Source organism: Streptomyces netropsis (assembly GCF_014203545.1).
In the GTDB taxonomy this organism is placed as follows: Bacteria; Actinomycetota; Actinomycetes; order Streptomycetales; family Streptomycetaceae; genus Streptomyces; species Streptomyces netropsis.
On record NZ_JACHJG010000007.1, the window covers coordinates 164,036 to 220,675 of the forward strand.

Here is a 56,640-nt window from a genome sequence, read left to right on the forward strand (position 1 = left end):
TCGTAGTCGTGGAGGGAGAGGTACGCGATGGCGGCGTCCCCGCTGTAGACCGTGTCGACGGCGAACCCGGCTCTCCGGAGCCCGGTCGCCACCAGCTCGGCCAGCGTCTCTTCGTCCTCGGCCACCAGCACCCGCATGACGTTTTCCCTCCTTGTCGGTATTCGCCCCCTTCCAGAGTGCGGGTATATCGCGGGGAATGTTTCGCGGATGTCTCCATGCGGGGCGGGTGACGGGCGGTCACCCGTGGACCACGCTCCGTACCCCCTTCGTCACTGATCAGGCCACGGCTCAGTGGGCATCTATAAGGGCGTGAGCAATGAGAACCCCCCGCCCGTCACCGCTCCCACTCCCGTCACCTACGTCGTGGACACCCGTACCGACCGTCTCGGCCAAGTCATGGACCGGCACGCCGGCCACTTACAGCTACGACCTCCCCAAGGCGGGCTCGAGTGGGACTGCCCGCCCGGATGCACTCGGCCCGCCTCCGAGGCGGAGGTGCGGCGGGCCCGGGCCTCCGCACGGGCGACGGAACACAAGACGGAAAGCAGGTGGGGGCTTTGAGCACGCGCAGCGTCTTCACGTTCGGGGACTGGACCCTGCAACCGGACATGGAGCCGGACGCGGAGCCCGTCACGTACGCCATGCAGTGCGCGGTGTGCGAGGAGAGCTCGGAGCCCGGGGAGGACGTCGGCGAGGCACAGGGGTGGACGTTCCGGCACGCGGGGCGGAACCCGTCGCACCACACGTACCGGGAGACGATCGTCAGGCCCTGGCGGGCCTGGATGGCCCGGCCCTCCGGGGCCTGAGCACCCGGCGTACACAGGAAGAACTCCCGACACAGAGCCGACATAAATGCCGCGCGGCTGCCCCCTGGCACTCGGATACGCTAAAGGTGCCCGTAAAAACAGCATCAGCCGCATCGACCAGGGAGCAGCCGGCAATGGCTCGACACCTCATCACCAGCGCCCTTCCGTACATCAACGGGATCAAGCACCTGGGCAACATGGTGGGGTCCATGCTCCCGGCCGACGTGTACGCCAGGTACCTCCGCCAGACGGGCCGCGAGACCCTCTACATCTGCGCCACCGACGAGCACGGCACCCCCGCCGAGCTGGCCGCGAAGGAGGCCGGGCTGCCGGTCGCCGACTTCTGCGCCGCGCAGCACGACGCGCAGAAGGCGATCTACGACGGCTTCGGCCTCGACTTCGACTACTTCGGCCGTAGCTCCTCGCCGGAGAACATCGAGATCACGCAGCACTTCGCGCGCCGTCTCCAGGCGAACGGGTTCATCGAGGAGCGGGCGATCCGCCAGGTGTTCTCGATCGCCGACGACCGCTTCCTGCCGGACCGCTACATCGTGGGTACGTGCCCGCACTGCGGTTACGACAAGGCGCGCGGCGACCAGTGCGAGAACTGCACCCGGGTGCTGGACCCGACCGACCTGATCGACGCGCGGTCGGCGATCAGCGGCAGCAGCGAGTTGGAGGTGCGGGAGACCAAGCACCTCTTCCTGCTGCAGTCGAAGCTGGCCGGAGAGGTCGAGGCGTGGATCGACGAGCAGGGCAAGGACTGGCCGGTGCTGGCCTCCTCCATCGCCCGCAAGTGGCTGACCGAGGGCCTGAACGACCGGGCGATCACGCGTGACCTGGACTGGGGCGTGCCGGTCCCGGCCGACACGTGGCCGGAGCTGGCGGCCGAGGGCAAGGTCTTCTACGTCTGGTTCGACGCACCCGTCGAGTACATCGGCGCGACGAAGGAGTGGGGCGACCAGGACCCGGAGAACCGCGACTGGAAGTCGTGGTGGTACGAGGCCGACGACGTCGTCTACACGGAGTTCATGGCCAAGGACAACGTCCCGTTCCACACGGTGATGTTCCCGGCCACCCAGCTCGGCACCCGCGAGCCGTGGAAGAAGGTCGACTACGTCAAGGCCTTCAACTGGCTGAACTACTACGGCGGCAAGTTCTCCACCTCGCAGAAGCGCGGCATCTTCACCGACGCGGCGCTGGAGATCCTGCCCGCCGACTACTGGCGCTACTTCCTCATGGCGAACGCCCCCGAGTCGGACGACACGTCCTTCACCTGGGAGCTGTTCTCCGCGTCGGTGAACAAGGACCTCGCCGACACCCTCGGCAACTTCGTCAACCGCGTCCTGTCCTTCTCCCGCAAGCGCTTCGGCGACGACGTCCCCGCGGGCAACGAGGCGGGTGCGGCCGAGGCCGAGCTGGGCGAGCAGATCGCCGGGCTGCTGGCGGAGTACGAGGCGCAGATGGAGGCCCTGCAGTTCCGCAAGGCCGCGCAGGCGCTGCGTGCCCTGTGGAGCGCGGGCAACTCCTACCTGGAGACCAAGGCCCCCTGGCTGGAGATCAAGACCGACCCGGAGGCCGCCGCGCTGACGCTGCGCACGGCGATGAACCTGATCCACCTGTACTCGATCGTCTCCGAGCCGTTCATCCCGGCCTCGGCCGCCGCCATGCGGGGCGCGTTCGCGCTGACCGAGGACACGGCGACATGGGTCACGCGCGACGAGGCGGCGTCCCTGTCGTTCGTTCCGGCGGGTACGCCGTTCACCGTGCCGCCGGTGCTGTTCGCGAAGATCACGGAGGAGGACCTGGAGTCCTACCGTGAGCGCTTCGGCGGCGGGGACGACAGCGCCGCCTGAGGCGGTTCGAGGGGCCCGGGACCGTGCTTCCGCACGGTCCCGGGCCCCTCGTATATCCGCGGACGCACCCGCGTTGATCGATCGGCAATCGTTTGTTCAGCGCGCCCCGGGAAGCTGAAGGAGTTGGCTTCGCGGGGGAGACGAGGAAGAACATTGTTGTACGAGAAACGCATCACCGTGAGTGTCCATGCCGGCGACGAGCTGACCCGGGCCCGCATCGCCCGACGGCTCCGGCCGCTGCCCGGGGTCGACGTGGTCCGCGAGGGCGGCGCGGTCGACGTCCTGTTCCTGGGCCGGAACGACGAGAGCGCGGGGGACGAGCTGCGCCGGCTGACCCGGGACGGGCGGACGCCGGTCGTGGTGGTCGCCGAGGAGCTGGGCGAGACCGAGCTGATGGCGATCGCGGAGTACGGGGTGTCGTCCGTGCTGTGGGGCGAGCGGCTGACGACGGGTCGGCTCTCGCGCGCCGTGCACAACGCGGCAGGATGCTGTCCGCGCCTCCCGGTGCTCACGGCTCTTGTGTGAGTCTGGTCGGCATGTCGATCTCCACCAGGACCTTCCCGCCACTGAACGTCGACGAACGCACCACGCTGGAGAGTTGGCTCGACTTCCACCGAGCGACCCTCGCCCACAAGTGCGCCGGGCTGTCCGACGAGCAGGCCCGCGAGGCCTCGGCCCGGCCCTCCGAACTGACCTTGACCGGCCTCGTCCAGCACATGGCCGAGGTGGAGCGGACGTGGTTCCGCCGCATACTCACCGGGGAGCGGGTGGCAGCGGTCCACGGCACCGACGCCACCCCCCTGGGACCCCTGGACCTCGTCGACGGGCGTGACGTCGGCTTCGAGGTCGCCGAGGGCGCCACGCTGGAGGGAGCGCTCGCCGAATGGCAGGCCGAGATCGAGCGGGCCAGGGCCAACTGCGCGCCGCTCTCCCTGGACGCCACGGGCACCTTCCCCTGGTCCTTCGCCCCCGGCGAGCCGGCCGGGGCCCCGGTGTCGCTGCGCTGGATCTTCGTGCACATGATCGAGGAGTACGCGCGCCACAACGGGCACGCCGATCTGTTGCGCGAACGCGTCGACGGCAGCACCGGCTGGTAATTCCCGAGCGCGTCCGGAGGACCGGCCTCCACCCGGCCCTCCGGGCACAGACGAGGGGCCCGGAACCACATCGGCGGTTCCGGGCCCCTCGTGTGTGCCTACCCGGGTGCTACCCGGGCAGGGCGACTACTTCGCGTCCTTCACCTGCGGCTTGCGCAGCGACAGGTGGAGCTCCTTCATACGGGACTCGTCCACCTCGCTCGGGGCGCCCATGAGCAGGTCCTGGGCGTTGCCGTTGAGCGGGAAGGCGATGGTCTCGCGGATGTTCGGCTCGTCGGCCAGCAGCATCACGATGCGGTCGACGCCCGGGGCGATGCCGCCGTGCGGCGGGGCGCCGAACTTGAACGCGCGCAGCATGCCGCCGAACTCGCGCTCGACGTCCTCGCCCGAGTAACCGGCGATCTCGAAGGCCTTGTACATGACCTCGGGCTCGTGGTTGCGGATGGCGCCGGAGGACAGCTCGGTGCCGTTGCAGACGATGTCGTACTGCCAGGCCAGGATGTCCAGCGGGTCCATCGTGTTCAGCGCCTCCAGGCCGCCCTGCGGCATGGAGAACGGGTTGTGCGAGAACTCGATCGCGCCGGTGTCCTCGTTCTTCTCGAACATCGGGAAGTCGACGATCCAGCAGAAGCGGAAGACGTTCTCCTCGAAGTGGCCGGCGCGCTTGGCGGCCTCGACGCGGACCGCGCCCATGATCTTGGAGACCTCGTCGAACTCGCCCGCGCCGAAGAAGACGGCGTGGCCGGGGGCCAGGTCCAGGGCCTCGGTGAGGGCCTTGGTGTCGTCCTCGGTGAGGAACTTGGCGATCGGGCCGGACAGCTCCAGCTTTCCGGCGTCCCCACCGACTCGGACCCAGGCCAGGCCCTTGGCGCCCTGCTCGACGGCGTACTCGCCGAGGCCGTCGAAGAACTTGCGGGACTGGCCCGCGGTGTCCGGCACGGCCAGCGCGCGGACGTGCTTGCCGGCGAAGGCCTTGAAGCCGCTCTCGGCGAAGACGCCGGAGACGTCGACCAGCTCCAGCTTGGCGCGCAGGTCCGGCTTGTCGGAGCCGTACTTCAGCATCGCCTCGCGGAACGGGATCCGCGGGAAGGGGGAGGTGACGTGGCGGCCGTTGCCGAACTCCTCGAAGAGGTCGGTCATGACCTTCTCGATGACCTGGAAGACGTCCTCCTGCTCGACGAAGGACATCTCGACGTCGAGCTGGTAGAACTCGCCCGGCGAGCGGTCCGCGCGGGCGTCCTCGTCGCGGAAGCAGGGCGCGATCTGGAAGTAGCGGTCGAAGCCCGCGATCATCAGCAGCTGCTTGAACTGCTGGGGGGCCTGCGGCAGGGCGTAGAACTTGCCGGCGTGCAGACGGGACGGGACCAGGAAGTCGCGCGCGCCCTCGGGGGAGGTGGCGGACAGGATCGGGGTCGCCATCTCGTTGAAGCCGAGGGCGGTCATCTTCTGGCGCATCGAGGCGATGACGGCGGAGCGCAGCATGATGTTGCGGTGCATGCGCTCGCGGCGGAGGTCCAGGAAGCGGTACTCCAGGCGCCGCTCCTCGTTCACCCCGTCGTCGGTGTTGATCGTGAAGGGCAGCGGCTCGGCGGTGCCCAGCACCTCGACCGCGGCGACCTCGACCTCGATCTCGCCGGTGGGCAGCTCGGGGTTGACGTTGTCCGCGCCACGGCCGACGACCTTGCCGTCGATGCGGACGACGGTCTCCTTGGTGAGGTGGCTCAGGGCCTCGTTCGCCGCGGTGCCCGGGCGAGCGACGAGCTGCACCAGACCGTGGTGGTCGCGCAGATCGATGAAGAGGATGCCGCCCAGGTCGCGCCGATTGTGCAGCCAGCCGCTCAGTCGCACGTCGGTGTCGACGTCAGCCGCACGGAGCTCGCCGCAGGTGTGGGACCGGTACCGATGCATCGTTCATCCAAGTCGTTGGTCGAGGGGGTTGATCGAAGCTGGCGTTGCACTGGGTTAGCGTGCACACAGCACGTGTGCAAGGGTACTGCCCCACCTGCCATCGGTCGTCGCCCATTCTCAGACCTGCATAAAGCCCGCAGGCCCGCTTAAAGTGGGGCAATGCGCACCGAGGACGTACTGGCAGCCGTGGCGACCGGCCTGTGGCACTGGGACAACGCCTCGCGCATCGCCACCTTCGACGCCGAGGCCGCCCGTCTCCTGGGCCTGCCGGCGGAGCGCGTCGAGCTGACCGAGTCGGCCGCCCGCGCCCGGTTCCACGCCGTGGACTGGGTCGAGATCATGGGCATCATCAATCTGGCCGTGGCCGAGGCCACCCTCGCCGAGGCCCGGCTGCGCGTGGTCGACGACGCGGGGCGGGTGCTGCGGACGGTGCGCGCCCGCTCCCGGCCGGTGGCGGGCAAGAAGGACTACATGCTGGTCGGGACCGTTCAGGAGGTCCCCGAGGCGCAGCCGGGCACGTCCGCCGTCCGGGCCCAGGTGACCGGCGACTGGCGGCGCAACCGCGAGGCCTTCCTGCTGGACGCGGGCCGGGCCCTCGCCGAGGCCCGGTCGACGGCCGAGGTGCTGCGGGTGGCGGCGGGCCTGTCGATGCCCGGCTTCGTACCGTCGGGGCTGGCGGTCTTCAGCGCCGAGGGCAACCGGGTGAAGGTCATCGGCCACCAGGGCTACGGGCCGGGCGAGGCCGAGCCCTTCCTGGACCTGCCGATGGACGCGGCCTACCCGGCCGCCGAGGTCATCCGCACCGGCCGCGCGATCTATCTGCCCAACCCCGACGACTACCAGCGCCGCTTCCCCGACGCCTGGAAGCAGGTCGCGCACTTCGCCCGCCAGTCCTGGGCCTTCCTGCCGCTGATCAACGCGGGTCACTCGATCGGCGCCTGGATGGCCGGGTTCTCCATCCCGGTCAGCTTCACCCCCGACGAGCGGTCCGTGCTCACGACCGTCGCCCGGATGCTCGCCCAGGCCCTCGGCCGGGCCAGCCTCCACGAGTCGGAGCGCGAACTGACCGTCGGCCTCCAGCGCTCGATGATGCCGACGGTCCAGCCGGACATCCCCGGCATGAAGGTGGCCGCCCGGTACGTACCGACCGGCGGCGGGCTGGAGGTCGGCGGCGACTGGTACGACATGATCCCGCTGCCCTCGGGGCGGATCGCCCTGGTCATCGGGGACGTCCAGGGGCACGACGTGCGGGCCGCCGGGCTGATGGGGCAGCTGCGGATCGCGCTGCGCGCGTACGCCTCCGAGGGCCACCATCCGGACGCGGTCCTCTCCCGGGCCTCGCGCTTCCTCTCGGGCGTCAACGACACCGAGTCCGAGGACACCGACCCGCGCTTCGCCACCTGCCTCTACATCGAGGTCGACCCCGCCACCGGGCTCCTCGACATCGCCCGCGCCGGGCACCCCGAGCCCGCGATCCGGCTCAGCGACGGCACGGTGCTCGTCCGGCCCACGGGGGGCGGCCTGCCGCTCGGCATCGTCCCCGACACGGACTACCCCACCACCCGGCTCGTCCTCGAACCGGGCGAGACGATGATGGTCTGCACGGACGGGCTCATCGAGACCGGCGGCCACGACCTGGAGACCGGCTGGAGCAGGCTGCGCGAGGTCATCGAGGGCTACCCGCTGGACGGCGAGGACGGCGATCTGGAACAGCTCGCCGACGCCCTCGTCCAGGCCGTCCACGGCCCGCCCTCCCACTACACCACCGGCCCGCTGGTCGACCGGCGCGAGGACGACATCGCCGTGCTCCTGCTGTCCCGGGAAGCCCTCGTCCCCGCCGAGGTCGGCGGCCTCACCACGCTCCCGCACCCGGCCCGCCGCATGGTCCTGACCATCGCCCAGGCCGAACCGGAACGCATCGCGGAGTGCCGGCACCAGCTCGGCGAGCTCATGCACGACTGGCGCGACGGGGACCAGATCGACTCGGCCGTGCTGATGGTCTCCGAGATGGTCACCAACGTCCTCGTCCACACGGACGGGGACGCGCTGCTGGTCGCCGAGATAACGGGCGAGCAGGGCGAGCGCCGCCTGCGCGTCGAGGTCGAGGACGGCAGCGACGAGCTGCCGCACCGCCGCCACCCGGGCGAGATGGCGTCCTCCGGGCGCGGCCTGGTGCTGATGGAACTGCTGGCCAGCGCGTGGGGCGTCGACCCCCGGGGCGAGGGCAAGAACATCTGGTTCGAGCTGGTCGAGGCGTCCGGGGCCTCCGGGACGCACGGGACGCTGCTGACCCCGGAGGGGCTGGCGGAGGTGACGTAGCGCCGGGCGCCGGCCTCGACGTACTGACGGCCTGGCGGCGGTGGCCGGCGTCCGGTCGCGCGCGCTCCTTGCGACCCCGGCGCCTACGCGCCCGTCGTGGACCCGCGCGCGCCGGACGGCGGGACCGCGTAATGCGAGCGCAGCTCCGAGACGACCCCGAAGACCGCCGCTGTCAGCGGCACCGCGAGCAGCATGCCGAGGATCCCCGCGACGCTCGCGCCCGCCGTGATCGTCAGCATGACCATGGCCGGATGCATCTGCACCGTACGGCTCTGGATCATCGGCTGGAGCACGTGCCCCTCCAGCACCTGCACGGCCAGCACCACCCCCAGCACCGACGCGGCCGTGCCCAGTCCCCGGTCGGCCAGCGCCACCAGGACCGCGACCGCGCCGGACAGGAACGCGCCGAGGTAGGGGATGTACGCGGTGACGAAGACCAGCGCGCCGAGGCCCGCCGCGCCCGGCACCCGCAGGATCAGCAGCCCGGCCATGATGCACACCGCGTCGATCAGCGCGATGAACGTGGTGCCCCGCATGAACCCCTCGACCGCCCGGTACCCGCGCCGTCCCATCGCCTCCAGGCGGGGGCCGGAGTTCCCCGGGGCGAGGGAGTGCACCGTGGCCGCGGCCCGGTCGGAGTCGCGCAGGAAGAAGAAGGTCAGGAAGAGGGCCAGCACGGCGAGGGCGATCATCTCCCCGACGACGCTGAGCCCGGACAGCACGCCGGAGGCGGCCGTGCTGCCGAACTTGCCCAGCAGGTCCTTGCCGTTGGACGCCAGGTCGTCGAGCGAGGTCCCGGCGGCGCCGAAGTGGTCCGCGAGCTTCCGGGCGGCTTCCTTGACCGAGGCGATGATCTGGTCCCCGGTGTCGATCAGCGCGCTGGCCACGACGTAGCCGGTGCCGCCGACGACCGCGAGCAACAGCAGGCAGGTCAGCGCCGCCGAGAGCGAACGCTGCACGCCCATCGCGAGCAGCCGCCGGTGCACGGGCCGGAGCAGCGCCGTGCCGAGCAGCGCGAGCAGGACGGGCGTGACCGCCGCCTTCAGCTGTACGCACAGCCACACACCGACGGCGGCGACCCCGGCGACCAGCAGCAGGACCAGGCACCAGGCCGCGATCTTGCGCACGGCCCGGGGCAGCAGCGGCTTCAGCTCCGATTCGGTCGGCACGGGCTCAGCGCATCATGGTGATGCGCTGAGAGCTCGGTGACCGGGTCCGGGTGGGTGAGGGGTGTGCGCACCTCCGCTGCGCGGCGGTGTCCTCAAGCGCCGGACGGGCTGCTGTGCTCTGTCCTCAAGCGCCGGACGGGCTGCTGTGCTGTGTCCTCAAGCGCCGGACGAGCTGATTTCAGCCCGTCCGGCGCTTGAGGACGCGCCCGCAGGGCGCTCGCCGCCGCAGGCGGCAACGACGGCCCACACGAACTACACGGCGTCAGCCGGCACCGTGCCGAGGCGGCCGGCCTGGTAGTCGTCGAAGGCCTGGGCCAGCTCGGCGTGGGTGTTCATGACGAACGGGCCGTAGTGCATCATCGGCTCCCGGATCGGCTGCCCGCCGAGCAGGACGAACTCGAAGTTCGGACCGCGGGTGTCCTGCTTGTCGTCCGCCCGGACCGTGATCGAGTCGCCGTTGCCGAAGACCACGGACTGCCCCATGTGGAACGGCCGTCGCTCGGCGCCCGCCGTACCGCTCCCGGAGAGCGCGTACGCGAGGGCGTTGAAGTCCGGCCGCCAGGGCAGGGTGAGCTCCGCGCCCGGGTTGAGGGAGATGTGCGTCATCGTGATCGGCGTGTGGGTGATGCCCGGGCCCTCGTGGCCGTCGATGGTGCCCGCGATCAGCCGCAGCAGCGCGCCGCCGTCGGCCGAGGTGAGCAGCTTGACCTTGCCGCCGCCGATGTCCTGGTAGCGGGGGGCCATCATCTTGTCGGCCTTCGGCAGGTTCACCCACAGCTGGAGGCCGTGGAAGAGCCCGCCGCTGACGACGAGGGACTCCGGCGGGGCCTCGATGTGCAGCAGGCCGGACCCGGCGGTCATCCACTGGGTGTCACCGTCGTTGATCGTGCCGCCGCCACCGTGCGAGTCCTGGTGCACGAAGGTGCCGTCGATCAGATAGGTGACCGTCTCGAACCCGCGGTGGGGGTGCCAGGGCGTGCCCTTCGGCTCGCCCGGTCCGTAGTCCACCTCACCCATCTGGTCCATCATGATGAACGGGTCGAGGTACTTGTAATGGATCCCCGCGAAGGCCCTGCGGACGGGGAATCCCTCGCCCTCGAAACCGCTCGGCGCGGTCGCGACGTGCAGCACCGGCCGCTGCCGGCCGTCGGCCGGGGCGGCCACGCGGGGCAGGGTCAGCGGGTTCTCAACGGTTACTGCGGGCATGACAGCCTCCTCGGTTGCGACGCCTTCAAGTTAGTTGAAGAGTGAACAACCTGCAAGGGTGCCCCTATTCCCGGGGCACCCGACGGCCGCACTCCGGGCCATGCGCCGGGCGCGCGCCTCCGGCGCGAACATGATTCGAACGTGGACACTGGGTGAATGCGCCTGAAAGCCACCGACCGCGGCTACGCCTCCGGTCCCGCCGGGATAGCCGCCCTGATCGCCGCCGTCCTGGCCCTGACCGTGATCGGCCTGCTGATGGCGAGCCGCGGCCAGGCCTCGGACGCACCCCTGGCCAAGGGCGACGCCGACGGTCACTACGACGAGCCGAAGGCTCTGGGCGACGAGAGCGCCGAGGCGATGCGGTCGGTGGTCCGCACCCCGCGGAAGCCCCCCGCGTCCGCGCCGGCGGCCGTCGGCTCGGGCAGCGACCCGCTGCCCGCCTCGAAGCCGCTGGAGGCCCGCGAGAGCGACCCCTCGCCGGCCGTGGGCCCGCTGTTCTACACGGGCGAGGGCGAACCGGACCACAGCTGCAGCGCCAGCGTCGTCCACAGCCCCAGGGGCGATCTGATCGCCACCGCCGCCCACTGCGTGTACCAGCGCGAGTTCCGCACCGACATCGCCTTCGTCCCCGGCTACCACGACGGACAGGCGCCCTACGGCGTCTGGGTGCCCACGTCCGTCGACATCACCCCCGAGTGGGCGGACAGCGGCGACCAGGACCACGACGTGGCGTTCCTGCGGGTCCGCCGGGTGGGTGACGACACCCCCATCGAGCGGGTCACCGGCGCCGAGCGCATCCGCTTCCGCCCCGAGCCGAACCGCCCGGCCCGGGTGATCGGCTACCCCATCGGCGAGGAGCGCCCCCTCGGCTGCCAGAACATCACCGGCACCCACGGCCCCACCCAGCTGCGCTTCGATTGCCACGGCCTGCCCAACGGCACCAGCGGCGGCCCCATCCTCACCGACGTCGACCCCGCCACGGGCCTCGGCACGGTCAACGGCGTCCTGGGCGGTTTCCAGGGCGGCGGCGACGACGAGACGTCGTACAGCTCGTACTTCGGCGACGCCGTGGAGAAGCTCTACCGCCGGGCGACGGGTTAGCCGCCGTACCGGCTGCTGCCCTGTGGATCGAGGACACCGCCGCGCAGCGGAGGTGCACACGCAACGGCCCGGTGGGTCACCCGTACATCCGGCGCATCGCGAAGTCGACCATCTGCTCGACGGCCTTCGCGTCGAAGACCATCCGGTGGTCACCCTCCATGTCCAGCACGAAGCCGTAGCCGGTGGGCAGCAGATCGATGACCTCGGCGCCTGTGATCACGAAGTACTTGGACTCCTTGCCCGCGTACCGCCGCAGCTCCTTGAGCGAGGTGAACATCGGGATCACCGGCTGCTGGGTGTTGTGCAGGGCGAGGAAGCCCGGCGTGTCACCGCGCGGGCAGTAGACCTTCGAGGTCGAGAAGATGATCTGGAAGTCCTCGGCGGACATCGAGCCCGTGGTGAAGGCCCGCACCGCGTCGGCAAGCGACGGCGGGGACGGCTCGGGGTAGAGCGGCTGCTCGCCGTAGCCGCCGGACTGCTGCGGCGGGGCGTAGCCCTGTGTTCCCACGTTCTGGTCGTAGCCGTACATGGACCGAAGCGTACTCAGTCACAGTTGGGCGATCAGGGGTTGCGTCTTATTACCGACCGGTAGCATCATGGAAATTACTGCCCGGTACGTATTCGAGGATCCACCTCCCAGCCTTACGGAGCCGTTGTCATGGGCCACTACAAGTCGAATCTCCGCGACATCGAGTTCAACCTCTTCGAGGTTCTCGGCCGCGACAAGCTGTACGGCACCGGCCCGTTCGCGGAGATGGACGTCGAGACCGCCAAGAGCGTCCTGTCGGAGATCGCGCGCCTCTCGGAGAACGAGCTGGCCGACTCCTTCGTGGACGCCGACCGCAACCCGCCGGTCTTCGACCCGGAGACCAACACCGCTCCGGTACCGGCCAGTTTCAAGAAGAGCTACCAGGCCTACATGGACGCCGAGTGGTGGCGCCTCGGCATCCCGGAGGGCATCGGCGGCACCACCGCGCCGCGCTCCCTGCTCTGGGGCTTCGCCGAGACCATCCTGGGCGCCAACCCGGCGATCTGGATGTACTCCTCCGGCCCCGCGTTCGCGGGCGTGCTCTACGAGGAGGGCACCGACGAGCAGAAGCGCATCGCCAAGCTCGCGGTGGACAAGGGCTGGGGCTCCACCATGGTGCTGACCGAGCCGGACGCCGGTTCGGACGTCGGCGCCGGCCGCACCAAGGCCGTCAAGCAGGAGGACGGCTCCTGGCACATCGAGGGCGTGAAGCGCTTCATCACCTCCGGTGAGCACGACATGGCGGAGAACATCTTCCACTACGTGCTGGCCCGCCCCGAGGGCCACGGCCCGGGCACCAAGGGCCTGTCGCTCTTCCTCGTGCCGAAGTTCGAGTTCGACTTCGAGACCGGCGAGCTGGGCGCGCGCAACGGCGTCTACGCCACCAACGTCGAGCACAAGATGGGCCTCAAGGCCTCGAACACCTGCGAGATGACCTTCGGCGACAAGCACCCCGCCAAGGGCTGGCTCGTCGGCGAGAAGCACGACGGCATCCGCCAGATGTTCATGATCATCGAGTTCGCCCGGATGATGGTCGGCACGAAGGCCATCGCCACCCTCTCCACCGGCTACCTCAACGCGCTGGAGTACGCCAAGGAGCGCGTGCAGGGTCCGGACCTGGCCAACTTCATGGACAAGTCCGCCCCCAAGGTCACCATCACGCACCACCCCGACGTCCGCCGCTCGCTGATGACGCAGAAGGCGTACGTCGAGGGCATGCGCGCCCTCGTCCTCTACACCGCCGCCGTCCAGGACGAGATCCTCGTCAAGGAGCACGCGGGCGACGAGGCCTCCCTGAAGGAGGCCAAGGCGCTGCACGGTCTCAACGACCTGCTGCTGCCCATCGTCAAGGGCTACGGCTCGGAGAAGTCCTACGAGCAGCTGGCGCAGTCGCTCCAGACGTTCGGCGGCTCCGGGTACCTCCAGGAGTACCCGATCGAGCAGTACATCCGTGACGCCAAGATCGACACGCTGTACGAGGGCACCACGGCCATCCAGGGCCAGGACTTCTTCTTCCGGAAGATCGTCCGCGACCAGGGCCAGGCGCTGACCACCCTCTCCGAGGAGATCAAGAAGTTCCTCGCCGAGGCCGCCGGCGGCGAGGACCTGGCCGTCGCCCGCGACCAGCTCGCCAAGGCCGCGGTCGACCTGGAGGGGATCGTCGGCGCGATGCTGACCGACCTCGCCGCGACCGAGAAGGACGTCAAGTCCATCTACAAGGTCGGCCTCAACTCCACCCGCCTGCTGCTGGCCTCCGGTGACGTCGTCATCGGCTACCTGCTGCTCAAGGGCGCCGCGGTGGCCGCCGAGAAGCTCGGCTCCGCCTCCTCGAAGGACAAGGCCTTCTACGAGGGCAAGGTCGCGGCGGCGAAGTTCTTCGCCCACAACATCCTGCCCGGCGTCTCCGTCGAGCGCTCGCTCGCCGAGTCCGTCGACAACTCCCTGATGGAGCTGGACGAGGCCGCGTTCTAAGGTCCGTCCCGGGGACCTGCCCCACGTGTGCGAGGCCCGCTTCCCCCCTGGGAGGCGGGCCTTTCGCATCCTCGCGCATCAACCGCGCAACACCCCCCGATCACTTGCCCTGATCCTTATCCTGAGGCCATGAGCTCTGCGCACCGCTTCGACCGCGGCCACACCGACGACCTGATGACCTTCCTCGCGGCGAGCCCCTCGCCGTACCACGCGGTGGCCAACACCGCCGAGCGGCTGGAGAAGGCGGGCTTCCGTCAGGTCGCGGAGACCGACGCGTGGGACGCGAGTGGGGGCACCTCCCAGGCCGTCAAGGCCATGGGGGACGGCGGCAAGTACGTGACGCGCGGCGGGGCGATCATCGCCTGGTACGTGCCGGAGGGGGCGACCACGGCCACCCCGTTCCGGATCATCGGCGCGCACACCGACTCGCCGAACCTGCGCGTCAAGCCGCTCCCGGACACCGGCTCGCACGGCTGGCGGCAGATCGCCGTGGAGCTCTACGGCGGAACGCTGCTCAACACCTGGCTCGACCGCGACCTCGGGCTCTCCGGCCGGATCACCCTGCGGGACGGCAGCCATCACCTCGTCAACGTGGACCGGCCGCTGCTGCGCGTGCCGCAACTCGCCGTGCACCTCGACCGGTCGGTGAACTCCGACGGCCTCAAGCTCGACAAGCAGCGCCACATGACGCCGATCTGGGGCCTCGGCGACCCGCACGAGGGCGACCTCATCCGCTTCGTCGCCGAGGAGGCGGGCGTCGCGGCCGAGGACGTCACCGGCTGGGACCTGATGGTCCACAGCGTGGAGGCCCCCGCCTACCTCGGGCGCGACCAGGAGCTGCTCGCCGGTCCCCGCATGGACAATCTGCTGTCCGTGCACGCCGGCATCGCCGCGCTCACCGCGGCGTGCTCCTCCGCGAGCCTGCCCTACATCCCCGTGCTCGCCGCGTTCGACCACGAGGAGAACGGCAGCCAGTCCGACACCGGCGCCGAAGGCCCCCTGCTCGGCAACGTCCTGGAGCGGTCCGTCTTCGCCCGCGGCGGTTCGTTCGAGGACAAGGCGCGCGCCTTCGCCGGCACGGTCTGTCTGTCCTCCGACACCGGCCACGCCGTGCACCCCAACTACTCCGAGCGCCACGACCCGGGCCACCACCCGATGCCCAACGGCGGCCCGATCCTGAAGGTCAACGTCAACCAGCGGTACGCGACCGACGGCAGCGGCCGGGCCGTCTTCGCCGCCGCGGCCGAGCGGGCGGGCGTGCCCTGGCAGCACTTCGTCTCCAACAACGCCATGCCCTGCGGCACCACCATCGGGCCCATCACGGCCGCCCGGCACGGCATCACCACGGTCGACATCGGCGTCGCGATCCTCTCCATGCACTCGGCGCGCGAGCTGTGCGGCGCGGACGACCCGCATCTGCTGGCGAGCGCGCTGACCGCCTTCCTGGAGGGCTGAGGCGGTCTGTGCCGCCTGCGGCGGCGGGCGGGCTTGATGTTGGCTGAGCTCAACCGACATCAAGCCCGTCCGGCGTTTGAGGACACCGCCGCGCAGCGGTGGTTCGCACGCACGGGTGGGAAGATCGGGCCGTACCGGCCCGTCAACCGTCCCATCGGGGGAAAACACCATGTCCGCCAGAGCCACCGCCCGCCGCTCCCGCACGCTCCTCATGGCCGCCGCGCTCAGCGCCACGGCCGCCCTCACCCTCACCGCCTGTGGCGGCGGAGACGACTCCGCGTCGGACAAGGCCGGCTCGTCCGGCCCGGCCGACACGGCGTCGCCCGCCAAGGACGAGGAAGCGGCGGCCGCGGCCAAGGACGGCCGGAGCGGCTCCGCCGCCGGCAGCAGCGACAAGGGCAAGAGCGCCGCGCCCGGCGTCTGCGCCTCCGGCACCGTCAAGGTCGAGGTCAAGGCCGTCAGCAGGCCCGTCAACCACCTCCTGGTGGTGGCCACCAACACCTCGAAGGCGGCCTGCACCGCGCACGGCTACCCGTTCCTGCGCTTCGACCAGGACCAGGCCACGACGCCCGTGATCGACAAGAGCCGCCCCCAGGCGCCCGTCACCCTCGCCCCGGGCAAGTCCGCCTACGCGGGCATCGTCACCTCCGCCGCCGACGGCTCGGGCGGCACCGGCCGCAAGGCCAAGAAGCTCGCCGTCTCCTTCCAGGGCCCCGGCGACGGAAGCACCGTGGGCGACAAGATGGACGCCCCCCTGCCGGGCGGCTCCGTGCACGTCGACGACCAGGCCCAGGGGACGTACTGGCAGAGCAGCCAGGCCGACGCTCTCAAGTGGTAGCGGCCTGACGTCGATTGGCCGGGCCGGTCCGGGGTACCCGCACCCCAGCGAACCGGAACGGCCAATCGACATCGGAGGCGATTGCCATGGGTATGGGCGGCTGCATCGGTCTGATCGCGGTGGGGGCCATCCTCACCTTCGCCGTGGACTGGCACATGGACGGCGTGAACGTCACCCTGCTCGGCCTGATCCTGATGGCCGTCGGCATCCTCGGCGTCTGCGCCTACATCAGCATCTTCCAGCGACGACGGGTGCAGCCGCCGCCCCCGGCCGCGCCCGTCGTCGAGGAGGAGCACCGCTACACGCGCTGACCCCGGCTCTCAAGCCGCTCCCGGGCCGCTCACGCATCCAGGCCCGCCAGCACCAGCGGCAGCCGGTCGGCGCCGCCGGGCACGACGCGCACCGGCACCCCCCAGTCCTGCTGGTGCATGTGGCAGGCGGGGTACTCGTTCTCCGGGTCGTCGTCGCAGGACGCGGCCATCGCGGAGACGTGCAGGACGCCCTCGGTCACCCCGTCCGCCAGCACCAGGTCACGGCCCAGGTCCGTACCGGTGCCCGAGCCCTCCGCCAGGAGCTCCGGCGGGGTCGAGCTGACGAGGAGGCGGGTCGACGGCCCGTAGCGGGTGTCGAGCTTCTGGCCCGTCGGGGCCTGGAAGACGACGTCGAGCCGCAGCCGCCCGGGCGCGACGTCGGTCGCCGCCCGCTGGGTGCGGTGCGCGACGGACTCGACCCGTACGGCCTCCTCCGGCAGCCGCAGCCGCGTCAGCCGGTGCCGGGCGGACTCCACGACCACGATGTCGTCGCCGACGAGGACCGCGTCCGACGGCTCCCGCAGGTCCGTCGCGAGCGTGGTGACCTCGTCGGTCGCCGGGTCGTAGCGGCGCAGGGCGTGGTTGTACGTGTCGGAGACGGCCACCGAGCCGTCGGGCAGGGCGGTCACCCCGAGCGGGTGCTGGAAGAGGGCCTGTCCGGCCTCCCCGTCGCGGTGCCCGAAGTCGAAGAGCCCCGTGCCGACGGCCGTGCGGACCGCGAAGCCCTCGCCGTCCCGCTCGACGTACCGCAGGGCGCTGGTCTCCGAGTCCGCGACCCACAGCCGGTCCTCGGTCGCGGCCAGCCCCGACGGCTGTGCGAACCACGCCTCGGGCGCGGGCCCGTCGACCAGTCCCTCGTTCGTCGTACCGGCGGCGACCTCGACGGTGCCGGTCGCCGGGTCGTACGTCCACAGCTGGTGCACACCCGCCATGGCGATCCACAGCCGGTCGGCGAACCAGGCCACGTCCCAGGGGGAGGACAGGTCCACGTCGAGGGCGGGGCCCGAGGTGGGGCGGCCCTGCATCCACTGGCGACCGGTCCCCGCGAGGGTGGTGACGGCGCCGGTGGCGGGGTCGTACGCGCGCAGGGCGTGGTTGACCGTGTCGGCGACGGCGACCGTGCCGTCGGGGAGCAGCGCCAGGCCCTGCGGCTCGCTGAAGCCGTCGGGGCCGAAGCCTCGCTCGCCGGAGCCGACCCGCCGCACGACGCTCTCGCCGTCCGCGGCCAGCTCGACGAGCTGGTGCCGGGTGGAGTCCGAGACGAGGAAGGTGCCGCCGGGCAGCAGCACCGCCTTGCCGGGGAAACGCAGATCGGTCGCGACCGGCTCGGGGGCGACGTACGGGCCGTCGCCGCGCCGCAGGGTGCCCTTGGCCGCGTGCTCGGCCTCCAGCTCGCCGACGAGCTGCTCCAGGGCGTGGGCGTGGCCCTCGCCCGCGTGCTGGGCCACGACGTAGCCCTCGGGGTCGATGACGACGAGCGTGGGCCAGGCCCGCACGGCGTACTGCTTCCAGGTCGCGAGCTCGGGGTCGTCCAGGACGGGGTGGTGCACCTCGTACCGCTCGACGGCGTCGACGACGGCCTGGTGCTCGGCCTCGTGGACGAACTTCGGCGAGTGCACACCGATGATCACAACGGTGTCGCGGTGCTTCTCCTCCAGCTCCCGCAGCTCGTCGAGGACGTGCAGACAGTTCACACAGCAGAACGTCCAGAAGTCGAGGATGACGATGCGTCCTCGCAGGTCAGCCAGGGTGAGGGCGGTGCCGCCGGTGTTCAGCCAGCCGCCCTTTCCGATGAGTTCGGGGGCGCGGACGCGTGCGTGTGGGGCCATGAACCCATCAAACATCACCGGGGCGCGTGCGCATTCCCCGGACCGCGGGCCGACACACGGCCGCAACAGCCGGACGGCCGGATGGTGAGCCGGGCGGGCTACTTCCGGCCCAGGACCCGGTCCTTCAGGGCCGGGAAGTCCTCGCGGGTCTTCGCGACGCGGGCGAGGTCCAGATCCACGGTGAGGACCTCCTCGCCCGTCCCCGCCTCGGCCAGGACCTCGCCCCAGGGGTCGACCACGATGCTGTGCCCGGCCTGCTCGACGCCCGCGTGGGTGCCCGCGGTGTCGCACGCGAGGACGTACGACTGGTTCTCCACGGCCCGCGCCTTCGCGAACAGCGTCCAGTGCTCGCGGCGCCGCGCCGGCCAGCCCGCGGGGACGACCAGCGTCTGCGCGCCCGCGTCGACGAGCGCGCGGAACAGCTCGGGGAAGCGCAGGTCGTAGCAGGTCGCGAGGCCCAGCGTGGTCTGCGGCAAGGGCACGGTGACGACCTCGGAGCCCGGGGCCATCATGACGGCCTCGCCCTTGTCGAAGCCGAAGCGGTGGATCTTGCGGTACGTGCGGACCAGATCGCCCTTGGGCGAGAAGACGAGGGAGGTGTTGTAGAGCGGACCATCAGGGTCACGCTCCACGATCGAGCCCGCGTGCAGCCAGACGCCGGTGTCCCAGGCGGCGGCCGCCATCGCCTCGGCCGTGGGGCCGTCCAGCGGTTCGGCCTCCTCGGCGAAGGACTCGTACGCGAAGGCGCCCACCGTCCACAGCTCGGGCAGCACCACGAGGTCGCTGCCCCGCTGCTCGCGCACGAGGGAAGCCACCCGCGTCCGGCGCTCGGCGACCGGCTCGTCCGGGTCCACACCGATCTGGATCAAAGAGGCGCGCACAGTACCACCACTCTCAGCATTCGAACCGTCGGCGCGGCACGCGTTCGTCGTCGAAAGCCCTGCCGGGGCGCCCGTGCGCAGCGTAACTTAACTGCATAGAACCCATACAGCACTTAACCGAACTCCAGTAGCAACACCGCAGTAGCAGCGCAGCCCATCCGAGCAGTCAGTCCGCGTACGTACCGCACCGCCCGAGGGGTCCCGTGACCGTCCACCCAAGCCTTCAGCCCGCCATCGACGCCTGGACCCATTCCATCGAGGCCATCAACGAGTTGGTGAGACCACTCGCGGAGAACGAATGGAACCGGGCCACCGAATGCCCGGGGTGGTCCGTGCGCGACGTGGTCTCGCACGTCATCGGCGTCGAGTGCGAAATGCTGGGCGAGCCACGGCCGATGCACACGCTGCCGCGCGATCTCTACCACGTGACCGACGAGTTCTCGCGGTACATCGAGGTGCAGGTCGACGTGCGGCGCTGCCACACGGCCCTGGAGATGACGTCCGAGCTGGAGTACACGATCATCCGGCGCTCGCGGCAGCTGCGCAACGAGACGCGCTCCCCGCAGGCGCCGGTCCGCTGGCCGCTCGGCAGCGGCAACGAGCAGACGCTCGAACGGGCGCTCACAATAAGGGCGTTCGACGTATGGACGCACGAGCAGGACCTGCGCCGCGCCCTGGGCAAGCCCGGCAACCTCGACTCCCCGGGCGCGGCCCTCACCCGTGACTTCCTGCTCCTCGCCCTGCCCAAGGTCGTCGCGAAGGACGCGGGCGCCCCGGCGGGGGCGGCGGTCGTCTTCGACGTGCACGGGCCGCTGGAGTTCCTGCGGACGGTACGGATCGACGGGCAGGGCAGGGGCGCGATCGACAGCAGCGTGTCGCTGGGGCCGACGGCGACGCTCGCCCTGGACTGGGAGACCTACGCCCGCCTCGCGTGCGGACGGGTCCGCCCGGACGCGGTGGCGGACCGGGTGAGGATCGAGGGTGAGACGGGGCTGGCGGCGGCGATCCTCCGCGAGTTCGCCGTCACGCCGTGAACCGTCACGCGGGTGACCGTCACGCCGTGAGCCGTCACGCCGTGACCGTCACGCCCTGATCCCGCCGCCGGTCGGCACCCGTCAGACCGGCACGTGGACCGTCTCCACCCGCGACGCCACCACCCGCTCCCGCTCCCGCCGCTGCGCCCTCGTGCGCAGCCGCAGGATCTGGGACAGCCCGAGCGCCTCCAGCACGAACACCGACGCGAACGCGACGCGGTAGTTGTCGCCGGTGGCGTCCAGCAGCAGGCCCACGGCCAGCAGGGTGGTCATGCAGGCGACGAACCCGCCCATGTTCACGATGCCCGAGGCCGTGCCCTGGCGCTCGGGCGGGTTGGCCGGGCGGGCGAAGTCGAAGCCGATCATCGAGGCCGGCCCGCAGGCGCCGAGGACCACGCACTCCGCGATCAGCAGCCACATCGGGGCGTGCGTGCCGGGCCAGACGACGGTCGAGGCCCACAGCAGCGCGGTCGCGGCGACGGTGCCGAGGGCGAGCGGCAGCCGGGCGGCCCGGTGGCGGCCGATGACCTGGCCGTAGACGAGGCCGATGGCCATGTTCGACAGCACGACGAGGGTCAGCAGGGCGCCCGCGGTCCCGCGGCTCAGGCCCTGCGCCTCGACCAGATAGGGCATCCCCCACAGCAACAGGAACACCATCGCCGGGAAGCCGGTGGTGAAGTGCACCCACATGCCCAGCCGCGTCCCCGGCTCCCGCCAGGCGCGGACGATCTGCTGCCGGACGAAACCGCCGCCCGCGTGGGAGTGGGGCACGGGTGCGTACCCCTCGGGGTGGTCCTTGAGGAAGAGCAGCAGCAGGACGAGCACGACCACACCCGCCGTCGCGCTTCCCGCGAACGTCGTCGTCCAGCCCGCGCTGTGCAGCAGCCGCGCGAGCAGCAGCGTCGAGATCAGGTTGCCCGCCATCCCGAACAGCGCCGCGACCTGCGCGATCATCGGGCCGTGCCGGGCGGGGAGCCACCGCGCGCCGAGCCGCAGCACGCTGATGAACGTCATCGCGTCACCGCACCCGAGCAGCCCGCGGCTGGCCAGGGCCGTGCCGTACGAGTGGGAGAACGCGAAGGCGAACTGCCCGGCGGTGAAGAGCACGACGCCGAGCGCCAGCACCTTCTTCGTCCCGAGCCGGTCGACCATCAGGCCGACGGGTATCTGCATGCCGGCGTAGACCAGCAGTTGGAGTATGGAGAACGTCGACAGGGCGGAGGCGTTGATGTGGAACCGCTCCGCGGCGTCGATGCCGGCCACACCGAGGCTGGTGCGGAAGACGATCGCGACGAAGTACACCCCGACGCCCAGCCCCCAGACGGCCATCGCCCGCCGCCCGCCGGGTGGGTCGCCGGGCAGCCCGGTGGAACCCCCGCTCATCGCCTCTCCCCCTGTCATCGTTCGTGGCCCTGTGCCAGGTTCCGCACCCAGCTGACGTGCTGGTCGACGATGCCGATGGCCGCCTCCGCGTCCCCGGCGCGCAGCGCTTCGAGGATCTCGGTGTGCTCGGCGATGTTCTTCGCGATCCGGTCGGGATGGGCGTGCATGACCGCGACACCCATCCGCAACTGCCGGTCGCGGAGCTGGTCGTACAACCGCGAGAGGATCTGATTGCCCGCGCTGCGCACGATCTCGGCGTGGAAGGCCCGGTCGCTGACCGACACCGCGGCGAGGTCCCCGGCCGCGGCCTGCCGCCGCATGTCCTCGACGAGCTCCTCCAGCCGGGCGAGAAGCGCCGGCGAGGCGGGCACGGCCTTCCCGGCGGCGTGCTTCTCCACCAGCAGCCGGGTCTCCACCACGTCCGCGATCTCCTGCGCGGACACGGCCAGCACCAACGCCCCCTTCTTCGGGTAGAGCTTGAGCAACCCCTCGCCCTCGAGTCTGAGCAACGCCTCCCGCACCGGAGTCCGCGAGACCCCCACCTCACCCGCCAAGTCCCCCTCGGTCAGCAGCGTGCCGCCCTCGTAACGCCGCTGGAGCACGGCGTCCTTCACATGCGCGTACACACGGTCGGCGGCGGGACGTTTGGCGGTGGCGGTGGCTGACATGCGCACAGCATAGATACAACAGGTATGCGTGGGGAGTGGCGTTTCGCGATGCGGACAGCCGCATGGCTACCCGACGCCGCTTACACCCCCGCCCACCCGTCCATGGGGGTGATGAAGACGAAGCGCAGGTCCGGGCGTTGTATGGGGAGCAGGACGTGGGTCGTCACGCGGATCTCCGCGTTGCCGTGGTACGGCAGGCGCAGTCGGAAGACGTGGCCGTCCCGGTGTTCGACGACGTCGGATTCCTCGGACCATATGCGGCGGCAGTCGGCGTCGGCCTCAAGGATGTCGCGGACGAGGGTGCGCAGTTCGGCGTTGGCGGGGTCGCTGTTGGCGGCCACACGGAGCATGGCGAGGTAGATGCGGGCGCAGCTGTCCTCCCAGTCGAGCATCTGCTCGCGGGCCTCGGGGTCCAGCAGGGTCCAGCGCATGAGGTTCGCGCCGGGGCGCAGGACCCAGGGGAACCACTCGCCCATCAGGGGGTTGACGGCGACGACGTTCCAGGCGACGTCCGAGAGGTAGGCGGGGTAGGAGACCTGCTGTTCGAGCAGGGCCTGGACGCCGCGGGGGAGGTCCGTCGGGTCGGGGGCGAGCAGGCCGGGCGGGCGGCGGCCGCAGACGGCGAGGAAGAGGGTCAGGGTCTCGGCCTCGCTGAGGCGCAGCGCTTGCGCGACGCGCAGCAGGAAGCTCTCGGAGAAGTCCTGGCGGCGGCCCGCCTCCAGGGCGCGGTACCAGCCCTCGCTCACCCCGGTCATCCTGGCCACGTGTGCCTGGGAGAGCCGGCGGCCGGGGCGGGGGTAGAGGCCGCGCAGTTCGGGGACGGTCCGGGCGTCGACGCGGGACCGCCAGGCGCGCAGCAGGCGGCTGATGGACTCGCCGTCGACGCGATTCACGCGTCCTCCAAATTCCGACACTGCAAGTGTTGGTCAATCTTAAGTAAATTGCGCAGCACGGGCCATTCCACCCTCTTCCAGGGGTGGTACCCCGAGGCCGCTCCGCATACGGGCAGAGGGCCCGGACGCCGCTCTCTCCTCGCTGGAGGGGGGTGAGGAGGGAGCGTCCGGGCCCTTCGTCCTTTTCGGGCGCGCGCGTTCGTTCAGAGGCACGCGCGCCCGCGCGCGTGGGTCAGCCCCAGGTGATCAGGCGCTTGGGGTGTTCCAGAACGGCGGCCACGTCCGCGAGGACCTTGGAGCCGAGTTCCCCGTCGACCAGGCGGTGGTCGAAGGAGAGCGCCAGGGTGGTGACCTGGCGGGGCTTGACCTTGCCCTTGTGGACCCAGGGCTGGAGCTTGACCGCGCCGAACGCCAGGATCGCGGACTCGCCCGGGTTGAGGATGGGCGTGCCGGTGTCGACGCCGAAGACACCGACGTTGGTGATGGTGACCGTGCCGCCGGACATGTCCGCCGGGCTGGTCCTACCCTCGCGGGCGGTGGAGATCAGCTCGCCGAGGGCCGCGGACAACTGGGGGAGGGTCTTGGCCCCGGCGTCCTTGATGTTCGGGACGATCAGACCGCGCGGCGTGGCCGCGGCGATGCCGAGGTTCACGTAGTCCTTGCGGACGATCTCCTGGTTGGCCTCGTCCCAGGACGCGTTGACGTCCGGGTTGCGCTTGATCGCGACGAGCAGGGCCTTCGCGACGAGCAGCAGCGGGTTGACGCGCAGCCCGGCCATGTCGGGGTCGGTCTTGAGCTGCTGGACGAGCTTCATCGTGCGGGTGACGTCGACGGTGACGAACTCCGTGACGTGCGGCGCGGTGAAGGCGCTCGCGACCATCGCCTGGGCGGTGGCCTTCCGTACGCCCTTGACCGGGATCCGCGTCTCACGGGCGGCGAGATCGGCCGGAGCAGCCGGGACGGCCGCGACGGACGGCGCGGGCGCGGCGGGGGCCGCCGGCTCCTCCGCGACCGGGGCCGGTGCCGTGCGCGCGGCCACGGCCGCGTGGACGTCCTCGCGGGTCACGATGCCGTCCGTGCCGGTCGGGACGACCGTCGCGAGGTCGACGCCGAGGTCCTTGGCGAGCTTGCGGACCGGCGGCTTGGCCAGCGGCCGGCCGACGGGCTCCGCGGGCGAAGCGGGCGCGGCAGGCGCGGCAGGCACCGGAGCCGGGGCGGCCGGAGCCGCGTGGCCGTTCATCTCCGCCTGGATCGCGGCGGCCATGTGCTGCTGCACGGGCGCGCCCGCCGCGGCGGGCTGCGCCTTGCGGGCGCGGCGCTTGGTCGAGGACGGCGCGGCGCCGTAGCCGACCAGCACGGCCTGGCGGCCCTGCGGCTCCGGCTCGGGCTCGGCCGCGGGGGCCGCGACGGGCTCCGCCGGGGCGGCGGCCGCGGCCGGTCCCTCGCCGGGCCGGGTGTCGACGGAAATGATCGCGGTGCCGACGTCCACCGTCACGCCCTCGCCGAAGCGCAGCTCGTGCACCACGCCGTCGAAGGGGATCGGCAGCTCGACGGCGGCCTTGGCGGTCTCGACCTCGCAGACCACCTGCCCGTCGGAGACGGTGTCCCCGACGGCCACGTACCACTTGAGGATCTCGGCCTCGGTGAGCCCCTCGCCCACATCGGGCATCTTGAACTCGCGGAAGCGCTGGTCGTTGGCAGTGCTTGCAGTCATCGTCACGACTCTCCTCGGCCCTCAGTACGCCAACGCGCGGTCTACGGCGTCGAGTACCCGGTCCAGACCCGGAAGGTACTCGTCCTCGAGACGCGACGGAGGATAGGGAGCGTGGTAGCCGCCGACCCGCAGGACGGGGGCCTCCAGGTGGTAGAAGCAGCGCTCGGTGATCCGGGCGGCGATCTCGGAGCCGGTGCCCAGGAAGACCGGGGCCTCGTGCACGATCACCAGCCGGCGGGTCTTCTCCACGGAAGCCTGGATCGCGTCGAAGTCGATGGGCGACATCGAGCGCAGGTCCAGGACCTCCAGGGACTTGCCCTCCTCCTCGGCCGCCGCGGCGGCCTCCAGGCAGGTCTTCACCATCGGCCCGTAGGCGGCGAGGGTGAGGTCCGTGCCCTGGCGGGCGGTGCGGGCGGCGTGCAGCGGGCCGGGGATCGCTTCCGTGTCGACCTCGGAGCGGTCGTGGTAGCGGCGCTTGGGCTCGAAGAAGATGACCGGGTCGTCGCTCTGGATGGCCTGCTGGAGCATCCAGTACGCGTCGGCGGCGTTCGACGGCGAGACGCACTTGAGGCCCGGTACGTGCGCGAAGAGCGCCTCGGGGGACTCGCTGTGGTGCTCGACGGCACCGATCGCGCCGCCGTAGGGGATGCGGATGACGACCGGCAGCTTGATCTTGCCGAGCGCGCGGGCGTGCATCTTGGCGAGCTGGGTGACGATCTGGTCGTACGCGGGGAAGACGAACCCGTCGAACTGGATCTCCACCACGGGGCGGTAGCCGCGCAGCGCCAGGCCGATCGCGGTGCCGACGATGCCGGACTCGGCGAGCGGGGTGTCGATCACCCGGTCCTCGCCGAAGTCCTTCTGCAGGCCGTCGGTGACCCGGAAGACGCCGCCGAGCTTGCCGACGTCCTCACCCATGATCAGGACCTTGGGGTCGGTCTCCAGGGCGGTGCGCAGCGAGGCGTTGATGGCCTTGACGATGGAGAGCTTCTCGGCAGCCATGATCAGTTGCTCTCCTCTGCGAAGGACGCCTGGTATGCGGCGAATTGGGCGCGCTCTTCGTCGACGAGGGCGTGGCCGTCGGCGTAGATGTTCTCGAAGATGGCCATGTTGTCGGGGTCCGGCATGGTCCGGACCGCGTCGCGCACCCGCTTGGCGAGGGCGTCGGCTTCGGTCTCCAGCTCGGCGAAGAACGTCTCGTCGGCGTTGCCCTCGCTCTCGAGGTAGGCGCGCAGCCGCAGGATCGGGTCCTTGGCCTCCCACTGCTCGCGCTCCTCGTCCCGGCGGTACTTCGTCGGGTCGTCGGAGGTGGTGTGGGCGCCCATGCGGTACGTGAACGCCTCGATGAGCATCGGGCCCTGGCCGGTGCGGGCCCGCTCGAGGGCGGCCTTGGTGACGGCGAGGACGGCGAGGACGTCGTTGCCGTCGACGCGGACGCCGGGGAAGCCGTAGCCCTGGGCGCGCTGGTAGAGCGGGACGCGGGTCTGCCGCTCGGTGGGCTCGGAGATGGCCCACTGGTTGTTCTGGCAGAAGAAGACGACCGGGGCGTTGTAGACGGCCGAGAAGGTGAACGCCTCGGCGACGTCGCCCTGGCTGGACGCGCCGTCGCCGAAGTAGGCGATCACGGCGGAGTCGGCGCCGTCCTTGGCCACACCCATGGCGTAACCGGTCGCGTGCAGCGCCTGCGAGCCGATGACGATGGTGTAGAGGTGGAAGTTGTTCTCGTTGGGATCCCAGCCGCCGTGGTTCACCCCGCGGAACATCCCCAGCAGATTGGTCGGGTCGACCCCGCGGCACCAGGCGACGCCGTGCTCGCGGTAGGTGGGGAAGACGTAGTCGTCGGGGCGGGTGGCGCGGCCGGAGCCGATCTGCGCGGCCTCCTGGCCGAGCAGCGAGGCCCACAGGCCCAGCTCGCCCTGCCGCTGCAAGGTGGTGGCCTCGGCGTCGAACCTGCGGGTCAGCACCATGTCCCGGTACAGGCCGCGCAGTTCCTCGGGCGTCAGGTCGATGGAGTAGTCCGGATGCTCGACCCGTACGCCTTCGGGCGTCAGCAGTTGCACGAGCTCGGGCTGCCCCGGCGAGGCGGCCGGCTTTCCGGCGCGCTTGCTGCTGCTGCGTCGCGGCTTGCGCGCGGCAGTGCTGTCCACGGTCACGTGTGCTCCTCCGTCTGTCCGGCCCCCGGGGTCGCCGGCGGCCAGAGGGGGTCCCCCCGCCGTGAGACAGGGGAAGGCTCGCTCGATCCCCGACGGCACACGGGGTGGGTGTGCCGAGGCCGGAACCGGGCGTGACAGGCGCCCCGGCTAAAGGCCTGCAATAAGCACGTTACCCAGAAGGCCGCATTCCTGCGAAACCCCTACTGACCTGCGATTTTGCTTGGATTTCCAAGTAAATACGCAAAGCGGGGTTCCGCTACTGGTCACAGCCCTGTGAGCACAGCCTTGCGAGCTGCCGGAACGACCGCACGTTATCCCGGAGGACAAGAGCAGGGGAAGAGTCGATGTGTGAGACTGATCGTGTGCCCGAACAACGAAAAATCACGGTATTTCTGCTCGACGACCATGAGGTCGTCCGTCGGGGCGTCCACGAGATGCTCTCCGTGGAGGAGGACATCGAGGTCGTGGGCGAGGCCGGGACGGTCGCCGACGCACTCGTGCGCATTCCCGCCACCAGGCCGGATGTGGCCGTTCTGGACGTGCGCCTTCCGGATGGCAGCGGAGTAGAAGTATGCCGCGAGATCCGTTCTCAGGACGAAAACATCAAATGTTTGATGCTCACGTCGTTCGCGGACGACGAAGCACTGTTTGACGCGATCATGGCAGGTGCGTCGGGCTATGTCCTGAAAGCCATCCGGGGCAATGAACTGCTCTCGGCGGTGCGCGACGTGGCCGCCGGCAAATCCCTGCTGGACCCGGTGGCGACCGCCCGGGTGCTGGAGAGGCTGCGCGACGGCAAGGACCCCAAGGGCGACGACCGGCTCGCGAACCTGACCGACCAGGAACGCCGGATCCTGGACCTGATCGGCGAGGGCCTGACCAACCGCGTCATCGGCGAGCGGCTGCACCTCGCCGAGAAGACGATCAAGAACTACGTCTCCAGCCTGCTCTCCAAGCTGGGCATGGAGCGCCGTTCCCAGGCCGCCGCCTACGTCGCCCGCCTCCAGGCGGAGAAGTCCCGCTGACCGCCCGGAGCGGCCGGCCCGCCCGGGGCGGCGACCGGCATGGAGGAAAAGCAGGGAATCGGGACCAACGTCCCGCGGCGAAAGGGGCGGGTGTCCCCTTCCTCCGCACCACCCACACCGGGCACAGTGGTGACCATGCTTTCTGAGCTTCCCGGGCTTGCCCAGCTGCCCGGCTCCCCCCGGCCGACCGGACCGTCCCAGACGGCGGACCGCCCGGACCCGACCGACGAGCGCCGAGCGCTCGACCTGCTCGCCCGCACGCCCTACGGCAGGGCCTCGGTCAGCATGCGCGCCCTCCCCTTCGTCACCGTCGCCCGCCACATCGTGGTCGACACCCCCTCGTCGCCCTCGCCCCGCGTCCTGCTGCGACTGCACGGCGGCTTCGGCTACGCCCAGGCGTGCGACGGCAGCGTCGTCGCGTACAGCGCCGACAACCTCAGCGGCCGCTACGAGGGCGACGAGGACGTGTGGACCGTCCAATTCGTGGGCATGGCCCGGCTCTTCACCCCGAGCGCCGCCGAGATCGAGCTGTTCGGCCGCCCCCCGCGCACCGCGGACGGAGCACCCTTCGATCCCGAATACCTGTGCATCGAACCGCAGTTCATCAGCCTGCATCACCTGGAAGGCGTCCCCGCGCGACAGTTCACGCACTCCCCGTGATCTAACATTTGACGCGTGCCGCGCTCACTTGTCTCCCCTGTTCACGCCGGACCTGTTCACGCCGGACCTCAGGGGCCCGACGGCGGCACCCTGCGCACCCTGCTGGGCCGCTACGGACTCGCCGGTGAGCCCGTCTCCTGCGAACCGCTGACCGAGGGCCTCCTCAACCGCGGTTACCGCCTCTCCACCACCCGCGGCCGCTTCTTCCTCAAGCACCACCTCGACGGCGACCAGGCCGCCATCGCCCGCCAGCACCATGTGACGCTCCGGCTGGGCGCGCTCGGCCTGCCCGTCGCCCCTCCCGTCGCCGACGCCGAGGGCTCCACGGTCACCGTCCTCGGCGGCCGCTGCTACGCCCTGCACCCCTGGGTCGACGGCCGGCACCGCGACGGCGAGGAGCTCACCGCCGCCCAGTCCCGCCGCCTCGGCACCCTGCTGGGGCACGTACACACCTGCCTGGAGCAGGTCATGGAGGGCCCGGAGGGGGCCTGTGAGGGCTCCGGACCCGCGCCGGACGCGGCGGCCGACCCCGAGGACACCTACGCCCTCATCGAGGAGCTCCTGACGCTGGTGCGCCGCAAGGGCGGCCGCCCCCGCGACCCCTTCGACGAACTGGCCGAACACCGCCTCGTCGAGCGGCGCGCCCTGCTGGAGGCACACGCCCACCGCCGGCCGACCCCCTGCGCCACCCCCGCCCGGGGCTGGGTGCACGGCGACTTCCACCCGCTCAACCTGCTCTACCGGGGCGCCGAACCCGCCGCGATCGTCGACTGGGACCGCCTGGGGGTCCAGCCGCGCGCGGAGGAGGCCGTCCGGGCCGCCGTGATCTTCTTCCTGCGCCCCGGCGGCACGCTGGACCTCGCGAAGGTACGCCCGTACGCGCGCGCGTACCGGGGCGCGACCGGCGCGGGCGCGGCCGAACTGGCGGCCGCCGTGCACCGGGTGTGGTGGGAGCGGCTCAACGACTTCTGGATGCTGCGCTGGCGCTATCAGCTCGACGATCACCGCGCCGACCCCGGCTTCCCCGCGTCGGCGGCGCTGTCGGTGTGGTGGACGCGCGAGTACGAGGCCGTACGCGGGGCTTTCACGGACTGAACGGGAGCGGGTGGAGGTTCGGGGCCTCGGGGGCGCCCGAGGCCCTCAGAAACGACTACAGGCCCGTCCCGGGCCCGCTCCTGGTCCGTGATGGACCGGGAGCGGGCCGGGACGGGCCCGGCCGTACTGCTTCCGGACTGCCGTCGCTCAGCCGACGGGGCCCTGGTTGGCGCCGCCCTGCGTGCCACCGGTGACCGGAGGCACGGTCGGCTTGTCGTCGCCCGTCGGCGGCGTCGTCGGGTCCTTCGTGACCGGCGTCGTCGGCTCGTTCGTCGGGCCGGTCGTGGGGCCGGTCGTCGGGCCCGTCGTCGGGTCCTTGGTCGGACGGTTGCCCGTCTCCGGGGTCCAGTCCGGATCCGGCTCCTCGTGGCCCGTGTTGCCCGTGGTGCCGCCGCCGGGCTCGGCGGAGGGCGACGTGTGCTTCTCGGGGCTCTTGGAGCTGCCGGGGCTCGGCGAGCTGGGCGCGGTGGTGGTCTTGTCCGGCTTCTTCTTCTGGTCGTTGCCCGAGGTGTTGTTGCCCTGGTTGACCGCGAAGACCACGCCCACCGCGATCGCTATCACCGCGAGCGCGGCGACCAGCCACATCTTGCCCTTGCCGCCGCCGTTGCGACCGCCGTGACCGCCGCCGTAGCCGTCGAAGCCGCCCTCGTCGCCGCCGCCGTTGCGGGACGGGATGAGCGGCTGCTGCGAGGTGTCACCGTGCGGGGGGTGCGGCAGGGCGGTGGTGTTCGCCATGCCCATGGCCGTGGTGGCGGCACCGGTGTGCGCGACCGGGCCGGTGTTCCAGGCACCCGTGTGACTGCCGGAGTCGTGCAGCATCTGCAACGAGTACTGGACCAGACCGCGCATCTCCTCCGCGCTCTGGAACCGGTCGTCCGGATCCTTCGCGAGGGAGCGCATGACGAGCCCGTCGAGCTCCGGCGGCACCGACTCCAGCACCTGCGACGGCGCCACGGGAGTGTCCTGGACGTGCTGGTAGACCACCGAGAGCGGGGTCTCGCCGGTGAAGGGCGGGCGCAGCGCGAGCAGTTCGTAGAGCAGACAGCCGGTGGCGTAGAGGTCCGAGCGGGCGTCGACGGTCTTGCCGAGGGCCTGTTCGGGGGAGAGGTACTGCGGGGTGCCCATGACCATGCCGGTCTGGGTCATGGTGGAGGCCGCGCCGTGCAGGGCGCGGGCGATGCCGAAGTCCATGACCTTGACGGCGCCGTTGTGCGTGATGATCACGTTGGCGGGCTTGATGTCGCGGTGCACGATGCCGTGCTGGTGGCTGTAGGCCAGCGCCTCGAGCACGCCCGAGACGATGATCAGGGCCTGCTCGACCGGCGGTGCCTCGGCGCCGAGCAACAGGTCGCGGATAGTGCGACCTTCAACCAACTCCATGACGATGTACGGCACGACGTTGCGGCCGACGTGGTCCTCGCCGGAGTCGTAGACGGCGACCACCGCGTGGTGGTTCAGGCCGGCGACGGACTGTGCCTCGCGGGTGAAGCGCGCCTTGGACACCGGGTCCTCGGCGAGGTCCGCGCGCAGCAGCTTGACCGCGACGGTACGGCCGAGGCGCACGTCCTCGGCGGCGAACACCTCGGCCATGCCGCCGCGGCCGAGTCTGTGGGTGAGGCGGTAGCGTCCGTCGCCGACCAGGCCGCCATTGCCCCACATTTCAGGCACATCGGGCATGCCGCCCCCGTTGGCGTCAGGGTCGGACGGACCCTGGGCGCTCTGCGTCTGTGCCATCAGTCCTCGCCGTCGTGTGTGGCCGCTTCGCGTGGGAGGCGAATGCGCGGGGGAAACCAGAGATGAAGCTGTCTTCCGCTAAGGCACGCTACAGGCTTCGTGAGGCGCACCGGTCCGGGATGGACCGGCTATGAAACCTGTACAGGGCGAAGCAAGGCAAATCTCGTGACGGCTTGTCGCGCATCCGGTCACGGAACGGGCACGTGGCTTGACGTGCCCGCGCCCTCGGGCAGACTTGGCCGAGATATGTCGATCAGGTGGACCGGTACACCGGATCAGTACGCCAGTCAGTACGCCAGGCCGTGTGCCGAGGGGGAAGCAACACCATGAGCCAGGACGGCGCACAAGGCCGCTACACAGGACGTTCCGTCGGCGGCGGTCGCTATCAGCTGCGCGATCTGCTCGGCGAAGGCGGCATGGCCTCCGTACACCTGGCCTACGACAGTGTCCTCGACCGCCAGGTCGCTATCAAGACCCTGCACACCGAGCTGGGCCGTGAGGCGTCCTTCCGCGAGCGCTTCCGCCGCGAGGCCCAGTCCGTCGCCAAACTCACACACACGAACATCGTCTCGGTATTCGATACGGGCGAGGACGACCTCGACGGTTCGACCATGCCGTACATCGTCATGGAGTACGTCGAGGGCCAGCCGCTGCGGTCCGTGCTCGACGCGGACGTCCGCCAGTACGGCGCGATGCCGGCCGACAAGGCGCTGAAGATCACCGCCGATGTGCTGGCGGCGCTCGAGGTCAGCCACGAGATGGGCCTCGTCCACCGCGACATCAAGCCCGGCAACGTGATGATGACCAAGCGCAACGTGGTCAAGGTCATGGACTTCGGCATCGCGCGCGCCATGCAGTCCGGCGTCACCTCGATGACCCAGACCGGCATGGTCGTCGGCACCCCGCAGTACCTCTCCCCCGAGCAGGCCCTCGGGCGCGGCGTCGACGCCCGCTCCGACCTGTACTCGACGGGCATCATGCTCTTCGAGCTGCTGACCGGCCGACTGCCCTTCGACGCGGACTCCCCGCTGGCCATCGCCTACGCGCACGTCCAGGAGGAGCCGGTCGCGCCGTCGACGATCAACAGCTCGATCCCGCCGGCCGTCGACGCCCTCGTCGCCCGGGCCCTGAAGAAGAACCCGAACGAGCGCTTCCCCAGCGCCGAGTCCATGCGGGACGAGTGCGCGCGCGTGGCGGGCACGGCGCAGGCCGCACCCTCGCCGATCATCATCTCGGGCGGCCCGCCGGCGCGCAGCGGCGCGGGCGTCGGCTCGGCCGTCTTCCCGCCCATCGACCAGCAGGCCCCGGCGCCCGGTCCGCAGAGCGTGCAGACGCCGTACCAGCCGACCGCCCACAGCCCGTACAACAGCTACGGCCCCGGGGCCCCGGCACCGGCCAACCAGGGCTACCAGACCCCGGCCCAGCCCTACCAGCAGCCCGGCCCGGGCGCGCACACCCCGCCGCCGTACACGATCAACCCGTCCCCGGCCCCGGCCACGCACGGCGGCGGCGCGGGCGGCAGCGGCGGCAAGAGCAACAAGGGCGTGCTGATCGGCTCGGGTGTCGTCGCGGTCCTCGCGGTCATCGGCGTGATCGCCGCCATCTCGCTGAACGGCAAGGACGCGAAGAAGGACGAGGCCGGGGGGACCACGTCCTCGCAGTCGCCCGCGGCGGGCACGACGGGCGGCGGCACCGGTGGCACCGCGCCGCAGAGCAGCCACAAGGACGGCGACAAGTCCAAGACCATCGCCCCGGAGAAGTGCAGCAAGGCCTACGACGTCTACAACGACAAGACGAAGAAGTCCGCGCCCGACTTCAAGTACATCTACATCGACTCGGTGAAGGAGTGCCTCCAGGCCGCCGGCTGGAAGTACCGGGTCGACGTCCAGGCCGAGAACACCTGGGGCAAGGGCACGGTGCTCAACCAGGTGCCGGCCGCGGGTGACCCGTTCGACCCGAAGTCGCCGAGCGCGCAGTTCGTGCTCACCGTCTCCACCGGCGACCCCTCGTAAGGACCCGCACACGCGCGTGCCCGGTGCGTCTCGCGAGACGCACCGGGCACGAACTGCTCCGTACTTCCGGGGTGGTTGCGGGCTCCCGGCCTACAGATACGGACCCGAGCGGGCGCCACCGTGGTGGCCCTCGTCGTCGTCCTCGCCCATCACACCGGGCGGCAGGGCCCTGCGCATCTGCTCCAACTGGGCGCGCGCCGCCATCTGCTGGGCGAACAGCGCGGTCTGGATGCCGTGGAACAGACCCTCCAGCCAGCCGACCAACTGGGCCTGCGCGATCCGCAGTTCGGCCTCGGTCGGAATCGCGTCGTCGGTGAACGGGAGCGACAGGCGCTCCAGCTCCTCCACCAACTCCGGCGCCAGACCGTCCTCCAGCTCCTTGACGGAGCTGTGGTGGATGTCCTTGAGCCGGACCCGGCTCGCCTCGTCCAGGGGAGCCGCCCGGACCTCCTCCAGCAGCTGCTTGATCATGCTGCCGATGCGCATGACCTTCGCCGGCTGTTCGACCATCTCCGTCACCGGGACCTCGCGCGACTCGTCGTCACCCGCCCCGCCGCCGGGGCTGGCGTTGCCGAGAGCCATCCCGTCCGGGCCTACGACCAGGACCTGGGGGCTCTCCTGCGACCGTTCATTCCTCGGCATCTCCATGCCGCCATTCTCTCGCACCCGTGGTTTCCCCCGGTTGATGCCCCCGTACACGCCTGATCCACCTTCCTCGCACGCCCCGGGTCGTACTCCGGCGCGCGAAGGCCTATCCCGCGCGCCGGGGCAGTGTCGTCCGAGACCGCGTGGAGCAGGCCGCGAGCAGCCCGGCGAGCACCGGGACCCCGACCGCGAGCACCGTCAGCGTGGGCCACGGCAGCTCGATCGGGGTATGGGCGGGGACCAGCGGATCGCGGCGCATGGCGGCCAGCGCGTCGCGCCCGTCGACCAGCCGCAGCGCCACGGCGGGCACCACTCCGGCGACCGAGCCCAGCAGCACGCCGAGCCCCGCGACGCCCGCGCACTGGAAGCCGGCGAAGCCGCGCCGTACGCCCGGTGGCGCGCCGACCGCGCTGAGCGTCGTCAGATCGGCCTCCGCGTCCGCCTTGGCCAGCCCGGTCGTGACGACGGCGGCCCCTATGGTCACCACGCCCGCGAAGACGGCGAGGACCATCAGGAAGAAGTCGTCCTCGTCGGTCCCCGGCCCGCGCTCGATGTAGAGGCTGGTCGCCGCGTCCCCCCGGTCGAGGACGGCGTTCGCCCGCTCCTCCTCGGCCTTGTCGGGGGTGTGGCGCACGGCGTAGAAGGACCCCGCCGGGGCGGTGTGCAGGTTCAGCCGCTGCGCGAGGACGGCGGGCAGGATCAGCCGCACGCCGGGCGTGGCGGCGTAGGCCTCAGGGGCGACGTAGGCGTCGAGGAAGACCTTGCGGGACCGGTCGGGGGCAGCGGGTCGGGTGGGGGTCATGGCGCCCCTGTGGCCGGCGTTACGGCTGTAGCCGCTACCCCGGTCGCCCTGCCCGGGCGTGCCGGGCGTGTCGTGCGCTCCGGGGGTGCCGGGAGTGCCGGCCGTCGCGAGCGGCTCACCGGTCGCGGTGATCTTCAGCTGGACGCGGCCGTCCTGCGCGTAGGCGCTGTTGAGCAGCACCGGCTTGCCCTCGGCCAGGGCCCGTTCGGCCGCCGGGTCGCGCAGGCCGACGTAGGTGCGCAGCAGCCGGGCGTCCCCGACCAGGACCTTCTCCCCGGCGTCGCCGATGGAGGAGAAACCGCCGGCGTCCACGCACTCGGGGCCGCGCCGCAGCCGCCGGTGTTCGTCCGCGCTGAGGCGCTCGGCGAGCTCCCGGCCGGTCGGGCCTTCCAGCGGGCAGCGGTGGCTGTCGGGGTGGACGAGCTCGATCTCGCCGCAGTCGTCCCCGGCGGCGCGGGTGTAGCAGTCGGCGCCCGCCCAGACCCGGTCGACGTCGGCGCGCTCGCCGGTGACCGGAAGGGCGTGCTCCATGGCCCGGCGGAGGGCGGGCAGCGCCTTCTCCGGGTGGCCGCCCTCGTTCGCGTACGAGTCGACGAGCAGCGCGACCGTGCCGGGCCGCAGCAGCGGTTCGTACCCGTAGCGGTCCTCGGCGACCAGGCTGACCATGTACGTCGCCACCGCGACCGTGCCGGCCACCGCGGCGGTCACGGCGGCGACGGCGGGGGCGGTGCGGCCGCGGTTGCGGGCCGCGTCGCGCAACGCGAACCGGGCGGCGAGCGGGAGTCGGCCGCCGAACCGGGCGCAGGCGCCGACCAGCACGGGGACACAGGCCAGCAGGCCGAGTTCGGCCACGACCGAGCCGACGGCGACGACCGCCCAGCCGCTGCCCGTCGCCCCGCCGACCAGGGCGAGGCCGCCGCCCAGCAGGATCGCCGCGAGGCCGAGACCCGGCAGCGCCCGGGAGCCGTGGCGCACCCCGCGGCGGCCGGCCAGCGACTGGAGCACCGACTGGCGGCCCGCGACGAGCGCGGGGACGAGGGCGGCCAGCGCGCCCGTGAGCACCCCGAGGCCGACGATGGTCAGCAGGTGCGACGGAATGGCGGTGACGGGACCGAAGCGCTGCCCGGCCCACTCCTCGAACACCGATCGGCACAGCACGCTGAGCCCGAGTCCGAGGAGGACCCCGACGACGGCGCCGGACGTGCCGAGCACCACGCCGCCCGCCAGCACCACTGCCCGTATCTGCCCGCGGTCGGCGCCGCAGATGCCGATCAGGCCGAGCTGGCGGCGGGCGCGGCGGGCCCCGACGGCGAAGGCCGGGCCCGCGAGCAGCACGATCTCCAGGACCGCCATCGCGGCGACGGTCGCCAGCGCCACGGTCGCCCGGCGGGAGCCCATGCCGGTGTCCGTGGCGGAGCCGGGTCCGATGCCGACGCCCGGTGTCCGGGCGGCGGGCACCGCCGCGTCCGGCGGCGGGTCGCGCAGCACGGCGCGGGAGCGGACGAGCACGCCGTGCTCGTTGGCGGCCCGGACGTCCTGCCAGGTCACGCCGCCCTTGGCAGCGACGTAGTACTCCACGGGCATCGGGTGCGGCGGCGCGGCCCGCTTGTCGCGCTCGGCCTGGGCCCGCCACGGCTCGATCACGGTGTGCGGCCGGGCGATGAGGTACTCGCCGCTCAGCTCGCCCGGCAGCTCCACGGCGGCGGTGATCCGGAACTCCCGGGCCAGGCCCTTGATCCGGGTGTGCGAGCCGACGTACAGACCGGAGGACTCCAGGAAGGCGGTGGTGGCCGCCAGTTCGTGGGGCTCGTCGGGCAGGGCGCCACGGCGGACGTCGACCTTGCCGCGCAGCAGGGCGTCGGCGGCGGGCATTTCCCGGACGGTGACGCGCCGCAGCCCGTGGGTCGTGCGGACCAGGCCGTCGACGTCCTGGGAGGTGACGGTGCGGGTGCCCTTGGGCAGGAGGGTGGCGAGGACGGCGGCGACGTCGACGGGCCGGACCGCGGCACCGTCGTTCCCGGTTTCGTCCGCGCTGCCGCGCGGTGTCCCCAGGCGGCTCGCGTCGGGCATCTGCACGATCGGCCCCGGGCCGTACCCGGCGTCGCTGAACTGCGCGTCCGCCGCGCCCAGTTCCCGGGTGATCTCCTGCGCCCGGGTCGGACCGGCGCTGTGGTATGTCACGTCCGCCACCGTCACGGCCAGCACCGGCAGCGCGATCATGACGACGACGAGCGCGCTGCGGGCCTTGGCGCGCAGCGCGTCACGACGGGCGATCCGCAGGGCCGCGCGCCAGGCGGGGACGCCCGTGACGCGCGGCACGCGTATGCCGGACATGCGCTTCACCGGGGTTCCTCGGCCGCGAGCTGCGCCTCGGCGCGGGCGGTCAGTGTCTGGTCGACCATCGTGCCGTCGCGCAGGAAGACCACGCGGTCGGCCCAGGCCGCGTACCGCGGCTCGTGCGTGACCATCACGCCCGCCGCACCCGCGTCGCAGCGTGCCCGCAGCAGCGCGAGGATCGCCTCGCCGGTCCGCGAGTCCAGGGCCCCGGTCGGCTCGTCGGCGAGCACGAGGCGACGGTCGCCCACGAGGGCGCGGGCGATGGCCACGCGCTGCTGCTGGCCGCCGGACATCTCGTCGGGGAAGCGCTTGGCGACGCCGGTCAGGTCGAGCTCGGCCAGCGCGTCCATCGCCTCGGCGCGGGCCTTGCGGGTGGGCACGCCGTCCAGCTCACGCGGCAGGGCGATGTTCTCTGCGGCGGTGAGGGCGGGCACGAGGTTGTAGTCCTGGAACACATAGCCGATCGACCGGCGCCGCATGCCCGCCAGCGCGCGCCGGCTCAGCTTCGCGATGTCCCGGCCCTCCACGATCACCTGCCCGGACGTGGGCACGTCCAGCCCGCCCGCGAGCGTCAGCAGCGTCGACTTCCCGGACCCCGACGGGCCCATGACCGCCACCAGCTCCCCCGGCTGCACGGCCATGTCGATGCCGCACAGGGCGTGCACCTCGGCGGGCCCGGTGCCATGGGTGCGGGTGAGGTTCCTGAGCTCCAGCACGGGCCGCCCGGGCAGGGGCGTCCTGGCCTGCGGCGCTGAACCGGTCATGGTGCGGTGTTCCCCTTGGGTGGGCCGGTCTGCGGGCCGTGGCTGGGCCCACGAGCGCGTACGGGTCGCGGCGGTAATCGCGGCGGTTATGTATACCTCCTGCACCCGTGCGGAGGACAGAACCGATGCAAGGCCCATGCGCAGCCCTCGCGCGTCGGCCGTTCAGCGCGAGGTGGCGATGAAACGCGAGGTGGCGATGAAACGCGAGGCGGGGGTGAACGCGAGGCGGGGGTGAACGCGAGGCGGGGGGTCGGATCAGCCGCGGCGCAACCGCAGGCCGAGGAACCCCAGGCCCAGACCGGTGAGGGTCATGCCGGTGCCGAGCGGCAGGACCCGCATGACCGGGTCGGCCGACTCCTCGGCACTCTCGGAGCCCTTGTCGTCCAAGGGGCGCGCACTCGGCTCGTACGTCCGTGGGGCGGGCCCGGGAACGTACGGCTGCGCGGCTTCGAGGCGGACGCGGGGCGGCGGGGTGTTGAAGGGCGGCTTGGGCGCGGCGGCGGCCTCACGGCCCGGCTCCGGGCTCTCGGCGGGCGGCTCCGAGGCCGCGGGGGAGGCGGAGGGCGCGCCGGACGCGGCGGACGCCGCAGGGCTGTCGGCGGGCGAGGACGTGGCCCGGCCGGGGTGGGTACGCCCTTCCCCGGCGACGCTCCCGGCGAGCCGCTCGGAGAGCAGGGAGGACGACGGGGACGGGGAGGGGATCACGCCGAGCGGGGCGGCGGGGGCGACGGCGGGGACGGAGGCAGGCGGCGCGGACGGCGGTTTGCTGGAGACCGCTTTCTCCTCACCGTGCGCGCCGGGGGCTATGAGCAGGAGGGCCGTGAAGGCCAGTCCGGCCGTCGTCGCGAGCCACCTGGCCTGTGTTCTGGTCTGTGTCCCGGCCTGGGCCCTTGTCCGCGTCCCGGTCATCATCCGCACTCCACCACCCACGGCGCCACCCTTCGCAGGAGCCACCCCCTCCCGACACACATCAAGCCTCACACGCCCCCGGGCCACCTGCCCGCTGAACGGCCAGGTGGGTGACGGTGGGCCGAATGGTTGACCAGGAGTGACGGGAGGGAGTCGAGTGGCGGCAGCCTGTGGGTTGGGTGGGAGAGGCGGCACAGGTAGGGGCGAAACGGGTGGGGCCGGTGCCCCTCGGCACCGGCCCCACCCGTCACATCGCCCGATCTTTCACGTCACCTGATCGGCCACGCCACCTGATCCGTCACGTCGTGAGGAGCACCTTCCCCACGTGCGAGCTCTCCTCCAGCACGCGGTGCGCGGCGGCGGCGTCCCGCATCGGCATCGTCCGGTCGACCACCGCGCGTACCCGTCCGCCGGCGATCAGCGGCCAGACGTGCTCCCGGACCGCCGCCACGATCGTCGCCTTCTCCGCCTGCGGCCGACCGCGCAGCGAGGTCGCCGTCACGGCCGCCCGCTTCGTGAGGAGCTTGCCCAGGTCCAGCTCGCCCTTGCGGCCGCCCTGGAGACCGATGATCGCCAGCCGGCCGTTGACGGCGAGGGCGTCCACGTTCCGCTGGAGGTACTTCGCGCCGACGATGTCGAGGATGACGTCCGCGCCGACGCCGCCGGTGACCTTGTCCAGCTCCTCGACGAAGTCCTGCTCGCGGTAGTCGATGAGGATGTCCGCGCCCAGCTCACGACAGCGTTCGAGCTTCTCCGGCCCGCCCGCCGTGACCGCGACGCGCGCGCCCACGGCCTTCGCCAACTGCACGGCCATGGTGCCGATGCCGCTGCCGCCGCCGTGCACGAGGAAGGTCTCGCCGGGGCGCAGCTGGGCGACGAGGAAGACGTTCGACCAGACCGTGGCCGTCACCTCGGGCAGCGCGGCGGCGGTGACGAGGTCCACGCCGTCGGGCACGGGCAGCAGCTGGCCCACCGGCACGCAGACCTTCTCCGCGTACCCGCCGCCGGACAGCAGCGCGCAGACCTCGTCGCCGACCGCCCAGCCGCTCACGCCGGGCCCGAGCGCCACGATCCGGCCGGAGCACTCCAGCCCCGGGTACGGGGAGGCACCGGGCGGCGGGTCGTAGAAGCCCTGCCGCTGCATCAGATCGGCGCGGTTGACGCCGGCGGCCACGACCTCGACCAGGACCTCTCCCGCGTCGGGTACCGGGTCGGGGACCTCGGTCCAGGCGAGGGCGTCGGGTCCGCCGGGTTCGGGAATGGTGATCGCATGCATGGTCGCGAGGCTACTCCCGGGGCCTGCGGGACACCCGCGATGCGTGGGTCCGTTTCACGGTCGGGTTTCCGTGTCCGTGACGGGCGTTGGCGCGGCGGGCGTTGGTGCAGCGGGTCGGGGGGCGGTCACTCCCCCGAACCGTTGGGCCGCGCCCGTACGATCGTGATCAGGCGGTCCGTCGCCTTCAGCGGGCTCGCCTCCGGGTCGTCGTAGCCGATCAGCCGGTGCCCGCGCAGCACGGAGACCACCAGGTCGTCGGTGTCCCGCACGCCACGCCCCACCTCGGCCTTGACCACCGGCCGCTCGACGAGGTCGAGGCCGCTGCCCTGCTGGATCAGGTCCTCCATGACCGTGCCCGCGCTGGGGCTGAGCACGGACAGCCCGAGCAGCCGGCCCGCCGCGCTCGCGCTCGTGATCACCGCGTCCGCGCCGGACTGCCGCAGCAGCGGGGCGTTCTCCTCTTCCCGCACGGCAGCGACGATCTTCGCGCCACGGTTGAGCTGGCGCGCGGTGAGCGTGACGAGCACGGCGGTGTCGTCGCGCTGGGTGGCGATGATGATCTGACGGGCCTTCTGGATCTCGGCACGCAGCAGCACATCACTGCGGGTGGCGTCGCCGACGACGCCCGCGTAGCCGTGCGCGGTCGCCGACTCGACGACCTTCGGGTTCGGGTCGACGACCACGACCCGCGCGTTGGCCAGGCCGGTCGCGGTGAGGGTCTGCACGGCCGACCTGCCCTTCGTCCCGAAGCCGACGACGACGGTGTGCTCGCGCAAGGCGGACCTCCAGCGGGTCAGGCGCCACTGCTCGCGGGTCCGCTCGGTGAGGACCTCGAGGGTGGTGCCGACCAGAATGATCAGGAAGAGAACGCGCAGCGGCGTCACGAGCAGCACGTTGCTCAGTCGGGCGCTGTCGCTGTACGGGACGATGTCGCCGTATCCGGTGGTGGACAGGGTGACGGTGGAGTAATAGACGGCGTCGAGGAAGTCGACGTTGCCGTCGGCGTTGTCGTGATAGCCGCTGCTGTCCGAGTAGACGATGAGGACCGTCGCGACCATGACGAGCAGCGCCATGAGCAGCCGCCGTGCGACCTGGCGGAGCGGGCCCGCCGTGTAGCGGGGCAGCAGAATCCGGTGCTCGGTGTCGTGCTGACCGGCGCGGTCCGCCGCGGAAACGCCGTGGTGGCCGGGCGGGGGGACGGTCGGGTCCGGGTGCGTGGAACGGTCGGTGGCGTCGTGGGCGGGCAGCTTCACGGCGTACCTCCGGTGCCGGTGGTGGAGTCGGCGCTGATGCCGATGCCGTCGGCCGTCCACGGCAGGTCGAGGATCTCGGCCTCGGCGCCCTTCTCCGCCCCGCCGGGCGGCACGACGGCCAGCGCGTCGGCGGCGGCGATGCCGCGCAGCATGGCGGGGCCGTGGAAACGGAGGGGGCGTGCCCGGTCGCCGTGCTGGTAGACCACCGGGATCAGGCGCGTATCGACGGGATGCCCCTGGACGGCCTCGGTCAGCCGGGCGCGGTAGGGGGCCGGGGCCGGACGGGCGGAGAGCGTACGGAGCAGGGGCTCGGCGAGGGTCAGCAGCCCGGAGACGGCGGCGAGGGGGTTGCCGGGGAGCCCGACCAGGTGCCGGCCGGGCGCGATACGGGCGAGCAGCATCGGGTGGCCCGGTCGTACCTCCACCCCGTCGACGAGCTGTTCGGCGCCGAGGCGGCGGAGGGTGGGGTGGACGTGGTCGACGGGCCCGGAGGCGGTGCCACCGGTGGTGATGACGACGTCGGCGGTCGACGCGGAGACGGCGGCGTGCAGCGCCTCCGGGTCGTCGCCCACGTGCCGGGTCGCCGTCACCTCGGCCCCGAGCGCACGCAGCCAGGGGCCGAGCATGGGGCCGAGCGCGTCACGGATCCGGCCGTCGTGGGGCAGGCCCGCGCGGAGCAGCTCGTCGCCGAGGACGAGGACCTCGACGCGGGGGCGGGAGGTGACGCGCAGTTCGTCGTAGCCCGCGGCGGCGGCGAGGCCGAGCACGACGGGGGTGACGAGGGCGCCGGCGGGCAGCAGTTCGTCGCCTCGGCGGCACTCCTGGCCACGGGGCCGGATGTCCTGGCCCTGGGTGATGTGACGGCTGGCGTAGAGCTCGCGGCCCTCGCCGCGCACCTTGCCGTGCTCGCTGCGCAGGACGGCGGTGGCGCCGGGGGGCACGCGGGCGCCGGTGGCGATCCGGACGGCGTGGCCGTCGCGGAGGGGTGCGGCCTCGGCGTGACCGGCGAGGATGCCGGTGCTCGGGCCGGCGCCTTCGGGGGCGGTGTCCTCCGAGGGGAGCCGCCAAGGGCCGGGGCCCGCGACGGCCCAGCCGTCCATGGCGGAGGTGTCGAAGGACGGCAGGTCGGTAAGTGCGGCGAGGGGCGCGGCGAGGACCTGGCCCAGCGCCTCGCCGAGCGGGCGCACGACCGACGGGAGGGGCTGGGCGGCGCGGGCGGCGGCGGTACGGGCGGCGTGCCAGGGGGTGGCGTGAGGGCGGTCCTCGGGGGCTTCGCCCGGCACGCCGGCGGGCGGGCTCGGCCTGCCGGGATCGTTCGACTCGGCCGACTTGGCTGACCTGGCCGACTTCGTGCGCTGGGTCGCCTTGGTGGAGGAGGCGGGCCGGGTGGCGCGGTCGTCGGGGGTGGGCCTGTCACCGGGCGACGTTTCGCTGGAGCTGAAGGGGTCGCTGTTGAACAACTCGTCGTTGAACGAGGAGCCCCTTGAGGGGCCGTTGGACGGGCTGTCGGCCGGCCTGTCGGAACCGTCGTCGGCTTCGGGTTCATGGGGTGCGGGCCCTCCCCAGTCCGCGGCGGCCCAGTCGGCCACGTTCCAGCGCACCGTCTCCGCGAGGTCCGCGGCACGTTGCGGACGGCGGAGGTGGCTCTCCCGCCGATCGCCCGGTGTCCTCCGGTCATCGGCGAACAGCGCCAGTGCCTCGTCGGCGGCGCGGTCCAGCGCGGCGTCCGCGTCCCGGTCCGTCACGCCGAGCCCTCCGCCTTGTCCGCCTGCCCGGCGCCATCGGCCCCTTGGGCACCGGGCGCCCCTTGATCCCCTTGTGCCTCCTCGGCCCATCTCGCGGCGAGGGCGACGGCCTTGCGGGTCGCGTCGGCGACGGCCTCGGCCCCGCCGCCCCGCTGGGCCGCCGCATAGCCGACGAGGAACGTCGTCAAGGGCGCGGCGGGGCGGGCCACACCGTGCGCGGCGTCGCGCGCGAGGTCGAGGAGGGCGGTCACGTCGACATCCAGTTCGATGCCCAGCTCGGCCTTGGCCGCGGAGATCCATTCATCCAGCACGCTCCCATCGTCCCTGATGCGCGCGCGGGCGGTGGCAACGTCCTCCCAGGTGTCGCAATCGAAAGAGGCGGTGGGGTGCGGAAGCCGGCCGAGCGACAGCTCGGCCGTGAGCAGCCGGAGCGGTAGCCCGACGAGGCTGCCGTACTCGGTGGCGAGGAGCGCCAGCTCCCGGCGGAGCGGCTCGGTCCGGTAGGCGGCGACGAGAGGTTGTTCGCGTCCGTCGGCGTCGCAGAGCAGCGCCCCTTCGACGTCACCGGTGGCGGCCGCCGCGAGCAGGGCCCGTACGGTCTCGGCCCGCAGGAAGGGGAGATCGGCGGAGACGACGAGCGTGGTGGGCGCGGCGGTGTGCCGGAGCCCGGCGGCGAGCGCGGCGAGCGGGCCGCCACCGGGCGGCTCCTCGCGCGCCCACCGGACGCTTCGCGCGGTCGGCCGGCGCGGCCCCACCACGACGGTCCCACCGGCGTCCGCGCACGCGCCGAGCACCCGGTCCAGCAGCGTGCGCCCGCCCACGCGCACGGCGGGCTTGTCCGCCCCGCCGAGCCTGCGCGCCGCACCTCCGGCGAGCACCACCGCGTCGTAACCAGTCATCCGACGAGTATGGCGCTCCCGGAAGCGCCGGGCCGGGCCCGGGAGCGGCGACCGGGCCCGTCGCATTCCCCGCCCGGCACGCGGGTTGTCCCCTCCCGGACCTTTCGCGGCCCCGTCCCGGTGGGGCACTCCGTCAAAGGGACCGCAGCAGCACCGCCGGCCGTTCGACGCAGTCGGCCACGTAGCGCAGGAAGCCGCCCGCCGTACCGCCGTCGCAGACCCGGTGGTCGAAGGTGAAGGACAGCTGCACCACCTGTCGCACCGCCAACTCCCCCTCGTGCACCCACGGCTTCGGCACGATGCGGCCGACACCGAGCATCGCGGCCTCGGGGTGGTTGAGGATCGGCGTCGAGCCGTCGACCCCGAACACCCCGTAGTTGTTCAGGGTGAACGTGCCGCCGGTCAGCTCCGCCGGGGCGAGCGTCCCCGTCCGTGCGGCCTCCGTGAGCCGCGCCATCTCCAGGGACAGCCCGACCGCGTCCCGTGCGTGGGCGTCGCGCACCACCGGGACGACCAGCCCGCGTACGGTCTGGGCGGCGAACCCCACGTGCACCCCCGGCAGCCGTACGATCTCCCTCGCCTCGGTGTCCACGGTCGCGTTGAGCTCCGGGTACTTCGCCAACGCGGCCGTGCAGATGCGCGCCAGCAGGGCCAGCAGCGACACCTTCTCGCCGCCACCGGCGTTCATCGCCCGGCGCGCGGCCATCAGCTCCGTCGCGTCCGCGTCCACCCAGCAGGTGGCGTCCGGGATCTCCCGTCGGCTCCTGCTCAGCTTCTCCGCGACCGCGCCCCGCACTCCGCGCAACGGGATGCGCTGAACCCCTGTCTCCGCCGTGCCCGCACGCATCGCGTGGGCGCGCGTGGCGGCCTGCGGTGCCGGCTGCGCCTCGTGCTCCGCGCGCTGTTCCAGAGCGCGCGTGGCGTGCTCGACGTCCGCCCGGAGGATGAGCCCGTCGGGGCCGGAGCCACGCACCTGCCGCAGGTCCACGCCGTGTTCGCGGGCGAGCCGCCGTACGAGCGGCGATATCACCGCCACGGCGGTGGATGCGGAGGTGATCGTCCGCGGGGCCGCTGGCGTGACCGTCGACGGGATTGCCACCGGGGCCCGACCGGCCGGGCCCGGGTTCGGACGGGAGCCGTGCGCCTCGGGGCGGACCCGGCGCCGACGTGCCGCGGGGGCCTGTGTGCCGTACCCGACCAGCACGTTCCCCGATCCCTCGCCCTCGGCGGGGGCCGTGGCGGCGGAGGGGCTCGCGGGGGAAGCCGGGTCACCCGAGTCGGCCGAGTCGCCGACCGCGACCGTCAGCAGGGGTGCCCCCACGGGCAGTTCCGTGCCCTCGTCCCCGAAGCGGGCCGTCACCACGCCGCCATAGGGGCAGGGGACCTCCACCATCGCCTTCGCCGTCTCCACCTCGACCACCGGTTGGTCGACGGCGACCACGTCACCCACGTCGACGAGCCAGCGGACGACCTCCGCTTCGGTGAGGCCTTCGCCCAGGTCGGGCAGCGTGAACTCACGCACCACGGCCATCAGCGCGTACCCCTCTCGGAACCCGCGGTCCACTCCGACTCCCACTGCAACCGCGCGACCGCGTCCAGCACCCGGTCCACCCCGGGGAGATGGTGCCGTTCGAGCATCGGGGGCGGATACGGGATGTCGAACCCGGCGACCCGCAGCACCGGCGCCTCCAGGTGGTGGAAGCACCGCTCCGTGATCCGGGCCGCGATCTCCCCGCCCGGGCCGCCGAAACCGGTCGACTCGTGGACGACCACGGCGCGGCCGGTGCGGCGCACGGACGCGCAGACCGTCTCCTCGTCGAAGGGGACCAGCGACCGCAGGTCGACGACCTCCAGGTCCCACCCCTCGGCGGTGGCCGCCTGCGCGGCCTCCAGACAGACCGGCAGCGACGGCCCGTAGGTGATGAGCGTCGCCGACGTGCCCGCCCGCCGGACGACCGCGCTGCCGATGCCCGGCACCTGCTCGGGCCGGTCCGGCGACCAGTCGGCCTTCGACCAGTAGAGCCGCTTGGGCTCCAGGAAGATCACCGGGTCGTCGGAGGCGATCGCGGCCCGCAGCAGCCCGTAGGCGTCGGCGACGGTCGCCGGCGCGACCACATGGAGCCCAGGCGTCGCCATGTAATACGCCTCGGAGGAGTCGCTGTGGTGCTCGACGCCACCGATCCCGCCGCCGTACGGCACCCGCACGGTGATCGGCATCGGCATCGCGCCGCGCGTCCGGTTCCGCATGCGGGAGACATGGCTGATGAGCTGCTCGAACGCGGGATAGGCGAAGGCGTCGAACTGCATCTCGACCACCGGCCGCAGCCCGTACATCGCCATGCCCACGGCCGCGCCGAGGATGCCCGCCTCGGCCAGCGGCGTGTCGGTGCAGCGGTCCTCGCCGAACTCCTTCGCCAGCCCGTCGGTGACCCGGAAGACGCCGCCCAGCGCGCCGACGTCCTCGCCGAGGACATGGACGGCCGGGTCGTCGGCCATGGCATCGCGCAGCGCCCGGCCGAGCGCCTGCGCCATCGAGACGGGTTTACGGGCGGTGTCGACGGCCGCGGCGGTCATCGCTGCGTTCCTTCCTGGTGGCCGGGGGAGAGCTCCTCGGCGGCGGCCAGCTCGGCCCGCAGCCGGTCGGCCTGCTCGCGCAGTTGGACGGTCTGCTCGGCGTAAACATGGGTGAAGAGATCCATCGGGTCGAGCACGGGGTCCTGGTTCATCCGCTCGCGCAGGTCGGCGGCCATCCGCTCGGCAGCCTGCCGCTCGGCCTCCATACCGGCCTCGTCCAGCAGCTTCCTGCCGGTCAACTCGCGCTCCAGCAACACGATCGGGTCGTGGGCGCGCCACATCTCGACCTCGGTGTCGGTGCGGTAGCGCGTGGCGTCGTCCGCGTTGGTGTGGGCTTCGATGCGGTAGGTGACGGCCTCGACGAGGGTGGGGCCGCCACCACTGCGGGCACGCCGCATCGCCTCGGACAGGACCTGGTGGACGGCTGCCGCGTCATTGCCGTCCACCAGACGGCCGGGCATGCCGTAGCCGACGGCCTTGTGGGCGAGGGAGGGGGCGGCGGTCTGCTTCGCCAGTGGCACGGAGATCGCGAAGCCGTTGTTCTGCACGAGGAAGACGACCGGCGCCTGCCAGACCGCGGCGAAGTTGAGCGCCTCGTGGAAATCGCCCTCGCTGGTGCCCCCGTCGCCGACCATGGCGAGCGCGACGACGTCGTCCCCCTTCAGGCGCGCGGCGTGCGCGAGGCCGACCGCGTGCGGGAGTTGGGTGGCCAGCGGGGTGCACAGGGGGGCCACGCGGTGCTCGTGCGGGTCGTAGCCGGTGTGCCAGTCACCGCGCAGCAGCGTGAGCGCCTGGACGGGGTCCAGGCCGCGGGCGACGGCGGCGAGCGTGTCGCGGTAGCTGGGAAAGAGCCAGTCCTGCTCCTGCAGGACGAGCGCGGCGGCGACCTCGCAGGCCTCCTGACCGGTGGAGGAGGGATACACGGCCAGCCTGCCCTGCCGGGTCAGCGCGGTGGCCTGGGTGTTGTAGCGGCGGCCGCGCACGAGCTGCCCGTACAGCCGCCGCAGCAGCTCCGGGTCCAGGTCCGCGGCGGCGTCGGTGCCCAGCAGGCGGAACGGCTCCGGGTCGGGCAGCAGCGGTGTGGGGTCGGTGCGGGGCTGCCAGGCGGGGGGCGGTGTGGGCCGGTACGAGCCGGGCTGCTCCAGGACCGTCATGACGAGCACCTCCTCAAGGACGAGCTTGACCGGAACGCGTTACCGAGGGAAACCCGCGCTCTCCCTACCGATTGTTCGGTCGTCGGCGCAATTTGGCTACAGGCGGCCCGAGCCTGTGGACAAACGGTTCTCCACAGCCTGAGATATGGACAGGGCGTCCATGAAGGGGAGGCGGGACGGTATGCCGGAGGAACAGATGGCCACGTCGGGAGCGAGGGCGCCCGCGCGCCCGCTCGACGACATCGACCGTTCCATCCTGTACATGCTCCAGTCCGACGGCCGCGCCTCGATCCGGTCGGTGGCCGAGCGGGTGCACGTCTCGCGCGCCAACGCTTACGCGCGCATCAACCGCCTCATCGACGACGGCGTCATACGCGGATTCAGCGCGCTGATCGACCAGGAGCGGGCCGGGCAGGGCGCGTCGGCGTACATCACGCTGAAGATCGTCCAGAATTCCTGGCGCACCGTGCGGGAAAAGCTCCACGCACTGCCCGGAGCCGCGCACATCGCCCTGGTCAGCGGGGATTTCGATGTGCTGCTACTCGTGCACACCAAGGACAACCGCGCCCTGCGCGAGCTGGTCCTGACCCGCATCCAGGCCATGGACGAGGTGCTGAGCACCCGCACGCTGCTGGTCTTCGAGGAGACCGATCTCCAGGAGGGCGGGGGCGGCTAGCGCGGGCGCCGACCGGGGCCGTGGCAGTGGTGGGCCCGGCAGGGCCGGGCCACCGCCGTCGCGGCCTCAGCGGTACGTGCGCAGCCCCGCGAAGGCCGTGGCGATCACGGCGTCGGCGACCTCGTCGCTCGTCGCGGCACCACCGCGCTCGGGGCGGTACCACTCCACCACGGAATTGATCATTCCGAAGAGCAGCCGGGTCGCCAGCCGCACCTCCACGTCGGCCCGGAGATCACCGTCGGCCGCGGCCCGTTTGAGCAGCTCGGCGACCTCGTGGTCGAACTCGCGGCGCCGCTCCATGGCCCAGCGCTCGGTGTCCGTGTTGCCTCGGACGCGCAGCAGCAGCGTCACATACGGCAGCTCGCTCATCAGCACTTCCACGGTGCGCCGGGTGACGTACTCCAGCCGGTCGATCGCCCGGCCCTCCTCGGCACCCGGCTCGCGGAGGACGGCGAAGAGCTCGTCCAGCGCGCGGCTTATCGCGAGCCGCAGCAGCTCCTCCTTGCCCTTGACGTGGTGGTAGATCGAAGACTTGGAGATGCCGGCCGCCTTGGAGAGATGCTCCATGGACGTGCCGTCGTAGCCCCGCTCGTTGAACACCTGGACGGCGACCGCGAGCAGCGATTCGGGCGTGTAGGTGTCGCGCTTGGCCATGGTCATGATTAGAGCAGGCTCTCTTCGACGGCCGCACGGCGGCGCAGGGGCTGACAGGCGGCGTAGCGACCGCCCGGGTAGTCGTCGTGCAGGCGGCGCAGCAACCGATCCGCCCAGATCGCACCCAGCTCGTCGCCCCACTCCAGGGGGCCGCGGGGGTAGTTCACGCCCTGCCGCATGGCGATGTCGACGTCCTCGGGGCTCGCCACGCCTCGGCCGACCGCGTCGTGGGCGAGGTCGACGAGCATCGCGACGGTACGGGCGACGATCATGCCCGGCGCGTCACCGATGACGCTGACCTTCTTGCCGAGGGCCTGGAACAGGCCGATCGCGGCCCGGACGTCCTCGGGGGAGGCGAGCTCGGAGGGCGCGAGGGCGATCCGGGTGCAGGTGCGGTAGTCGAGGGCCAGGTCGAAGAGGATGCAGGGCCCGAGGACCTCCGTGGTGGCGGACTCACCGCTGGTCAGGGTGAGCTTCGCCCCGCCGGGCAGGGCGATGAACCCTTCGGACACGGAGGGCGTGCGGTCGCGTGCGATCTTGAGCCCCGCTTCTTCGACCATCTCGCGCAGGACGGCGGCGGGGCCGGGCAGCTGCGCGTGGAAACCGACCACGGCGGGCGCCGGACACGGCTCCGCCGTACGTGGCTCGGGCTTCTCCGCGCCCTCCCCGTAGGGGAACCACCCGTGCCCCGACTTCCGGCCGAGACTCCCCGCCTGCACGAGCCGTCGCTGCGCGAGCGAGGGCGTGAATTTCGGATCGTGGAAGAAGGCCTCGTAGACCGAACGGGTGACGGCTTCGTTCACATCCTGGCCGATGAGGTCGGTCAGCTCGAAGGGGCCCATGGCGAATCCGCCGCTCTCGCGCAGGACGGCGTCGATCGTCGCGGGGTCGGCGAAGCCCTCCTCGTGGACGCGGAAGGCCTCGGCGTAGAAGGGGCGGGCGAGGCGGTTGACGATGAACCCCGGGGTGTCGGCGCAGCGCACGGGCCGCTTCCCCCAGGCGGCCACCGTGGCGTACGCGCGGTCCGCCGCCGCCTCGTCCGTGGCGAAGCCGCGGACCACCTCCACCAGCGGCAGCAGCGGGGCGGGGTTGAAGAAGTGCAGGCCGACGAAACGGCCGGGCAGGCGCAGGGCACCGGCGATCGCGGTCACCGACAGGGAGGAGGTGTTGGTGGCGAGCAGGCAGTCGTCGGGAATGACCGATTCCAGGTCGGTGAACAGCTTCTGCTTGGCCTCGAGTTGCTCCACAATCGCCTCGATGACGAGCGAGGAGTCGGCGAGTTCGTCCACCCGTGTCGCCGGGCTCAGCCGGGCGCGGGCCGCGTCGCGGTCGGCCGCCGCGAGCCTGCCCTTCTCCACCAGACGGTCGAGACGTGCGGTGATGCTCCGGGCGGCCTCGGCGGCGCGGCCGGGCACGGCGTCGTACAGCCGCACCGGGTGGCCGGCGACCAGGGCGACCTGGGCGATTCCCTGGCCCATGGTGCCGGTGCCGACGACGGCGACGGCGTGGTCCGGCTCGATTGCGGTCATGTCGGTGATCCTCCCCGATGAGTTGTCCACAGCTTCGCCGGGCCCCCTTGTCCCGACCGATCGTTCGGTTACTGTATCTACCGGGGGGTGTTCATGGGCCCCCGAAGTCTTCGCCCGACCTTGTTTCCGAAGTTGCCCGAAGCCTGTCGCCTCTCCGAGCCCAGCTCGACAAGGAGTTGGTCAGCCGTGACCGCCGGATCCACCACCGCCCAGTTGATCGAGAAGCACCGCCCCACTCTCGACCAGGCCCTGGACGCCATCCGCACGCGTGCCTATTGGTCGCCCTACCCCGAGCACCCGAAGGCGTACGGGGCGGAGGGCGCCGTGCCCGACAGCCTGAGCGCGGCCGAGGGCCTGGCGGCCTTCGAGGCGCTGTGCGGCGAGCGCTTCGAGCTCGACCAGCCGGGGGCGGACGGGTGGACGGGCGCCGAAGTCTCCCCGTACGGACCGGAGCTGGGCGTCGAGTATCCGCATCCGGACGTCGAGCGGCTGCTGCCGGCCATGCGCGCGGCCATGCCCGAGTGGCGCGAGGCGGGCCCGGAGGCCCGGGCCGCGGTCTGTCTGGAGATCCTGGCGCGGATCAACGCCCGTACGCACGAATTCGCGCACGCGGTCATGCACACCAGCGGCCAGGCGTTCATGATGGCGTTCCAGGCCGGTGGGCCGCACGCGCAGGACCGTGGCCTGGAGGCCGTCGCGTACGCCTACGCGGAGCAGGTCCGTACGCCGGGCGCGGCCGAGTGGTCCAAGCCGCAGGGCAAGCGGGACCCCCTGGCGCTGAGCAAGCAGTTCACCGCCGTACCGCGCGGTGTCTCGCTGCTCATCGGCTGCAACACCTTCCCCACCTGGAACGGCTACCCCGGTCTGTTCGCCTCCCTCGCCACCGGCAACGCGGTCCTGGTCAAGCCGCACCCGCGCGCGGTGCTGCCGCTGGCCCTGACCGTGCGGATCGCCCGCGAGGTGCTGCGCGGCGCGGGGTTCTCCCCCGATCTGGTCACGCTGGCCGCCGAGCGGGACGGCGAGGGGATCGCCAAGGCGCTGGCCACCCGCCCGGAGATCCGCATCATCGACTACACCGGCTCCACCGCCTTCGGCGACTGGCTGGAGGCCAACGCCCGCCAGGCGCAGGTCTTCACGGAGAAGGCCGGGGTCAACACCGTCGTCATCGACTCCACCGACGACTACAAGGGCCTGCTGAGCAACCTCGCCTTCTCCCTGTCCCTCTACAGCGGCCAGATGTGCACCACCCCGCAGAACTTCCTCATCCCGCGCGAGGGCATCACCACCGATGCCGGACCCAAGTCCTACGACGAGCTGGTCACCGATCTGGCGGGCGCGGTCGAGGGCCTGCTCGGTGATGACGCCCGGGCGAACGCCCTGCTGGGCGCCATCGTGAACGACCAGGTCAAGGAGCGCATCGGGGCTGCCGCGCAGCTCGGCGAGGTCGCCCTCGCCTCCCGCTCGGTGACCAACCCGGACTTCCCCGGGGCCACGGTCCGTACGCCGGTGATCGTGAAGCTGGACGGCGCCAAGCCCGACGCCGAGGCGGCCTATCTGTCGGAGTGCTTCGGCCCGGTGTCGTTCGCCGTGGCCGTGGACTCGGCCCAGGAGGCGGTGGAGCTGCTGCGGCGGACCATCAGGGAGAAGGGCGCGATGACCGTCGGCGCGTACACCACCTCGCCGGAGGTCGAGCGGCTGATCGAGGAGGCCTGCCTGGAGGAGTGCGCCCAGCTCTCCCTGAACCTCACCGGTGGGGTGTACGTCAACCAGACGGCCGCCTTCTCCGACTTCCACGGCTCGGGCGGCAACCCCGCGGCCAACGCGGTGCTGTGCGACAGCGCCTTCGTCGCGACGCGCTTCCGCACGGTCGAGGTGCGCCGCCCGTCGTAGCCTCCCGCCGTGGCCGGCGGATTCAGGGCCGCTGGGCCGGGTCCGGCCCTCCCCAGTGGAAGAGCGCCATGGCGACGCTGGTCGCGAGGTTGTAGCTGGAGACCTGTGGCCGCATGGGGAGGGCGACCAGCCGGGTCGCCCGCTCCCGCAGCTCGGGGGAGATCCCGTGCCGTTCGGAGCCGAAGGCGATCAGCGCGTCGTCCGGCAGGGGGATGGACCTGATGTCGTCCCCCTCCGGGTCCAGCGCGTACAGCGGGCCGGGCGGCAGTTCGGGGAGCGGCAGCCGTTCCACGGCAGTGGCGTAGTGCAGGCCCGCGCCCGCCCGTACGGCGTTCGGGTGCCAGGGGTCGATGTCGCCGGTGGTGACCACGCCCGTGGCCCCGAACCCGGCGGCGAGCCGGATCACGGCTCCGACGTTCCCGAGGTTGCGGGGGTTGTCGAGGACGACGACCGGTGCCTGTCGGGGAGCCCGCGACATGGTGTCCAGGTTCGCCCGGCGGTCGGGCCTGACCGCCAGCGCGGCCACCTGGGTGGGGTGGACCCTGGGCAGCAGCTCCCGCAGGGTCCGCGCCGGGATCTCGACCAGGCGCTCGTCGAGCACGTCGGTCAGGTCGTCGGCCAGCTCGGCCGCGAGCTCCAGGGCGGATTTCTTGTCGGCGGTGACCGCCACCCGCACGTCGGCGCCGAAGCGCAGGGCGTGCTTCAGGGCGTGGAAGCCGTCGAGCAGCACGGCGTCGCCGGTCGCCTCGCCCCAGAGCCGCAGGGCGTTTCCGGCCTCGTCCTCGATCATGCCCTCAGCCTACGGGCCGGATTCCGCCCGGTGCCCCTGGCTCAGCCCACCAGCGTGCGGGAGCCGGCCGCCCCCTCCTCGCTCTCCCGTGGGGCCGGGACAGCGCCCCTGGGGGCGAGGGGCAGCCGGTCGCGGGCACGGCCGGCGAGGACTGCCAGGCGGCGCAGGAAGGAGGTGGGCAGGAAGACCGCGTCCGCGACGATCATCGCGAGGGAGAAGAACGGGAGGCCGAGGGTGACGGCGATGCCGAGGTGTTCGGCCATCATCACGGCGAGCAGGACGTTCTTCACCCGCCGGTTCAGCAGGGTGAAGGGGAAGGCGACCTGCACGGCCACGGTGCCGTAGCTGAGGAGCAGGACGACGGTCCCGCTGCTCGCGAGCGCGTGGGACAGCGCGGGCCAGGGCGAGAAGTAGTCGATGTGCATCGGGTAGAAGAGCGCGGTGCCGTCCTGCCAGCGCGAGCCCTGGATCTTGTACCAGCCCGCCGTGGCGTAGATCAGACAGACCTCCACCATGATCACGAGCAGGGCGCCGTTGTGCGCCAGATTCGCGAAGGCGTCCAGGACGGTGCGCGGCTCCCCCGGAGCATGGCGCCGCACGAACCACCACAGTCCCTGGGCGGCCCACAGGCCCCACAGGACCGTGGCCCACCCGATGCCCGGCACCGGGCCGTCGGCCGTCCACTCCAGCCGGGTGTCGCCGACCGTCTGGGCGACGACGAGGGCGAGGCCGCAGAGCGTCCAGAGCACGATGCCGGTCACATCCCGGTCGCCCTCCCCGGCCCCGGCGCCCGTCTCCCGGCGGGCGGCGCGGCGCGCGTCGAGGGACCACACCCGCCCGCAGCGGGTGAAGACCATGTACAGGGCCATCAGGTGCAGGACGTTGTCGCCGCCGTCCCCGACGAAGATGCTGCGGTTCTGGAGCGACAGCACCCCGATCATGGCGAGGACCGACATGGTCCGGGTACGCCAGCCGAGCATCAGCAGGGCACTGGAGACGATCGCCAGGACGTAGACGGCCTCGAACCAGACGCCGCTGTCGGACCACATCAGGGCGGTGAAGGCGCGGTTGTCGTCGGTCAGCCGGCGGGCCATGTCCCAGCTCCACGGGCCGTCGGGCCCGTACAGCTCGTGGCGGTTGGGCCACTCGCGGAGCAGGAAGAACAGCCAGGTGAAGGAGAGGCCGATCCGCATCACGGCCGTCTGGTAGGTGCCGAGGGAAGAGCCGGTGACGCGGGTGACGCCGCGGGCGAGCGCGCTGTCGACGCGGGCTGCGAGCCCGCCGCCGGCCGTCGCGTCCGGGCGGACAGGCGCATCCGTGCTCTGGCCGGCCGCGTCCGTGTTCTGGGGGAAGCTCACCGGTTCTTCGCCTCCGGGAGATCGGCGGTGGTGACCGGCCACCAGCCCAGCAGGCGGTGGACCGGTCGCGTGTCGACCTTCTCATCGCTCCAGGGCGGTGGGGCTATGGCCGTGGTCACGGCCCGTACCTGCACGCGCTGGACCGGCCGTCCGTCCCGCTCACCACCCAGACGGAGCACGGCGATGCGCCGGATGTACTCCTCGGACAGCCGGCCGCGCATCCCGTTGGGCTGTTCCCGCCCGTCGTGCGTGCCCGCGTAGAAGTCCCAGGCGCGCCGGAGTTCGTTCTGCTGCGTGTGGCTGGGGAGAAGGTTGTGGCGCAGCGCGGCGCCGTCCTGGGCCGACAGGTCGATCCAGGGCGTGACCTGGGACCGGCCGTCGGGGCCGCGCAGTTCGGCGCGTGCCTGAACGGCGACGTTCTGCTGCAGCGGGTTGGGCGCGAAGAACTTCCAGTTCTGTTCGAACTCCGGGTACACGTAGTCGTCGATGGCCGAGCCGTGCTGCTTACTGATCGTGTTCGACGGTGCGACGTGCAGGAACATCATCGACACATGCACCGCGACCGCGACCGCGACGCCCGCCACGCCGACGGCGACGGCGATGCGTGAGGGGAGGGACAGCCCGGCGATGCCGACCGTCCGCTCGTGCCCGTCGTCCGACTCCATGTCCCGCCCCGATTCCGCCCGCCACCCGTTGCTGTGCACCCGAACGGTACCCACGGCGCCCCACCAGGCACAGCGGACGCGGAGTTATCCACAGGCTTGACACCTTCCGAGCCCTCGGCACACCATTGAACCGAACGATCGGTCGGTAGGGAGTTCCAGAGATCGAGGGGGCACGGCATGACGACGACGGCGCCGGAAGCGGGGGCGTACGAGGCGGTTTTCGACGCCACCGTGGCCGCCGATGAGCGCATCGAGCCACGGGACTGGATGCCGGACGCCTATCGCGCCACGCTCGTCCGGCAGATCGCGCAGCACGCCCATTCCGAGATCATCGGCATGCAGCCCGAGGCCAACTGGATCACCCGGGCGCCCTCGTTGCGGCGCAAGGCGATCCTCATGGCCAAGGTGCAGGACGAGGCGGGCCACGGCCTGTATCTCTACAGCGCCGCCGAGACCTTGGGCACCGGGCGCGACGAGCTGCTCGACAAGCTCCACGCGGGCCGCCAGCGATACTCCTCGATCTTCAACTACCCCACCCTGACCTGGGCGGACGTGGGCGCCATCGGCTGGCTCGTGGACGGCGCCGCGATCACCAACCAGGTCCCGCTCTGCCGCTGTTCCTACGGGCCGTACGCCCGGGCCATGGTCCGCATCTGCAAGGAGGAGTCCTTCCACCAGCGCCAGGGGTACGAGCTGCTGCTCGCCCTCAGCCGCGGCACCGAGGCCCAGCACGCGATGGCCCAGGACGCGGTGGACCGCTGGTGGTGGCCGTCCCTGATGATGTTCGGCCCGCCCGACGACGAGTCCGCGCACTCCGCCCAGTCGATGGCCTGGAAGATCAAGCGGCACTCCAACGACGAGCTGCGCCAGCGCTTCGTCGACATCTGCGTCCCCCAGGCCGAGTCGCTCGGGCTGGCCCTCCCCGACCCGGACCTCCGGTGGAACGAGGAGCGCGGTCACCACGACTTCGGCGCCATCGACTGGGACGAGTTCCACGAGGTCCTGCGGGGCAACGGCCCGTGCAACGACCAGCGCATCAACCAACGGCGGCAGGCCCACGAAGAAGGCGCCTG

The 56,640-nt window shown here is 71.9% G+C and carries 48 protein-coding genes (2 of these 48 only partly in view); 18 read left to right on the forward strand and 30 right to left on the reverse strand.

Annotation, left to right across the window (positions count from 1 at the left end):
* On the reverse strand, positions 1 to 137 hold the start of the coding sequence (locus FHS38_RS18240; RefSeq protein ID WP_184734634.1) for a response regulator transcription factor. 517 nt of this gene lie to the left of the window's left edge; only the first 137 of its 654 coding nucleotides appear in the window; it begins with the start codon at positions 135 to 137; its stop codon lies beyond the left edge, outside the window.
* A gap of 411 nt (positions 138 to 548) precedes the next feature.
* Between FHS38_RS18240 and FHS38_RS18245 the strand changes: the two genes are divergently transcribed.
* From FHS38_RS18245 to FHS38_RS18260, 4 genes are all read left to right on the forward strand, one after another.
* On the forward strand, positions 549 to 806 hold the full coding sequence (locus tag FHS38_RS18245; RefSeq protein WP_184734636.1) for a DUF7848 domain-containing protein: 258 nt from the start codon (positions 549 to 551) through the stop codon (positions 804 to 806).
* A 134-nt stretch (positions 807 to 940) separates the two neighbouring features.
* Complete coding sequence (gene metG / locus FHS38_RS18250; RefSeq protein WP_184734638.1) at positions 941 to 2,662, forward strand: methionine--tRNA ligase; 1,722 nt, start codon at positions 941 to 943, stop codon at positions 2,660 to 2,662.
* 177 nt (positions 2,663 to 2,839) lie between these two features.
* The gene (locus FHS38_RS18255; protein WP_229822672.1) at positions 2,840 to 3,187 is read left to right on the forward strand and encodes a DNA-binding response regulator; all 348 of its coding nucleotides are present in this window, start codon (positions 2,840 to 2,842) and stop codon (positions 3,185 to 3,187) included.
* Positions 3,188 to 3,198: 11 nt separating this feature from the next.
* Positions 3,199 to 3,759: a DinB family protein gene (locus FHS38_RS18260; protein WP_184734642.1), complete on the forward strand. Its 561-nt coding sequence runs from the start codon at positions 3,199 to 3,201 to the stop codon at positions 3,757 to 3,759.
* Positions 3,760 to 3,885: 126 nt separating this feature from the next.
* Here the strand turns inward: FHS38_RS18260 and aspS are convergent, their stop codons facing one another.
* Complete coding sequence (aspS, locus tag FHS38_RS18265) at positions 3,886 to 5,667, reverse strand: aspartate--tRNA ligase (RefSeq protein ID WP_184734644.1); 1,782 nt, start codon at positions 5,665 to 5,667, stop codon at positions 3,886 to 3,888.
* A gap of 159 nt (positions 5,668 to 5,826) precedes the next feature.
* On the opposite strand from aspS, the gene FHS38_RS18270 reads away from it, so the two are divergent.
* A complete protein-coding gene (locus FHS38_RS18270) occupies positions 5,827 to 7,986 on the forward strand; it encodes an ATP-binding SpoIIE family protein phosphatase (RefSeq protein ID WP_184734646.1) in 2,160 nt (719 codons plus the stop codon).
* 83 nt (positions 7,987 to 8,069) lie between these two features.
* On the opposite strand, the gene FHS38_RS18275 is transcribed toward FHS38_RS18270, so the two are convergent.
* Positions 8,070 to 9,155: an AI-2E family transporter gene (locus FHS38_RS18275; RefSeq protein WP_184734648.1), complete on the reverse strand. Its 1,086-nt coding sequence runs from the start codon at positions 9,153 to 9,155 to the stop codon at positions 8,070 to 8,072.
* A gap of 252 nt (positions 9,156 to 9,407) precedes the next feature.
* On the reverse strand, positions 9,408 to 10,361 hold the full coding sequence (locus tag FHS38_RS18280) for a pirin family protein (protein WP_184734650.1): 954 nt from the start codon (positions 10,359 to 10,361) through the stop codon (positions 9,408 to 9,410).
* Positions 10,362 to 10,517: 156 nt separating this feature from the next.
* Between FHS38_RS18280 and FHS38_RS18285 the strand changes: the two genes are divergently transcribed.
* Positions 10,518 to 11,462 carry a trypsin-like serine peptidase gene (locus tag FHS38_RS18285; RefSeq protein WP_184734652.1) on the forward strand — a complete coding sequence of 315 codons (945 nt, stop codon included), beginning with the start codon at positions 10,518 to 10,520 and terminating at the stop codon, positions 11,460 to 11,462.
* Positions 11,463 to 11,538: 76 nt separating this feature from the next.
* On the opposite strand, the gene FHS38_RS18290 is transcribed toward FHS38_RS18285, so the two are convergent.
* Positions 11,539 to 11,991 (reverse strand): SseB family protein, encoded by a 453-nt coding sequence (locus tag FHS38_RS18290; RefSeq protein ID WP_130878671.1) that lies wholly within the window; start codon positions 11,989 to 11,991, stop codon positions 11,539 to 11,541.
* A gap of 129 nt (positions 11,992 to 12,120) precedes the next feature.
* On the opposite strand from FHS38_RS18290, the gene FHS38_RS18295 reads away from it, so the two are divergent.
* From FHS38_RS18295 to FHS38_RS18310, 4 genes are all read left to right on the forward strand, one after another.
* Entirely contained in the window at positions 12,121 to 13,962 is a 1,842-nt protein-coding gene (locus FHS38_RS18295; RefSeq protein ID WP_184734654.1) for an acyl-CoA dehydrogenase, read from the forward strand.
* 129 nt (positions 13,963 to 14,091) lie between these two features.
* Positions 14,092 to 15,417 (forward strand): M18 family aminopeptidase, encoded by a 1,326-nt coding sequence (locus tag FHS38_RS18300; RefSeq protein ID WP_184734656.1) that lies wholly within the window; start codon positions 14,092 to 14,094, stop codon positions 15,415 to 15,417.
* Positions 15,418 to 15,586: 169 nt separating this feature from the next.
* On the forward strand, positions 15,587 to 16,255 hold the full coding sequence (locus FHS38_RS18305) for a DUF4232 domain-containing protein (RefSeq protein WP_184734658.1): 669 nt from the start codon (positions 15,587 to 15,589) through the stop codon (positions 16,253 to 16,255).
* An 86-nt stretch (positions 16,256 to 16,341) separates the two neighbouring features.
* Entirely contained in the window at positions 16,342 to 16,566 is a 225-nt protein-coding gene (locus FHS38_RS18310; RefSeq protein WP_184734660.1) for a DUF6458 family protein, read from the forward strand.
* 29 nt (positions 16,567 to 16,595) lie between these two features.
* On the opposite strand, the gene FHS38_RS18315 is transcribed toward FHS38_RS18310, so the two are convergent.
* Positions 16,596 to 18,395, reverse strand: coding sequence for an NHL domain-containing thioredoxin family protein (locus FHS38_RS18315; RefSeq protein WP_184734662.1), 1,800 nt, complete (start codon positions 18,393 to 18,395; stop codon positions 16,596 to 16,598).
* Between the two features lie 98 nt (positions 18,396 to 18,493).
* The gene (locus FHS38_RS18320; RefSeq protein WP_184734664.1) at positions 18,494 to 19,276 is read right to left on the reverse strand and encodes a carbon-nitrogen family hydrolase; all 783 of its coding nucleotides are present in this window, start codon (positions 19,274 to 19,276) and stop codon (positions 18,494 to 18,496) included.
* Between the two features lie 203 nt (positions 19,277 to 19,479).
* Here FHS38_RS18320 and FHS38_RS18325 point away from each other — a divergent pair, with 203 nt between their 5' ends.
* Positions 19,480 to 20,310, forward strand: coding sequence for a maleylpyruvate isomerase family mycothiol-dependent enzyme (locus FHS38_RS18325; RefSeq protein WP_184734666.1), 831 nt, complete (start codon positions 19,480 to 19,482; stop codon positions 20,308 to 20,310).
* An 81-nt stretch (positions 20,311 to 20,391) separates the two neighbouring features.
* On the opposite strand, the gene FHS38_RS18330 is transcribed toward FHS38_RS18325, so the two are convergent.
* The 6 genes from FHS38_RS18330 to pdhA (FHS38_RS18355) form a co-directional block, all read right to left on the reverse strand.
* A complete protein-coding gene (locus FHS38_RS18330) occupies positions 20,392 to 21,693 on the reverse strand; it encodes an MFS transporter (protein ID WP_184734668.1) in 1,302 nt (433 codons plus the stop codon).
* A 14-nt stretch (positions 21,694 to 21,707) separates the two neighbouring features.
* On the reverse strand, positions 21,708 to 22,361 hold the full coding sequence (locus tag FHS38_RS18335; RefSeq protein WP_184734670.1) for a GntR family transcriptional regulator: 654 nt from the start codon (positions 22,359 to 22,361) through the stop codon (positions 21,708 to 21,710).
* An 80-nt stretch (positions 22,362 to 22,441) separates the two neighbouring features.
* Complete coding sequence (locus FHS38_RS18340; RefSeq protein WP_184734672.1) at positions 22,442 to 23,254, reverse strand: helix-turn-helix transcriptional regulator; 813 nt, start codon at positions 23,252 to 23,254, stop codon at positions 22,442 to 22,444.
* 232 nt (positions 23,255 to 23,486) lie between these two features.
* Positions 23,487 to 24,968: a dihydrolipoamide acetyltransferase family protein gene (locus FHS38_RS18345; RefSeq protein WP_184734674.1), complete on the reverse strand. Its 1,482-nt coding sequence runs from the start codon at positions 24,966 to 24,968 to the stop codon at positions 23,487 to 23,489.
* 21 nt (positions 24,969 to 24,989) lie between these two features.
* A complete protein-coding gene (locus tag FHS38_RS18350; protein WP_184734676.1) occupies positions 24,990 to 25,970 on the reverse strand; it encodes an alpha-ketoacid dehydrogenase subunit beta in 981 nt (326 codons plus the stop codon).
* 2 nt (positions 25,971 to 25,972) lie between these two features.
* Entirely contained in the window at positions 25,973 to 27,121 is a 1,149-nt protein-coding gene (gene pdhA, locus FHS38_RS18355) for a pyruvate dehydrogenase (acetyl-transferring) E1 component subunit alpha (RefSeq protein WP_184734678.1), read from the reverse strand.
* Positions 27,122 to 27,483: 362 nt separating this feature from the next.
* Here pdhA (FHS38_RS18355) and FHS38_RS18360 point away from each other — a divergent pair, with 362 nt between their 5' ends.
* The 3 genes from FHS38_RS18360 (at position 27,484) to FHS38_RS18370 (ending at position 29,901) form a co-directional block, all read left to right on the forward strand.
* On the forward strand, positions 27,484 to 28,146 hold the full coding sequence (locus FHS38_RS18360) for a response regulator (RefSeq protein ID WP_130878657.1): 663 nt from the start codon (positions 27,484 to 27,486) through the stop codon (positions 28,144 to 28,146).
* A gap of 135 nt (positions 28,147 to 28,281) precedes the next feature.
* Entirely contained in the window at positions 28,282 to 28,806 is a 525-nt protein-coding gene (locus FHS38_RS18365; protein ID WP_229822670.1) for a pyridoxamine 5'-phosphate oxidase family protein, read from the forward strand.
* A 15-nt stretch (positions 28,807 to 28,821) separates the two neighbouring features.
* Complete coding sequence (locus tag FHS38_RS18370; protein ID WP_373301840.1) at positions 28,822 to 29,901, forward strand: phosphotransferase; 1,080 nt, start codon at positions 28,822 to 28,824, stop codon at positions 29,899 to 29,901.
* A 147-nt stretch (positions 29,902 to 30,048) separates the two neighbouring features.
* Here the strand turns inward: FHS38_RS18370 and FHS38_RS18375 are convergent, their stop codons facing one another.
* Positions 30,049 to 31,635, reverse strand: coding sequence for a protein kinase domain-containing protein (locus tag FHS38_RS18375; protein WP_184734683.1), 1,587 nt, complete (start codon positions 31,633 to 31,635; stop codon positions 30,049 to 30,051).
* 326 nt (positions 31,636 to 31,961) lie between these two features.
* On the opposite strand from FHS38_RS18375, the gene FHS38_RS18380 reads away from it, so the two are divergent.
* On the forward strand, positions 31,962 to 33,647 hold the full coding sequence (locus FHS38_RS18380; protein WP_184734686.1) for a protein kinase domain-containing protein: 1,686 nt from the start codon (positions 31,962 to 31,964) through the stop codon (positions 33,645 to 33,647).
* A 90-nt stretch (positions 33,648 to 33,737) separates the two neighbouring features.
* Here the strand turns inward: FHS38_RS18380 and FHS38_RS18385 are convergent, their stop codons facing one another.
* The 11 genes from FHS38_RS18385 to pdhA (FHS38_RS18435) all read right to left on the reverse strand — a co-directional run bounded on the left by FHS38_RS18385 (position 33,738) and on the right by pdhA (FHS38_RS18435) (position 48,005).
* Positions 33,738 to 34,295, reverse strand: a complete 558-nt coding sequence (locus FHS38_RS18385) for a bacterial proteasome activator family protein (RefSeq protein WP_184734688.1) — start codon at positions 34,293 to 34,295, stop codon at positions 33,738 to 33,740.
* Between the two features lie 103 nt (positions 34,296 to 34,398).
* A complete protein-coding gene (locus tag FHS38_RS18390; protein WP_184735053.1) occupies positions 34,399 to 37,428 on the reverse strand; it encodes an FtsX-like permease family protein in 3,030 nt (1,009 codons plus the stop codon).
* A gap of 5 nt (positions 37,429 to 37,433) precedes the next feature.
* Positions 37,434 to 38,195: an ABC transporter ATP-binding protein gene (locus FHS38_RS18395; protein ID WP_184734690.1), complete on the reverse strand. Its 762-nt coding sequence runs from the start codon at positions 38,193 to 38,195 to the stop codon at positions 37,434 to 37,436.
* Positions 38,196 to 38,450: 255 nt separating this feature from the next.
* Positions 38,451 to 39,107, reverse strand: a complete 657-nt coding sequence (locus tag FHS38_RS18400; RefSeq protein WP_184734693.1) for a hypothetical protein — start codon at positions 39,105 to 39,107, stop codon at positions 38,451 to 38,453.
* A 295-nt stretch (positions 39,108 to 39,402) separates the two neighbouring features.
* On the reverse strand, positions 39,403 to 40,380 hold the full coding sequence (locus FHS38_RS18405) for an NAD(P)H-quinone oxidoreductase (RefSeq protein ID WP_184734694.1): 978 nt from the start codon (positions 40,378 to 40,380) through the stop codon (positions 39,403 to 39,405).
* A gap of 125 nt (positions 40,381 to 40,505) precedes the next feature.
* On the reverse strand, positions 40,506 to 41,633 hold the full coding sequence (locus tag FHS38_RS18410; RefSeq protein WP_373301838.1) for a potassium channel family protein: 1,128 nt from the start codon (positions 41,631 to 41,633) through the stop codon (positions 40,506 to 40,508).
* A complete protein-coding gene (locus FHS38_RS18415) occupies positions 41,630 to 43,093 on the reverse strand; it encodes a molybdopterin molybdotransferase MoeA (protein WP_260420816.1) in 1,464 nt (487 codons plus the stop codon). The genes FHS38_RS18410 and FHS38_RS18415 overlap by 4 nt, the downstream gene beginning before the upstream one ends.
* A 281-nt stretch (positions 43,094 to 43,374) precedes the next feature.
* The gene (locus tag FHS38_RS18420; protein ID WP_184734696.1) at positions 43,375 to 44,277 is read right to left on the reverse strand and encodes an NTP transferase domain-containing protein; all 903 of its coding nucleotides are present in this window, start codon (positions 44,275 to 44,277) and stop codon (positions 43,375 to 43,377) included.
* Between the two features lie 133 nt (positions 44,278 to 44,410).
* Complete coding sequence (locus FHS38_RS18425; protein WP_184735058.1) at positions 44,411 to 45,808, reverse strand: dihydrolipoamide acetyltransferase family protein; 1,398 nt, start codon at positions 45,806 to 45,808, stop codon at positions 44,411 to 44,413.
* Entirely contained in the window at positions 45,808 to 46,851 is a 1,044-nt protein-coding gene (locus FHS38_RS18430; RefSeq protein ID WP_184734698.1) for an alpha-ketoacid dehydrogenase subunit beta, read from the reverse strand. The genes FHS38_RS18425 and FHS38_RS18430 overlap by 1 nt, the downstream gene beginning before the upstream one ends.
* Positions 46,848 to 48,005: a pyruvate dehydrogenase (acetyl-transferring) E1 component subunit alpha gene (gene pdhA / locus FHS38_RS18435; RefSeq protein WP_184734700.1), complete on the reverse strand. Its 1,158-nt coding sequence runs from the start codon at positions 48,003 to 48,005 to the stop codon at positions 46,848 to 46,850. The genes FHS38_RS18430 and pdhA (FHS38_RS18435) overlap by 4 nt, the downstream gene beginning before the upstream one ends.
* 181 nt (positions 48,006 to 48,186) lie before the next feature.
* Between pdhA (FHS38_RS18435) and FHS38_RS18440 the strand changes: the two genes are divergently transcribed.
* The gene (locus FHS38_RS18440; protein ID WP_184734702.1) at positions 48,187 to 48,681 is read left to right on the forward strand and encodes an Lrp/AsnC family transcriptional regulator; all 495 of its coding nucleotides are present in this window, start codon (positions 48,187 to 48,189) and stop codon (positions 48,679 to 48,681) included.
* Between the two features lie 66 nt (positions 48,682 to 48,747).
* On the opposite strand, the gene FHS38_RS18445 is transcribed toward FHS38_RS18440, so the two are convergent.
* Complete coding sequence (locus FHS38_RS18445; RefSeq protein WP_184734704.1) at positions 48,748 to 49,341, reverse strand: TetR/AcrR family transcriptional regulator; 594 nt, start codon at positions 49,339 to 49,341, stop codon at positions 48,748 to 48,750.
* A 2-nt stretch (positions 49,342 to 49,343) separates the two neighbouring features.
* Complete coding sequence (locus FHS38_RS18450) at positions 49,344 to 50,864, reverse strand: 3-hydroxyacyl-CoA dehydrogenase (protein ID WP_184734706.1); 1,521 nt, start codon at positions 50,862 to 50,864, stop codon at positions 49,344 to 49,346.
* Positions 50,865 to 51,050: 186 nt separating this feature from the next.
* Between FHS38_RS18450 and paaN the strand changes: the two genes are divergently transcribed.
* Complete coding sequence (gene paaN, locus FHS38_RS18455) at positions 51,051 to 52,754, forward strand: phenylacetic acid degradation protein PaaN (RefSeq protein WP_184734708.1); 1,704 nt, start codon at positions 51,051 to 51,053, stop codon at positions 52,752 to 52,754.
* Between the two features lie 22 nt (positions 52,755 to 52,776).
* Here the strand turns inward: paaN and FHS38_RS18460 are convergent, their stop codons facing one another.
* Genes FHS38_RS18460 through FHS38_RS18470 form a run of 3 tightly spaced genes read right to left on the reverse strand, consistent with a single transcriptional unit; the run spans position 52,777 to position 55,606 of the window.
* Complete coding sequence (locus FHS38_RS18460; RefSeq protein WP_184734710.1) at positions 52,777 to 53,544, reverse strand: TrmH family RNA methyltransferase; 768 nt, start codon at positions 53,542 to 53,544, stop codon at positions 52,777 to 52,779.
* A 41-nt stretch (positions 53,545 to 53,585) separates the two neighbouring features.
* Complete coding sequence (locus FHS38_RS18465) at positions 53,586 to 54,902, reverse strand: HTTM domain-containing protein (protein WP_229822666.1); 1,317 nt, start codon at positions 54,900 to 54,902, stop codon at positions 53,586 to 53,588.
* Positions 54,899 to 55,606, reverse strand: a complete 708-nt coding sequence (locus tag FHS38_RS18470; protein ID WP_376700046.1) for a DUF5819 family protein — start codon at positions 55,604 to 55,606, stop codon at positions 54,899 to 54,901. The genes FHS38_RS18465 and FHS38_RS18470 overlap by 4 nt, the downstream gene beginning before the upstream one ends.
* 138 nt (positions 55,607 to 55,744) lie before the next feature.
* Between FHS38_RS18470 and paaA the strand changes: the two genes are divergently transcribed.
* Positions 55,745 to 56,640, forward strand: the 5' portion of a protein-coding gene (paaA, locus tag FHS38_RS18475) for a 1,2-phenylacetyl-CoA epoxidase subunit PaaA (RefSeq protein WP_184734711.1). It continues 67 nt past the right edge of the window; 896 of the gene's 963 nt are visible here — the first part of the coding sequence; it begins with the start codon at positions 55,745 to 55,747; the stop codon falls past the right edge of the window.

What these genes read in the sequence shown, in the direction of transcription:
- FHS38_RS18425 (WP_184735058.1), bottom strand. Translation starts at nt 45,808, where the DNA reads ATGGCCGTGGTGCGTGAGTTCACGCTGCCCGACCTGGGCGAAGGCCTC.
- FHS38_RS18430 (WP_184734698.1), bottom strand. Translation starts at nt 46,851, where the DNA reads ATGACCGCCGCGGCCGTCGACACCGCCCGTAAACCCGTCTCGATGGCG.
- FHS38_RS18300 (WP_184734656.1), top strand. Translation starts at nt 14,092, where the DNA reads ATGAGCTCTGCGCACCGCTTCGACCGCGGCCACACCGACGACCTGATG.
- FHS38_RS18450 (WP_184734706.1), bottom strand. Translation starts at nt 50,864, where the DNA reads ATGACCGCAATCGAGCCGGACCACGCCGTCGCCGTCGTCGGCACCGGC.
- metG (WP_184734638.1), top strand. Translation starts at nt 941, where the DNA reads ATGGCTCGACACCTCATCACCAGCGCCCTTCCGTACATCAACGGGATC.
- FHS38_RS18405 (WP_184734694.1), bottom strand. Translation starts at nt 40,380, where the DNA reads ATGCATGCGATCACCATTCCCGAACCCGGCGGACCCGACGCCCTCGCC.
- FHS38_RS18395 (WP_184734690.1), bottom strand. Translation starts at nt 38,195, where the DNA reads ATGACCGGTTCAGCGCCGCAGGCCAGGACGCCCCTGCCCGGGCGGCCC.
- FHS38_RS18345 (WP_184734674.1), bottom strand. Translation starts at nt 24,968, where the DNA reads ATGACTGCAAGCACTGCCAACGACCAGCGCTTCCGCGAGTTCAAGATG.
- FHS38_RS18280 (WP_184734650.1), bottom strand. Translation starts at nt 10,361, where the DNA reads ATGCCCGCAGTAACCGTTGAGAACCCGCTGACCCTGCCCCGCGTGGCC.
- aspS (WP_184734644.1), bottom strand. Translation starts at nt 5,667, where the DNA reads ATGCATCGGTACCGGTCCCACACCTGCGGCGAGCTCCGTGCGGCTGAC.
- FHS38_RS18350 (WP_184734676.1), bottom strand. Translation starts at nt 25,970, where the DNA reads ATGGCTGCCGAGAAGCTCTCCATCGTCAAGGCCATCAACGCCTCGCTG.
- FHS38_RS18460 (WP_184734710.1), bottom strand. Translation starts at nt 53,544, where the DNA reads ATGATCGAGGACGAGGCCGGAAACGCCCTGCGGCTCTGGGGCGAGGCG.
- FHS38_RS18330 (WP_184734668.1), bottom strand. Translation starts at nt 21,693, where the DNA reads ATGAGCGGGGGTTCCACCGGGCTGCCCGGCGACCCACCCGGCGGGCGG.
- FHS38_RS18285 (WP_184734652.1), top strand. Translation starts at nt 10,518, where the DNA reads ATGCGCCTGAAAGCCACCGACCGCGGCTACGCCTCCGGTCCCGCCGGG.
- FHS38_RS18315 (WP_184734662.1), bottom strand. Translation starts at nt 18,395, where the DNA reads ATGGCCCCACACGCACGCGTCCGCGCCCCCGAACTCATCGGAAAGGGC.
- FHS38_RS18390 (WP_184735053.1), bottom strand. Translation starts at nt 37,428, where the DNA reads ATGTCCGGCATACGCGTGCCGCGCGTCACGGGCGTCCCCGCCTGGCGC.
- FHS38_RS18310 (WP_184734660.1), top strand. Translation starts at nt 16,342, where the DNA reads ATGGGTATGGGCGGCTGCATCGGTCTGATCGCGGTGGGGGCCATCCTC.
- FHS38_RS18260 (WP_184734642.1), top strand. Translation starts at nt 3,199, where the DNA reads ATGTCGATCTCCACCAGGACCTTCCCGCCACTGAACGTCGACGAACGC.
- FHS38_RS18290 (WP_130878671.1), bottom strand. Translation starts at nt 11,991, where the DNA reads ATGTACGGCTACGACCAGAACGTGGGAACACAGGGCTACGCCCCGCCG.
- FHS38_RS18380 (WP_184734686.1), top strand. Translation starts at nt 31,962, where the DNA reads ATGAGCCAGGACGGCGCACAAGGCCGCTACACAGGACGTTCCGTCGGC.
- FHS38_RS18365 (WP_229822670.1), top strand. Translation starts at nt 28,282, where the DNA reads ATGCTTTCTGAGCTTCCCGGGCTTGCCCAGCTGCCCGGCTCCCCCCGG.
- FHS38_RS18440 (WP_184734702.1), top strand. Translation starts at nt 48,187, where the DNA reads ATGCCGGAGGAACAGATGGCCACGTCGGGAGCGAGGGCGCCCGCGCGC.
- FHS38_RS18445 (WP_184734704.1), bottom strand. Translation starts at nt 49,341, where the DNA reads ATGACCATGGCCAAGCGCGACACCTACACGCCCGAATCGCTGCTCGCG.
- FHS38_RS18400 (WP_184734693.1), bottom strand. Translation starts at nt 39,107, where the DNA reads ATGATGACCGGGACGCGGACAAGGGCCCAGGCCGGGACACAGACCAGA.
- FHS38_RS18335 (WP_184734670.1), bottom strand. Translation starts at nt 22,361, where the DNA reads ATGTCAGCCACCGCCACCGCCAAACGTCCCGCCGCCGACCGTGTGTAC.
- FHS38_RS18420 (WP_184734696.1), bottom strand. Translation starts at nt 44,277, where the DNA reads ATGACTGGTTACGACGCGGTGGTGCTCGCCGGAGGTGCGGCGCGCAGG.
- FHS38_RS18295 (WP_184734654.1), top strand. Translation starts at nt 12,121, where the DNA reads ATGGGCCACTACAAGTCGAATCTCCGCGACATCGAGTTCAACCTCTTC.
- FHS38_RS18375 (WP_184734683.1), bottom strand. Translation starts at nt 31,635, where the DNA reads ATGGCACAGACGCAGAGCGCCCAGGGTCCGTCCGACCCTGACGCCAAC.
- FHS38_RS18270 (WP_184734646.1), top strand. Translation starts at nt 5,827, where the DNA reads ATGCGCACCGAGGACGTACTGGCAGCCGTGGCGACCGGCCTGTGGCAC.
- FHS38_RS18305 (WP_184734658.1), top strand. Translation starts at nt 15,587, where the DNA reads ATGTCCGCCAGAGCCACCGCCCGCCGCTCCCGCACGCTCCTCATGGCC.
- pdhA (WP_184734700.1), bottom strand. Translation starts at nt 48,005, where the DNA reads ATGACGGTCCTGGAGCAGCCCGGCTCGTACCGGCCCACACCGCCCCCC.
- FHS38_RS18385 (WP_184734688.1), bottom strand. Translation starts at nt 34,295, where the DNA reads ATGGAGATGCCGAGGAATGAACGGTCGCAGGAGAGCCCCCAGGTCCTG.